This is a genomic window from Streptococcus sp. ELY_86, from assembly GCF_058314495.1.
The window spans coordinates 1-56262 of record NZ_JBZFUK010000007.1 but is presented as its reverse complement, the minus strand read 5'-3'; the positions used below and the strand labels follow the sequence as shown (position 1 = coordinate 56262).

67 protein-coding genes are annotated in these 56262 nt (G+C 42.0%); 63 read left to right on the top strand and 4 right to left on the bottom strand.

What is annotated here, in order from left to right; all coding sequences use genetic code 11:
* The first annotated feature begins 198 nt into the window (after positions 1-198).
* The 6 genes from purF (at position 199) to AC4HAN_RS09290 (ending at position 7540) form a co-directional block, all read left to right on the top strand.
* Complete coding sequence (gene purF / locus AC4HAN_RS09315) at positions 199-1653, top strand: amidophosphoribosyltransferase (RefSeq protein WP_491092261.1); 1455 nt, start codon at positions 199-201, stop codon at positions 1651-1653.
* Between the two features lie 67 nt (positions 1654-1720).
* Positions 1721-2743 (top strand): phosphoribosylformylglycinamidine cyclo-ligase, encoded by a 1023-nt coding sequence (gene purM / locus AC4HAN_RS09310; protein WP_491092260.1) that lies wholly within the window; start codon positions 1721-1723, stop codon positions 2741-2743.
* On the top strand, positions 2743-3297 hold the full coding sequence (gene purN / locus AC4HAN_RS09305; RefSeq protein ID WP_027974823.1) for a phosphoribosylglycinamide formyltransferase: 555 nt from the start codon (positions 2743-2745) through the stop codon (positions 3295-3297). Before purM ends, purN begins: the two co-directional genes overlap by 1 nt.
* A 240-nt stretch (positions 3298-3537) precedes the next feature.
* Positions 3538-5085: a bifunctional phosphoribosylaminoimidazolecarboxamide formyltransferase/IMP cyclohydrolase gene (purH, locus tag AC4HAN_RS09300; protein ID WP_491092259.1), complete on the top strand. Its 1548-nt coding sequence runs from the start codon at positions 3538-3540 to the stop codon at positions 5083-5085.
* A gap of 157 nt (positions 5086-5242) precedes the next feature.
* On the top strand, positions 5243-6001 hold the full coding sequence (locus AC4HAN_RS09295; RefSeq protein WP_491092258.1) for a hypothetical protein: 759 nt from the start codon (positions 5243-5245) through the stop codon (positions 5999-6001).
* Between the two features lie 411 nt (positions 6002-6412).
* Complete coding sequence (locus tag AC4HAN_RS09290) at positions 6413-7540, top strand: LysM peptidoglycan-binding domain-containing protein (RefSeq protein WP_491092257.1); 1128 nt, start codon at positions 6413-6415, stop codon at positions 7538-7540.
* A gap of 140 nt (positions 7541-7680) precedes the next feature.
* Here AC4HAN_RS09290 and AC4HAN_RS09285 read toward each other — a convergent pair whose 3' ends face one another.
* Positions 7681-8661: a Gfo/Idh/MocA family protein gene (locus tag AC4HAN_RS09285; RefSeq protein ID WP_491092273.1), complete on the bottom strand. Its 981-nt coding sequence runs from the start codon at positions 8659-8661 to the stop codon at positions 7681-7683.
* Between the two features lie 185 nt (positions 8662-8846).
* On the opposite strand from AC4HAN_RS09285, the gene AC4HAN_RS09280 reads away from it, so the two are divergent.
* From AC4HAN_RS09280 to AC4HAN_RS09240, 9 genes are all read left to right on the top strand, one after another.
* Positions 8847-9794, top strand: a complete 948-nt coding sequence (locus tag AC4HAN_RS09280; protein WP_491092256.1) for a sugar-binding transcriptional regulator — start codon at positions 8847-8849, stop codon at positions 9792-9794.
* Positions 9795-9964: 170 nt separating this feature from the next.
* The gene (locus tag AC4HAN_RS09275; RefSeq protein ID WP_491092255.1) at positions 9965-10765 is read left to right on the top strand and encodes an SDR family oxidoreductase; all 801 of its coding nucleotides are present in this window, start codon (positions 9965-9967) and stop codon (positions 10763-10765) included.
* Positions 10766-10780: 15 nt separating this feature from the next.
* Positions 10781-11200 carry a PTS sugar transporter subunit IIA gene (locus AC4HAN_RS09270; protein ID WP_491092254.1) on the top strand — a complete coding sequence of 140 codons (420 nt, stop codon included), beginning with the start codon at positions 10781-10783 and terminating at the stop codon, positions 11198-11200.
* Positions 11197-11688, top strand: coding sequence for a PTS sugar transporter subunit IIB (locus AC4HAN_RS09265; protein WP_491092253.1), 492 nt, complete (start codon positions 11197-11199; stop codon positions 11686-11688). Before AC4HAN_RS09270 ends, AC4HAN_RS09265 begins: the two co-directional genes overlap by 4 nt.
* Positions 11689-11712: 24 nt before the next feature.
* On the top strand, positions 11713-12513 hold the full coding sequence (locus tag AC4HAN_RS09260) for a PTS mannose/fructose/sorbose transporter subunit IIC (RefSeq protein ID WP_491092252.1): 801 nt from the start codon (positions 11713-11715) through the stop codon (positions 12511-12513).
* 19 nt (positions 12514-12532) lie between these two features.
* Positions 12533-13375, top strand: coding sequence for a PTS system mannose/fructose/sorbose family transporter subunit IID (locus tag AC4HAN_RS09255; RefSeq protein ID WP_491092251.1), 843 nt, complete (start codon positions 12533-12535; stop codon positions 13373-13375).
* Positions 13376-13395: 20 nt separating this feature from the next.
* Complete coding sequence (locus AC4HAN_RS09250) at positions 13396-14628, top strand: zinc-binding dehydrogenase (protein ID WP_491092250.1); 1233 nt, start codon at positions 13396-13398, stop codon at positions 14626-14628.
* A gap of 486 nt (positions 14629-15114) precedes the next feature.
* On the top strand, positions 15115-15966 hold the full coding sequence (locus tag AC4HAN_RS09245) for an AraC family transcriptional regulator (RefSeq protein WP_491092249.1): 852 nt from the start codon (positions 15115-15117) through the stop codon (positions 15964-15966).
* Positions 15967-16047: 81 nt separating this feature from the next.
* Complete coding sequence (locus tag AC4HAN_RS09240; protein ID WP_491092248.1) at positions 16048-16950, top strand: ROK family protein; 903 nt, start codon at positions 16048-16050, stop codon at positions 16948-16950.
* Positions 16951-16989: 39 nt separating this feature from the next.
* Here the strand turns inward: AC4HAN_RS09240 and AC4HAN_RS09235 are convergent, their stop codons facing one another.
* A complete protein-coding gene (locus AC4HAN_RS09235; RefSeq protein ID WP_491092247.1) occupies positions 16990-17883 on the bottom strand; it encodes an alpha/beta hydrolase in 894 nt (297 codons plus the stop codon).
* A 195-nt stretch (positions 17884-18078) separates the two neighbouring features.
* Between AC4HAN_RS09235 and AC4HAN_RS09230 the strand changes: the two genes are divergently transcribed.
* Genes AC4HAN_RS09230 through AC4HAN_RS09215 form a run of 4 tightly spaced genes read left to right on the top strand, consistent with a single transcriptional unit; the run spans position 18079 to position 21524 of the window.
* Positions 18079-19566, top strand: coding sequence for a glycoside hydrolase family 1 protein (locus tag AC4HAN_RS09230; RefSeq protein ID WP_491092246.1), 1488 nt, complete (start codon positions 18079-18081; stop codon positions 19564-19566).
* A 15-nt stretch (positions 19567-19581) separates the two neighbouring features.
* Complete coding sequence (locus AC4HAN_RS09225) at positions 19582-20871, top strand: PTS sugar transporter subunit IIC (RefSeq protein WP_491092245.1); 1290 nt, start codon at positions 19582-19584, stop codon at positions 20869-20871.
* 21 nt (positions 20872-20892) lie between these two features.
* Positions 20893-21195: a PTS sugar transporter subunit IIB gene (locus tag AC4HAN_RS09220; RefSeq protein ID WP_491092244.1), complete on the top strand. Its 303-nt coding sequence runs from the start codon at positions 20893-20895 to the stop codon at positions 21193-21195.
* A gap of 14 nt (positions 21196-21209) precedes the next feature.
* Entirely contained in the window at positions 21210-21524 is a 315-nt protein-coding gene (locus tag AC4HAN_RS09215) for a PTS sugar transporter subunit IIA (protein ID WP_491092243.1), read from the top strand.
* Positions 21525-21672: 148 nt separating this feature from the next.
* On the opposite strand, the gene AC4HAN_RS09210 is transcribed toward AC4HAN_RS09215, so the two are convergent.
* The gene (locus tag AC4HAN_RS09210) at positions 21673-22950 is read right to left on the bottom strand and encodes a hypothetical protein (protein ID WP_491092242.1); all 1278 of its coding nucleotides are present in this window, start codon (positions 22948-22950) and stop codon (positions 21673-21675) included.
* A gap of 310 nt (positions 22951-23260) precedes the next feature.
* Here AC4HAN_RS09210 and purD point away from each other — a divergent pair, with 310 nt between their 5' ends.
* The 34 genes from purD to rpmD all read left to right on the top strand — a co-directional run bounded on the left by purD (position 23261) and on the right by rpmD (position 49231).
* Positions 23261-24526 (top strand): phosphoribosylamine--glycine ligase, encoded by a 1266-nt coding sequence (gene purD / locus AC4HAN_RS09205; RefSeq protein ID WP_491092241.1) that lies wholly within the window; start codon positions 23261-23263, stop codon positions 24524-24526.
* A gap of 232 nt (positions 24527-24758) precedes the next feature.
* On the top strand, positions 24759-25247 hold the full coding sequence (gene purE / locus AC4HAN_RS09200) for a 5-(carboxyamino)imidazole ribonucleotide mutase (protein ID WP_491092240.1): 489 nt from the start codon (positions 24759-24761) through the stop codon (positions 25245-25247).
* The gene (gene purK, locus AC4HAN_RS09195) at positions 25234-26334 is read left to right on the top strand and encodes a 5-(carboxyamino)imidazole ribonucleotide synthase (RefSeq protein ID WP_491092239.1); all 1101 of its coding nucleotides are present in this window, start codon (positions 25234-25236) and stop codon (positions 26332-26334) included. The genes purE and purK overlap by 14 nt, the downstream gene beginning before the upstream one ends.
* Before the next feature lie 20 nt (positions 26335-26354).
* Complete coding sequence (locus AC4HAN_RS09190; protein ID WP_491092238.1) at positions 26355-27473, top strand: GmrSD restriction endonuclease domain-containing protein; 1119 nt, start codon at positions 26355-26357, stop codon at positions 27471-27473.
* Positions 27466-28155, top strand: coding sequence for an MAE_28990/MAE_18760 family HEPN-like nuclease (locus tag AC4HAN_RS09185; protein WP_491092237.1), 690 nt, complete (start codon positions 27466-27468; stop codon positions 28153-28155). Before AC4HAN_RS09190 ends, AC4HAN_RS09185 begins: the two co-directional genes overlap by 8 nt.
* 261 nt (positions 28156-28416) lie before the next feature.
* On the top strand, positions 28417-29382 hold the full coding sequence (locus AC4HAN_RS09180) for a GyrI-like domain-containing protein (RefSeq protein ID WP_491092236.1): 966 nt from the start codon (positions 28417-28419) through the stop codon (positions 29380-29382).
* Positions 29383-29483: 101 nt separating this feature from the next.
* Positions 29484-30782, top strand: a complete 1299-nt coding sequence (purB, locus tag AC4HAN_RS09175) for an adenylosuccinate lyase (protein ID WP_491092235.1) — start codon at positions 29484-29486, stop codon at positions 30780-30782.
* A gap of 125 nt (positions 30783-30907) precedes the next feature.
* The gene (locus AC4HAN_RS09170; protein ID WP_491092234.1) at positions 30908-31822 is read left to right on the top strand and encodes a helix-turn-helix domain-containing protein; all 915 of its coding nucleotides are present in this window, start codon (positions 30908-30910) and stop codon (positions 31820-31822) included.
* A 347-nt stretch (positions 31823-32169) separates the two neighbouring features.
* Positions 32170-33171 carry a Holliday junction branch migration DNA helicase RuvB gene (gene ruvB, locus AC4HAN_RS09165; protein ID WP_491092233.1) on the top strand — a complete coding sequence of 334 codons (1002 nt, stop codon included), beginning with the start codon at positions 32170-32172 and terminating at the stop codon, positions 33169-33171.
* 28 nt (positions 33172-33199) lie between these two features.
* Positions 33200-33622, top strand: a complete 423-nt coding sequence (locus AC4HAN_RS09160) for a low molecular weight protein-tyrosine-phosphatase (RefSeq protein ID WP_491092232.1) — start codon at positions 33200-33202, stop codon at positions 33620-33622.
* A 65-nt stretch (positions 33623-33687) separates the two neighbouring features.
* Entirely contained in the window at positions 33688-34068 is a 381-nt protein-coding gene (locus tag AC4HAN_RS09155) for an MORN repeat-containing protein (RefSeq protein WP_027974846.1), read from the top strand.
* Positions 34065-35849 (top strand): acyltransferase family protein, encoded by a 1785-nt coding sequence (locus AC4HAN_RS09150; RefSeq protein ID WP_491092231.1) that lies wholly within the window; start codon positions 34065-34067, stop codon positions 35847-35849. Before AC4HAN_RS09155 ends, AC4HAN_RS09150 begins: the two co-directional genes overlap by 4 nt.
* A 615-nt stretch (positions 35850-36464) precedes the next feature.
* On the top strand, positions 36465-37949 hold the full coding sequence (gene thrC, locus AC4HAN_RS09145; protein WP_491092230.1) for a threonine synthase: 1485 nt from the start codon (positions 36465-36467) through the stop codon (positions 37947-37949).
* Positions 37950-38143: 194 nt separating this feature from the next.
* Positions 38144-39433: an MATE family efflux transporter gene (locus AC4HAN_RS09140; RefSeq protein ID WP_491092229.1), complete on the top strand. Its 1290-nt coding sequence runs from the start codon at positions 38144-38146 to the stop codon at positions 39431-39433.
* A gap of 283 nt (positions 39434-39716) precedes the next feature.
* The gene (rpsJ, locus tag AC4HAN_RS09135) at positions 39717-40025 is read left to right on the top strand and encodes a 30S ribosomal protein S10 (protein WP_003067229.1); all 309 of its coding nucleotides are present in this window, start codon (positions 39717-39719) and stop codon (positions 40023-40025) included.
* Positions 40026-40126: 101 nt separating this feature from the next.
* Entirely contained in the window at positions 40127-40753 is a 627-nt protein-coding gene (gene rplC, locus AC4HAN_RS09130) for a 50S ribosomal protein L3 (RefSeq protein ID WP_027974850.1), read from the top strand.
* A gap of 24 nt (positions 40754-40777) precedes the next feature.
* On the top strand, positions 40778-41401 hold the full coding sequence (rplD, locus tag AC4HAN_RS09125; protein WP_491092228.1) for a 50S ribosomal protein L4: 624 nt from the start codon (positions 40778-40780) through the stop codon (positions 41399-41401).
* Positions 41401-41700: a 50S ribosomal protein L23 gene (locus tag AC4HAN_RS09120; protein ID WP_491092227.1), complete on the top strand. Its 300-nt coding sequence runs from the start codon at positions 41401-41403 to the stop codon at positions 41698-41700. The genes rplD and AC4HAN_RS09120 overlap by 1 nt, the downstream gene beginning before the upstream one ends.
* Positions 41701-41717: 17 nt before the next feature.
* The gene (rplB, locus tag AC4HAN_RS09115; protein WP_491092226.1) at positions 41718-42551 is read left to right on the top strand and encodes a 50S ribosomal protein L2; all 834 of its coding nucleotides are present in this window, start codon (positions 41718-41720) and stop codon (positions 42549-42551) included.
* A gap of 235 nt (positions 42552-42786) precedes the next feature.
* A complete protein-coding gene (gene rpsS / locus AC4HAN_RS09110) occupies positions 42787-43065 on the top strand; it encodes a 30S ribosomal protein S19 (RefSeq protein WP_003086904.1) in 279 nt (92 codons plus the stop codon).
* A 15-nt stretch (positions 43066-43080) separates the two neighbouring features.
* Positions 43081-43425 (top strand): 50S ribosomal protein L22, encoded by a 345-nt coding sequence (gene rplV, locus AC4HAN_RS09105; RefSeq protein ID WP_027974854.1) that lies wholly within the window; start codon positions 43081-43083, stop codon positions 43423-43425.
* A 12-nt stretch (positions 43426-43437) separates the two neighbouring features.
* Positions 43438-44091: a 30S ribosomal protein S3 gene (gene rpsC / locus AC4HAN_RS09100; RefSeq protein WP_491092225.1), complete on the top strand. Its 654-nt coding sequence runs from the start codon at positions 43438-43440 to the stop codon at positions 44089-44091.
* A 3-nt stretch (positions 44092-44094) separates the two neighbouring features.
* On the top strand, positions 44095-44508 hold the full coding sequence (gene rplP, locus AC4HAN_RS09095) for a 50S ribosomal protein L16 (RefSeq protein ID WP_003075193.1): 414 nt from the start codon (positions 44095-44097) through the stop codon (positions 44506-44508).
* 9 nt (positions 44509-44517) lie between these two features.
* The gene (gene rpmC, locus AC4HAN_RS09090; RefSeq protein WP_003086901.1) at positions 44518-44724 is read left to right on the top strand and encodes a 50S ribosomal protein L29; all 207 of its coding nucleotides are present in this window, start codon (positions 44518-44520) and stop codon (positions 44722-44724) included.
* Positions 44725-44748: 24 nt separating this feature from the next.
* Positions 44749-45009: a 30S ribosomal protein S17 gene (gene rpsQ / locus AC4HAN_RS09085; RefSeq protein WP_003086900.1), complete on the top strand. Its 261-nt coding sequence runs from the start codon at positions 44749-44751 to the stop codon at positions 45007-45009.
* A gap of 26 nt (positions 45010-45035) precedes the next feature.
* Positions 45036-45404, top strand: coding sequence for a 50S ribosomal protein L14 (rplN, locus tag AC4HAN_RS09080; RefSeq protein WP_491092224.1), 369 nt, complete (start codon positions 45036-45038; stop codon positions 45402-45404).
* An 80-nt stretch (positions 45405-45484) separates the two neighbouring features.
* Entirely contained in the window at positions 45485-45790 is a 306-nt protein-coding gene (rplX, locus tag AC4HAN_RS09075; RefSeq protein WP_003086898.1) for a 50S ribosomal protein L24, read from the top strand.
* 23 nt (positions 45791-45813) lie between these two features.
* The gene (gene rplE / locus AC4HAN_RS09070; RefSeq protein WP_491092223.1) at positions 45814-46356 is read left to right on the top strand and encodes a 50S ribosomal protein L5; all 543 of its coding nucleotides are present in this window, start codon (positions 45814-45816) and stop codon (positions 46354-46356) included.
* Between the two features lie 15 nt (positions 46357-46371).
* Positions 46372-46557 carry a type Z 30S ribosomal protein S14 gene (locus tag AC4HAN_RS09065; RefSeq protein ID WP_002262327.1) on the top strand — a complete coding sequence of 62 codons (186 nt, stop codon included), beginning with the start codon at positions 46372-46374 and terminating at the stop codon, positions 46555-46557.
* A gap of 241 nt (positions 46558-46798) precedes the next feature.
* Entirely contained in the window at positions 46799-47197 is a 399-nt protein-coding gene (gene rpsH, locus AC4HAN_RS09060) for a 30S ribosomal protein S8 (protein ID WP_491092222.1), read from the top strand.
* Positions 47198-47539: 342 nt separating this feature from the next.
* Positions 47540-48076 carry a 50S ribosomal protein L6 gene (gene rplF, locus AC4HAN_RS09055; protein WP_491092221.1) on the top strand — a complete coding sequence of 179 codons (537 nt, stop codon included), beginning with the start codon at positions 47540-47542 and terminating at the stop codon, positions 48074-48076.
* Positions 48077-48165: 89 nt separating this feature from the next.
* The gene (gene rplR / locus AC4HAN_RS09050; protein ID WP_003010871.1) at positions 48166-48522 is read left to right on the top strand and encodes a 50S ribosomal protein L18; all 357 of its coding nucleotides are present in this window, start codon (positions 48166-48168) and stop codon (positions 48520-48522) included.
* Positions 48523-48540: 18 nt separating this feature from the next.
* A complete protein-coding gene (gene rpsE / locus AC4HAN_RS09045; protein WP_027974859.1) occupies positions 48541-49035 on the top strand; it encodes a 30S ribosomal protein S5 in 495 nt (164 codons plus the stop codon).
* 13 nt (positions 49036-49048) lie between these two features.
* Positions 49049-49231 (top strand): 50S ribosomal protein L30, encoded by a 183-nt coding sequence (gene rpmD, locus AC4HAN_RS09040; protein WP_491092220.1) that lies wholly within the window; start codon positions 49049-49051, stop codon positions 49229-49231.
* Here the strand turns inward: rpmD and AC4HAN_RS09035 are convergent.
* Entirely contained in the window at positions 49224-49433 is a 210-nt protein-coding gene (locus tag AC4HAN_RS09035) for a hypothetical protein (RefSeq protein ID WP_491092219.1), read from the bottom strand. The genes rpmD and AC4HAN_RS09035 overlap by 8 nt on opposite strands.
* A gap of 51 nt (positions 49434-49484) precedes the next feature.
* Between AC4HAN_RS09035 and rplO the strand changes: the two genes are divergently transcribed.
* The 10 genes from rplO (at position 49485) to AC4HAN_RS08985 (ending at position 56194) form a co-directional block, all read left to right on the top strand.
* Positions 49485-49925 carry a 50S ribosomal protein L15 gene (rplO, locus tag AC4HAN_RS09030; RefSeq protein WP_027974861.1) on the top strand — a complete coding sequence of 147 codons (441 nt, stop codon included), beginning with the start codon at positions 49485-49487 and terminating at the stop codon, positions 49923-49925.
* Positions 49925-51229 (top strand): preprotein translocase subunit SecY, encoded by a 1305-nt coding sequence (secY, locus tag AC4HAN_RS09025; RefSeq protein ID WP_491092218.1) that lies wholly within the window; start codon positions 49925-49927, stop codon positions 51227-51229. The genes rplO and secY overlap by 1 nt, the downstream gene beginning before the upstream one ends.
* A 192-nt stretch (positions 51230-51421) precedes the next feature.
* Positions 51422-52060: an adenylate kinase gene (locus AC4HAN_RS09020; protein ID WP_491092217.1), complete on the top strand. Its 639-nt coding sequence runs from the start codon at positions 51422-51424 to the stop codon at positions 52058-52060.
* 116 nt (positions 52061-52176) lie between these two features.
* Complete coding sequence (gene infA, locus AC4HAN_RS09015) at positions 52177-52395, top strand: translation initiation factor IF-1 (RefSeq protein ID WP_002262318.1); 219 nt, start codon at positions 52177-52179, stop codon at positions 52393-52395.
* A 23-nt stretch (positions 52396-52418) separates the two neighbouring features.
* Positions 52419-52535 carry a 50S ribosomal protein L36 gene (gene rpmJ, locus AC4HAN_RS09010; protein WP_000868345.1) on the top strand — a complete coding sequence of 39 codons (117 nt, stop codon included), beginning with the start codon at positions 52419-52421 and terminating at the stop codon, positions 52533-52535.
* A gap of 18 nt (positions 52536-52553) precedes the next feature.
* Positions 52554-52919, top strand: a complete 366-nt coding sequence (rpsM, locus tag AC4HAN_RS09005) for a 30S ribosomal protein S13 (RefSeq protein ID WP_002262317.1) — start codon at positions 52554-52556, stop codon at positions 52917-52919.
* 17 nt (positions 52920-52936) lie between these two features.
* The gene (gene rpsK, locus AC4HAN_RS09000) at positions 52937-53320 is read left to right on the top strand and encodes a 30S ribosomal protein S11 (protein ID WP_003080097.1); all 384 of its coding nucleotides are present in this window, start codon (positions 52937-52939) and stop codon (positions 53318-53320) included.
* Positions 53321-53365: 45 nt separating this feature from the next.
* Positions 53366-54304 carry a DNA-directed RNA polymerase subunit alpha gene (locus AC4HAN_RS08995; protein WP_027974864.1) on the top strand — a complete coding sequence of 313 codons (939 nt, stop codon included), beginning with the start codon at positions 53366-53368 and terminating at the stop codon, positions 54302-54304.
* A gap of 17 nt (positions 54305-54321) precedes the next feature.
* Positions 54322-54708, top strand: a complete 387-nt coding sequence (gene rplQ / locus AC4HAN_RS08990; protein ID WP_027974865.1) for a 50S ribosomal protein L17 — start codon at positions 54322-54324, stop codon at positions 54706-54708.
* A gap of 223 nt (positions 54709-54931) precedes the next feature.
* Positions 54932-56194 (top strand): glutamate-cysteine ligase family protein, encoded by a 1263-nt coding sequence (locus AC4HAN_RS08985; RefSeq protein ID WP_491092216.1) that lies wholly within the window; start codon positions 54932-54934, stop codon positions 56192-56194.
* Positions 56195-56262: the final 68 nt, after the last annotated feature.

Below are 56262 nucleotides of genomic sequence, written 5' to 3'. Positions count from 1 at the left end.
ACAAACTCTGAAAAAGCTGCTTTTGGTCTCAGCAAAGAAAGCGAAAGTGCAAAATTACGATTTGTGTTTTACTTCCTCAGAAATTTTGCTATGTTAAGACTGACTTTCCATGGATTTCTAAAACAGTCCGGCGGACTGTTTTACCTTTCATCCGTGCTGCCTAAGGAAAGGTTTAAAAAATAAAAGGTATATGCAAAAATGACATACGAAATAAAATCTCTTAATGAAGAATGTGGATTGTTCGGTATTTGGGGCCATCCTCAAGCTGCACAAGTGACCTATTTTGGGCTTCACAGTTTACAGCACCGCGGGCAGGAGGGAGCCGGTATTCTATCCAATAATCACGGCAAGCTCCTGCGTCACCGTGACACAGGTCTGGTATCAGAGGTGTTTAAAGATCCGGCCGATTTAGAAAAACTGACAGGGCAGGCAGCGATTGGGCATGTTCGCTATGCAACTGCGGGAGAAGCTTCGATTGATAATATCCAGCCCTTTCATTTCAAATTCTATGACATGGCTTTTGGTCTGGCTCATAATGGCAATCTGACCAACACCAAAACGCTGAAAAGGGAATTGGAGCAAGATGGAGCTATTTTTTCATCATCATCGGACACAGAAATTCTAGCCCATTTGATCCGCCGCAGTCACAAGACTGACTTTGTTGATAAGGTGAAAGAAGCTCTCAATCAGGTAAAAGGCGGCTTTGCTTACCTGCTTATGCTGGAAGATAAAATCATTGCCGCTCTGGATCCCAATGGTTTCAGACCGCTTTCCATTGGTCAGACGGCTAACGGAGCGATTGTGGTTTCCAGCGAGACCTGCGCCTTTGAAGTTATTGGTGCCAAGTGGCTGCGTGATTTAAAACCGGGAGAGATTGCCGTTATTGATGAATCCGGGGTTCATTATGACAGTTACACAGATGAGACTCAGCTGTCCATCTGCTCCATGGAATATATCTATTTCTCACGTCCTGACTCTGTTATTCACGGGGTTAATGTGCATACCGCTCGGAAAAATACCGGCCGGCGTTTGGCTCAGGAATTTGCACATGAAGCAGATATTGTCGTTGGGGTCCCCAACTCCTCGCTTTCAGCTGCCAGCGGATTTTCCGAAGAATCGGGTTTGCCAAATGAAATGGGTCTGATTAAAAATCAATACACTCAGCGAACCTTTATTCAGCCGACGCAGGAATTGCGCGAGCAGGGGGTTCGTATGAAGCTGTCGGCCGTGTCCAGCATTGTCAAAGGCAAGCGCGTGGTTATGGTGGATGATTCCATTGTCCGCGGGACGACCAGCCGCCGTATTGTCCAGCTGCTGCGGGATGCCGGTGCAGCTGAGGTTCATGTTGCCATTGCCAGTCCGCCGCTTAAGTACCCTTGTTTTTACGGTATTGACATTCAGAGCCGCCGCGAATTGATTGCGGCTAACCATACCGTTGATGAAATTCGGCAGATTATTGGTGCAGACAGTCTAACTTATTTGTCTATTGATGGCTTGATTGAGTCTATCGGACTTGAAACAGATGCACCAAATGGAGGACTCTGTGTGGCTTATTTCGACGGTAAGTATCCGACACCGCTCTATGACTATGAAAAAGCCTATCTTAAGAGTTTAAAGGAAAAAACAAGTTTCTTTATTGATGAAGTGAAGTAGCTTTTGGCATGTTTTAAAAAGCAGAGGACTTTTTTATACAAGCAATACAAATGAAAAGGTAACGATTATGACAGAAAAAAATGCTTATGCAAAATCTGGTGTTGATGTTGAAGCGGGCTATGAAGTTGTTGAACGGATCAAAAAACACGTGGCTCGCACGGAGCGTCTGGGTGTTATGGGAGCACTGGGCGGCTTTGGCGGCATGTTTGATTTGACAGCAACCGATGTTAAAGAGCCTGTTCTTATCTCAGGCACAGACGGTGTCGGAACCAAGCTCATGCTTGCTATCAAGTACGATAAACACGACACGATTGGGCAGGACTGTGTGGCTATGTGTGTCAATGACATCATCGCTGCAGGGGCCGAACCGCTTTACTTCCTTGATTATGTGGCAACCGGCAAAAATGAGCCTGCCAAATTAGAACAGGTGGTGGCTGGTGTGGCAGAAGGCTGTGTACAGGCCGGTGCTGCCCTTATCGGCGGTGAGACGGCTGAAATGCCCGGCATGTACGGCGAGGACGATTACGATTTAGCCGGTTTTGCTGTTGGAATTGCTGAGAAATCACAAATTATTGACGGTTCAAAGGTCAAAGCAGGTGATGTCCTGCTGGGACTGGCTTCAAGCGGTATTCATTCAAATGGTTACTCCTTGGTTCGCCGTGTCTTTGCAGACTATACCGGTGAAGAAGTGCTGCCGGAATTAGAGGGCAAAAAACTCAAAGATGTCCTGCTTGAACCAACTCGGATTTACGTCAAAGCAGTCCTGCCTTTGGTTAAAGAAGGCTTGGTTAATGGGATTGCTCATATCACGGGCGGCGGCTTTGTCGAAAATGTGCCGCGGATGTTTGCGGATAATTTGGCTGCTGAAATCGAGGAAGATAAGGTTCCGGTTTTGCCGATTTTCAAGGCTCTTGAAAAATACGGCAATATCAAGCATGAAGAAATGTTTGAAATCTTTAACATGGGGATTGGTCTCATGCTGGCCGTCAGCCCGGAAAACGTGGCGCGTGTCAAAGAACTCTTGGATGAGCCAGTGTATGAGCTCGGCCGTATCGTGGAAAAAGCGGGCGCTAGTGTGGTGATAAGATAATGGCAAAAAAAATCGCAGTCTTTGCTTCCGGCAACGGATCTAATTTCCAAGTCATCGCTGAGCAATTTCCAGTAGCCTTTGTTTTTGCGGATCACAGAGATGCTTATGTACTGGAGCGCGCTAAAAATCTGGGTGTGAAGAGTTATGCCTTTGAACTGAAGGAATTTGACTGCAAAGAAGATTATGAAGCAGCTATCATTGACCTCCTTAGCAAACATGCCATTGATCTGGTAGTGCTGGCTGGCTATATGAAGATTGTTGGACCGACGCTGCTTTCAGCCTATGAGGGGCGCATTATCAATATCCACCCAGCTTATCTGCCGGAATTTCCAGGTGCTCACGGTATCGAAGATGCTTGGCAGGCGGGTGTTGATCAATCCGGCGTGACCATCCATTGGGTAGACTCAGGTGTTGACACCGGACAAGTCATCAAGCAAGTCCGAGTGCCGCGACTAGCTGACGATACTATCGAAACCTTTGAAGCCCGCATTCACGAAAACGAGTACCAGCTTTATCCTCAAGTGCTGGAGAGTTTGGGAGTGGGGAGGAAATAGAGAAGGCGTTGATTATGAGGATTTCAGCCGAAGACATCGCCCGATGGCAACAGACAGCTGCTAACTAGCATAGCAGGTCGCCTAACCGATGTTTCTTGCCGTGGTGAACAGACGATTAATGTTTTATTAATCGTCTCGGAACTTTTGAGACTTTGGCTCAAAAGTTAGGAATGAAATCCCGTAGGGAGTTGCTTCCGTCCGCACCACCTAAGAGAAACATCAAAAAGAAAGGAAAAATTGATGATTAAACGTGCACTGATCAGTGTATCTGACAAAGCAGGCATTGTAGACTTTGCCCAAGAATTGACAGCCCTTGGTTGGGAGATTATCTCAACCGGTGGGACGAAAACTGCCCTTGACAATGCAGGGGTAGCAACGATCGCCATTGACGATGTGACAGGTTTTCCTGAGATGATGGATGGCCGTGTCAAGACTCTTCATCCAAATATCCACGGTGGGCTTTTGGCTCGCCGTGATTTAGACAGCCATTTGCAGGCTGCCAAAGATAACAAGATTGAACTCATTGACCTTGTGGTGGTCAACCTCTATCCTTTCAGGGAAACGATTTTGAAGCCTGATGTGACCTATGCTGATGCGGTTGAAAACATTGATATTGGCGGACCATCAATGCTTCGTTCAGCAGCGAAAAACCATGCCAGTGTGACGGTTGTCGTGGATCCGGCTGATTATGCGGTGGTGCTTGACGAACTCAAAGCAGATGGCGAGACAGCTTATGCAACTCGTCAGCGCTTGGCGGCTAAGGTTTACCGCCATACGGCAGCTTACGATGCTTTGATTGCGGATTACTTCACAGCGCAAGTTGGAGAGACAAAACCTGAGAAACTAACCCTCACTTATGACCTCAAACAGCCCATGCGCTATGGCGAAAACCCGCAGCAGAATGCGGATTTCTATCAGTCAGCTATTCCAACGGATTATTCCATCGCGTCAGCTAAACAGCTCAATGGTAAGGAACTTTCCTTCAATAACATTCGTGATGCTGATGCGGCCATTCACATTATTCGCGACTTTACCAACAAGCCAACGGTCGTTGCTCTCAAGCACATGAACCCTTGCGGTATCGGTCAGGCCGACACGATCGAAGGGGCTTGGGACAATGCTTACGCTGCGGATTCTGTTTCGATTTTTGGCGGTATTGTCGTTCTCAACCGTGAGGTGGATGCAGCTACCGCAGAAAAAATGCACAGCATTTTCTTAGAAATTATCATTGCGCCTTCATACTCAGACGAAGCGCTGGCTATCCTCACAACCAAAAAGAAAAACCTGCGCATCTTGGAGCTGCCCTTTGATGCCCAAGCAGAGAGCGAAGTGGAAAAAGAATACACCGGCGTAGTCGGCGGTATGTTAGTGCAAAATCAAGACGTCATCAAGGAAAATCCGGCCGATTGGGAAGTTGTAACCAAGCGCCAACCAGATGCGCGTGAGCAAGTGGCGCTTGAGTTTGCCTGGAAAGCCATCAAGTACGTGAAATCAAACGGTATCCTGATTGCTAATGACCACATGACCCTCGGTGTCGGACCTGGTCAGACCAACCGTGTAGCATCTGTTCGTATCGCTATCGACCAAGCTAAAGACCGCCTTGACGGTGCTGTTCTTGCTTCTGATGCCTTCTTCCCATTTGCTGATAATGTCGAAGAAATCGCAGCCGCAGGTATCAAGGCTATTGTCCAACCCGGCGGCTCCGTCCGTGACCAAGAAGTCATCGAAGCAGCTGACAAATATGGCATTGCCATGGTGTTTACGGGAGTAAGGCATTTTAGACACTGATAATAAAAAGACGAGTCTGGGGCAAAAGTCCAGACTCTTTGGCGTTATTCCAGATTTACCAGATTGGCGCAGTGGTTGATTGGTGGTCCTTATCCCTTGCTGCGCAAGTGATAGCGGCCAACCTAATCAACTGTGCGGAGGTGGGAGGAGATTCGTTATGTTAAAATACTTTAGGAAAAATAGTAAGGTTTTATTGCTGCTTGTTGCATTGATTGTTGTTTCTGGGCCGCTATTTTCAATCATCTTATCATCCATTTCCAGCTTATTGAATACCAACTTAGGGGATTGGTTAAGCTTCTATGGTGCGATGACAGGCATTGTGATTTCATTGGTTGTTATTCATTTCCAGCTCTATCTGGAAAATGAAAAAAATCTCAAAGGGCAGCGGCCCAAGCTGTTTTTAGAATACGATTATCAGGATATCAAACCCGGCTGCCCTATTTATTATCAAGATAAATATTGGTTTGGATTGATTCACCGCAAAGAAAACAGCAAAAAACTGGCGGTACGTTCCTTTAAAAATTTTTATTCTGAGGAGGGTAAGATGGATAAAGCCCTATCCTTTGAAATTCAAAACAATCGTCCTGTATTTGATCTTCAAATCCAATTTGGCAATCAGGGAAGCTATGTAGCTATCCCAAAGTTAAGCGAGAACCAAAAAATATACGTCGTATCAAAAGAACATCAAGATGCCATTTTTGCTTATTTGTCAAACAACAATAAAAATGCAAAAGAAACATTCACTCACGTCCCTCCGTTATTGAAAATATATTATACCACTACCGCTGATGAAAAAATTTACCAAGAGTATTCTGTAGATGCAAATGGTTACTGTGAATTAGTAAAAGAAAAGTATGATGTAAACTATCCAAGCCTATCAGGAAAAGACTATATTTGTGATTACTTCGTGAGATGATCTAGAGAATTAATCTGCGTAAGATATCTTTTGATTTTACTTTAAGCTTTCTGCAAGAAAATTTTAAGGACAGCTTAAGCTAGCGCTCGTATACTATAGTCATCCTAGCAATAGGATTCCCAAAACTTTTCTTTTTCATAAATCTCCTAAAAACAACCCAACTTTTGTTGGGTTGTTTTGCTGTCTTTGCTTGCCCATCAAATACAGTCTGAGCTGCTAAAGACAGAAATCCTAGAAGATAACAGTTAAAATTGTTCGGAAAAAATTTATTCAGAACAATGCATTTTATATGACAAATGCGACAGGATGTTACAGCCGTAAGATAGTTCTGTTAAGGTGAGCCGATGAGGAGGCATTTGAAAAAAACTATGTTAGGATAGGATTATCTCAAAAAACGAAAGGGACTATAACATGAAATTCAATCAAAAAATGCTATTAGCCTCAACACTCGCTTTATCACTTTTTGCAGCTTTTGAAGCAAAAGCTGACGATAAGGCAGCAAACTGGGCACCGCGCACAGTAGAAGAAGTCAAAACAGACTTAGTCAGTCAAGGCAACCAAACCACTTATACCGTTCAATACGGAGATACCCTCAGTACCATCGCAGATGCTATGTCTGTTGATGTCAATGTTTTAGCCAAGGTCAATCAAATTGCCAATATCAATCTGATTTTCCCGGGAACTACTATCACAGCAAGCTATGATGCTCAGCACAATGTCACAGGCATGACCATTGAAGGTGCAGATAACAGCGCAGTTTCAGGGCAGTCAGCATCGGTTAATTTTTCAACCAATGAAGTAACTGTCGGAGAGACCACAACATCTCTGGATGCTGTCGAAACTCCGGCGGCATACCAAGCACCGGCTGCTGAAACAACCGTACCGACAGAACAAGCAAGCTCAGCTCAGCCTGCTGCAAGTTCAGCGCCAGTCAGTGCAGAGCAGCCTGCGGTTCAGTCCACACCGGCTCAGACAGATACACCGGTCGCACCAACTGCAGCTCAAACAACCGCTGCAGAATCTGCCTCAGCACCTGCACCTACCGCACAAACAAACGCTGCAGACACAGCTAATTCAGCCGCGCCGGCGCAAACAGAGGCACCAGCTGCCAGCCAAGCAGCGACGACGGATACCTCATCTGCTCAAACTTCAACAGCGACAGAAACAGCAGAGCAAACACAAACAAGTGTTGATACCACAGGTCTTCAGCCGTCAGCAGCAAATTTTGCGAACAAGGTAGCAAGTACTTATGGTGTTACTGATATCGGCGGTGTCCGTGAAGGAGACAGCGGCGACCATGGTACAGGCAATGCTGTTGATGTTATGGTTTACGATGATACCAATCTTGGTAAGCAAGTTGCTGACTATGCTACTTCAACCATGGCGGAAAATAATATTTCTTATGTGATTTATCAGCAAAAATTCTATGGACCGACCGATAACGTCTACGGCGCTGCCAATACTTGGAACCAAATGCCTGACCGCGGCAGCGATACGGCCAACCACATGGATCACGTCCACGTATCGTTTAATAACTAATTAGCAAGCTTGTATAAACACCTTAGAATCATTCAACGGTGATACTTCTAAAAAAGCTCCTCTTATAAGCGGCCAGTGAAAAGCAACTATTCACTGCCTACTGTGAGAGGAGTTTTTTCTATGCTTTAAAATTGATAAATCTATTCTTCTTCCGGATAAGTAATTCCCCATTCTCTGCGCAGCTGAGTCATGATGTCCATGACGTCCTGCGTGTAATCCAGATGCATGGTATTTTCGCTGCCTGCGACAGCTTTTTCCATATCAGCCACTTCATAGACAAGAGCCTGAGCGGTATCTCCAGCCTCGATCACCTCCTGATGCCCGTCCTCGGTATAGGTAATAACAGCTTTTTGTCCGCGCGGATATTCATAAAGTTCGATATAACCCTTGTCGTAAGCGATCGTTCCGCGTTTAGGCTGCTTGGCGTGCAGACTGAGGGTAATTGTCGCCATCTGGCCTTCATCATTGGTCAGAAGGATTCCTGCTTGTTCATCCACACCGGTTGGTGCCAGCTTAACCTGTGAAGCGATCTGCTTCGGACTTGAAGCCATAAACCAGCGGACAAAGGACAGCGCATAAACACCGATATCCAACAAAGCGCCGCCCGCCAAATTACGGCTGAAAAAGCGGTTAGTCATGTCATAATCTTTATAACTGCCAAAGTTCATCTGGATAAGTTTAAGTTCGCCCAGCTGACCGGAATTCACAATATCTGCTAATTTACGGTAAATGGGCATGTGAAAAATCGTCATGGCTTCTGCCAAAACAACCTGGTTTTCTTCAGCCAGCTGAATTGCCTCAGCCAGCTCCTCAGAGTTGAGGGTAATGGACTTTTCACAGAGCACATGCTTACCGTTCGTTAAAGCCTTGCGCAAAAAATTGATATGCGTATTGTGAGGAGTGGAAATGTAGATAATATCAACTTCTGGATCCTCAAAAACATCATCAATTTTGTCGTAGACTTTTTCAATCTCATATTTTTGGGCAAAAGCAATCCCTTTTTCATGCGTTCGGTTAGCAACAGAATAGAGTTTTCTGCCCTGTGTCTCCAAAGCCTGTGCCAATTCATTGGCAATAACGCCTGTCCCCAGCGTTGCCCAGTTGTAGTGTTCTTTTGTCATCATAAGCGCCTCCTTTTCTTTAGTATATCAGAAAAAAGAGATTAGTCATTAAAAAAATAATATGATATACCAAGAGACCTAAAAAATTGCCATCACAATGGTGAAAAAACAGCAACAATTGCAATAATCAGCTTTTATGCTAAAATACTATCAGGAAAGATAAATAGAACAGGTACCAAAACAGAATGCTTAATCAAAAACAATTGCTTGTCAAAATTGCGGAAAAATATTATTTAGAAAATAAAACACAAAGTCAGATTTCAAAGGAACTTGGAATTCACCGGACAACGATCAGCCGTTTGCTGAAACAATCTAGAGAGGAGGGAATTGTTGAAATTACAATAAATTATGACACTGCCGGAAATTATAATATTGAAAAAAAATTAGAATCTACTTTTGGTCTGCATAAAGCAATTGTTGTTTCAACTTCTGCGGATATGACCAAGGCTCAAAAAAATATTTTATTGGCTCAGGCTTTGGGCAAATATTTAGAAACCTTGCTCCATGATAATATGACAATTGGCTTTTCATGGGGAGAAACGCTGTCAGCAGTTGTCAACCATATGCCTACGCTAAACTTATCAAATGTTGTTTGTGTGCCCATGATTGGCGGTCCTTCAGGGAAATTGACCAGCGACTATCATGTCAATACCATCACCTATCAAGCAGCTAAAAAATTAAACGGCCGGGCTCTGCTCATTGATTCACCGGCCATTCCAGAAACAAAACTGCTGGCAAAAGAACTCTTAAAAAATGATTTCAATAAAGAGCTAATCAGCCTTTGGGGAAATTTAGACGTAACTGTTACAGGGATTGGCAGTATTCTTCTAAATCAAAACAAAGCCTGGCAGGATTTTTATGGTGAGTCAATTATTGAAATGATCAAAAAACAGGACGTTGTCGGTGATGTTGTTTCACGATTTTATAATATCGAAGGAGATCACATTGAAAGTGAGCTGGATGAGCGCATTATTGGGATTACCTTATCAAAATTAAGAAAATGTGCCTATCGCATTGGAGTGGCTGAATCCAGTGAAAAAGTTTCGGCAATAATTGGTGCACTGAGAGGGCGCTATATCAATGTTTTGGTAACCAGCGAAGAGACCGCTCAAGAAATTTTAGACCGCCTATAATTGTGTCATAAGGCTATGATTGGTAGTCTTATTTTTTATACCCTAAAATCACAAATGTTATAAAAATTTTAAAAAATGTGAAAATCGTATTGACTTTTAGAATTATAAGCGTTACACTATGTCTGTAACAAATGTTGTAATATAATCACATATGTGAAAGGAGTCCATAAATGAATGACTGGTTAAATATTTCCGGGAAAACTGCTGTGGTCACTGGGGGTTCGTCAGGCATTGGCAAGGCTGTTGTAGATGAACTTTTAGAATTGGGTGTCAATGTCGCTAACTTTGATCTTGCTGATAGCAGTGAAAGCCACCCCAATCTGTTCTTTCAGCAAGTTGATGTGACTTCACGAGAACAAGTAGAAGCTGCTGTTGCGGCAACGGCTGAGCATTTTGGCACGATTGATGCTCTAGTCAATAATGCTGGTATCAACATTCCGCGGCTCTTAGTTGATTCTAAAGATCCTCATGGGAAATACGAGCTGGACGATGCTGTTTTCGATAAGATTACCAGTATCAATCAAAAAGGTCTCTACCTTGTCAGTCAGACTGTCGGCCGCATTTTAGTTGATAAAAAAGATGGCGTTATTATCAATATGGCATCAGAAGCAGGACTTGAGGGTTCTGAAGGTCAGAGCGCTTATGCAGCAACTAAGGCTGCTGTCTATAGCTATACGCGTTCATGGGCCAAGGAGCTTGGTAAATACAATGTCCGTGTTGTTGGTATAGCTCCTGGCATCATGGAAGCAACCGGCCTTAGAACGCCCGCCTATGAGGAGGCTCTTGGCTATACGAGAGGAAAAACAGCGGAGGAGATTCGTGCCGGCTACTCATCCGTGGGAACCATACCGCTAGGCCGCAGCGGGAAATTAAAAGAAGTAGCTGACTTGGTGGCTTACTACATTTCTGATCGCTCAAGCTACATCACAGGAATTACCACAAATGTGGCAGGCGGTAAAACACGTGGTTAGAAAGAGGAGGAGTGAATGGTTCAAATAATATTAGTGGCTCATGGCTATTTAGCTGCTGAGATGAAAAATTCTGTTGAGATGCTTTTTGGAGAGCTGCCAAATCTACACGCCATTAATTTTGAAATTTCTGATGGGCTGGAAAGCCTGTCTCAAAAAATCTACACTAAAATGAAAGCGCTTAACAAACCAGCTTTGATTTTTGCAGATCTGTTTGGCGGAACTCCTTATAATGCCAGCTGTTCTGTTGTATTGCATCATCCAGAGCTCGATGCCGAGGTTGTCTCTGGCATGTCTTTACCGCTAGTGTTAGAAATAGCAGCTGAAACAGATAAAGAACTTAAGGATGTCGCAGCTTCCCTTCCGATATTGGCTAAGGAGGCAGTTAAAGTTTTTGATAAAAATATCCAATTTGATGAAAAGGAGGAATTGTCATGAAGATTAAATTAGCTAGGATTGATGATCGTTTAATCCATGGGCAGGTAGCTACTGTCTGGGCTAAAGAAGCCAAGGCAGAGCGCATTATTATTCCAAGTGATGAAGTTGCTAACGATGAGATACGGCGTACTTTGGTTAAACAAGCAGCTCCGCCTGGAATAAAAGTCAATGTGGTATCGATAGAAAAAGCAATCAAAGTCTATCACAATCCCAAATATGACAGCGAAACTGTCTTTTATCTTTTTACCAAGCCTCAGGAAGTTGTCGACTTAGTAAAAGGAGGTGTTCCGATTCAAACGATTAATATTGGCGGAATGCAGTTTAAGGAAGGGCGAGTACAGGTGACTAAGGCGATTTCAGTCTCCAAAGAAGATATTGAGGCCTTCCGTGAGCTGATTAGGCTGGGTGTAAAACTTGACTGCAGGGTGGTTGCTACAGATTCTCCTAAGGATTTTGAGGCTTTGCTCAATGAATTGGAGGTCGGTTAAGCCGTAAAGAAAAGAGGTCATGAAATGGAACTGTCAATTTTACAAATTATTTTAATATTTATTTGGTCAAGTGTAACAGGTATGGGAAGTGTTTTGGACGAGTTTCAGACTCACAGACCACTAATTGCTTGTACAGTCACAGGTCTTATTTTAGGAGATATCACTACAGGAATTATTTTAGGTGGCACTCTTGAGTTAATTGCTTTAGGATGGATGAATATTGGAGCAGCTCAGTCACCAGACTCAGCTCTAGCCAGTGTTATTTCAACCATTTTAGTCATTGTGGGGCATCAGGATATTCAAAAAGGAATTGCGATTGCCTTGCCAGTTGCGGTTGCCGGTCAAGTTTTAACGGTTTTGGTCAGAACCATTACGGTTGCCATACAGCATATCGCTGATAAGGAAGCTGAGAAAGCTAATTTCGGTAAAATTATATTTCTGCATTTCTTTGCCTTAGTTTTTCAGGCCATGCGTGTTGCTATTCCGGCGACCTTGGTAGCAATTTTTGTTGATGCGCGTGCTGTTACGAGGATGCTGGATGCTATTCCGGAAGTTATCACAGGAGGCTTGGCAGTTGCCGGAGGTATGATTGTTGTCGTCGGCTATGCCATGGTACTAAATATGATGTACATTAAATATTTAGCACCCTTCTTTTTTGCAGGATTTGTTTTAGGCGGCTATTTGGATCTCAGTCTATTGTCATTTGGGATATTGGGATTAATTATTGCCATCATCTATGTTCAATTAAATCCTAATTTTGCAAAAGCAGCCCCTTCACAAGTGGCAGACAGTACCGTTTTAGCTGACGACGAATTGGAAGACTAGGAATAAGGAGGGTATAGATATGGCTAATGGCAAAATAACAGCGGATAAAAAAATAAGCAAACAAGATATGTTTAAAACGTTTATCTATTCAAATTTCCAGCAAGCTTCCTTTAATTATGAACGGATACACGCTTTGGCCTTTTGTGTAGATATGATTCCCAGTATTAAAAGATTATATAAAACAAAAGAGGAACAATCGGCAGCCTTGAAAAGACACCTGACTTTTTTCAACGTCACTCCTGCCGTATGCGGCCCTGTTATCGGTGTGACGATGGCCATGGAAGAAGCGCGGGCCAATGGTTCGGATTTAGATGATGGTACAATCAGCAGTCTGAAAATTGGTCTAATGGGACCTTTATGCGGCGTTGGGGATCCCTTGATTTGGGGAACTTTGCGTCCTGTAACAGCCGCAATTGGAGCTTCAATGGCCCTGACAGGACAAATATTAGGACCCTTGACCTTTTTCCTTGCCTTTAATATAGTACGGCTGGCTATTAAATGGTATGGCCTGACCTACGGCTACAAACAAGGCTTGGGCATTGTCAAAAATCTATCGGGGAACATTCTGCCGAAATTAACAGAAGCAGCAACGATTTTAGGATTGTTCATCATGGGCGTTTTGGTAACAAAATGGACCAGTATCAATGTTTCGCTTGTTGCTTACAAGGCAGCCGGTAAGAACGGCAAAGAAGTGGCAACGACCGTTCAAAATATTTTGGATCAGCTTGTTCCGGGACTGCTGCCTTTAGCATTGACCTTTATCATGATGTATTTTCTCAGAAAAAAAGTCAGTCCTATTGTATTGATCTTTGCTTTATTTGCAGTAGGTATTTTAGGCTATGCTTTAGGAATCTTGTCTTAAAAGTATAAAAGGGGGAAAAAATGAAAACAAAAGCAGTACGATTATATGGGAAAAGAGATTTACGATTAGAAGAATTTGAGCTCCCAGAAATTAAGGATGATGAAATTTTAGCTTCAGTCGTTACAGACAGCATTTGCATGTCGTCTTGGAAGCTGGCAAATCAAGGAGAAAATCACAAAAAAACTCCGGGAGATTTAGCCAGCAATCCTATCATCATTGGTCATGAGTTTTGCGGCGAATTGATTGAAGTCGGCAAGAAATGGCAGGATAAATTCAAGAAAGGCCAGCGTTACGTTGTTCAGGCCAATTTACAATTGCCGGACCGGCCAGACTGTCCGGGGTATTCCTATCCTTATACAGGCGGTGATGCGACTTATATTATTCTTGATAAAGATGTCATGGAACAAGGCTGTTTAATCATATATGAAGGAGACACATACTTTGAAGGTTCTCTAGTTGAACCCCTGTCGTGTGTTATTGGAGCTTTTGAAGCCAACTATCATCTGGTCGAAGGAAGCTACAACCATAAAATGGGGATTAAAGGAAAGGGCAATATGATTATTTTAGGGGGAACAGGGCCGATGGGACTTCTTGCCATTGACTACGCTTTGCATGGCCCGCGTGTTCCTAAAACCTTAATTGTAACGGATATCAATCAAGATAAGCTTGATCGTGCTCAGGAACTTTATCAAAGTACCGATAAGACAAAACTGATTTTTATAAACACAGAAGAAATGGAAAATCAGGCTCAAGTTTTAAAAGAAACCATTGGCGGCGAAGGTTTTGATGATGTGTTTGTTTTAGTGCCCTCCGAGCAATTAATCACGGAGGCTTCAAAGCTTTTAAATCCAGACGGCTGTTTAAATTTCTTTGCCGGACCGCAGAAAAAAGATTTCTTTGCCCCCATTAATTTCTATGATATCCATTATTCATTTACACACTATGTTGGTACATCTGGCGGTAATGTAGAAGACATGCGCAAGGCTGTTCAATTAATTGAAGAAAAGAAAGTCTCTGTTGCCAATATTGTGACACACCTGCTTGGCTTAAACGCTTTAGCAGAAACCACCTTATCACAGCCCGAAATCGGCGGAGGCAAGAAACTCGTTTATACGCATAAAAACTTTGACCGTCTGGCTTTATCCGAAGCTGGCAGCCGCGATCCAAAATTAGCACAGCTTCTATCTCAGACCAATGGTATTTGGAGCAAGGAGGCTGAAGAGTATGTTTTAAATCACTACCCTGAAATCTAAAAACATGACTATTTTTGGCTCCATTGGCATAATTCTCTTATGGCATTAGTCCTCAACCGAACCACTGATGCTGCAGGAGGATTGTCTATATTAGCTAATAACCATTAATCCATAAAAAACTCAGCATTGTAAGGCGTCAGCTTTAGTTTTTCTAAGGTCTGAAATCATATATGGCTGGGTTTTTCTTATGCCTGAATCATGCTCGAGTTTTTAGACATGGTGGTGAGTGCAGGTTAACGGACAAAAACCTCTTAGCGCTTAAGACTCGCATACTTTTCATGGTGTTCAATGATCTTACGTTCAGCTTATCAGCAGATATCATTTATCAATCCGATTTTAACTGTTGCTAGAAAATGCTGTAAAAAACGCTGATAATATATCTGCTGTCTGTTCTGTTTTAAGTGTTTAAAGTTCAATAAAAAAATTAGTTATTTAAGCTTTATTCCTGCTATAATAATGATAACTAGACTCAAAGGAGGTCCATTAATGTACAAGCATGAACTGGTAACTCCCGATAATCATTTGCCAGCCTGGATTTATTTACACGAAGGGAATACGGCGAGTTATATCGAACCTCATTGGCATTCATCAATTGAAATCAGTTATACCATCAGCGGGCATATTGCTAATTTTTTCATTGACGGCCAGTCTTACACGACTTCTGCCGGCACTATTTTAGTAACTAATACTATGGATCTGCACAGCATTCGGGTATTCAAATATCCTGATATAGAGCAGAAAGCTTTAACCGTTATTTTTCCTTATCAGCTGATTAAAAATTACAAGCATGATATTGGAGATTATTATTTTAAAATTAATCAGCCTGAAGAATTTTCATATACTCAGAAAAAAGCTTATTTGCAGCTGCAAAAGAAACTGAATCAAATTGTGGATCTTCATCATAGTGATGATAATCTGAGTAAAACTATAATTCTTTTTGAGATTTTACAGATTTTGCTGGAAAAATTTTTAGAAAAGCGCACGATAAATGTCAACAGCCGCCAGGATGCTAAAGACAAAGAACGTCTTCAGGAAATCAAAACTTATATTGAAGAACATTTTCAAGCTGCTATCAGTTTAGAAGATATTGCTAATTTTTGTTTTTTATCCAAAGAGCATCTGTCCCGATTTTTCAAAAGACAAATGGGGGTAACGGTCTTTCAATACATAAACTATATCCGTGCTAAAGAGGCTAAAAAAATGCTCAGTGAAACTCAGAAAACCGCAACTGAGATAGCTCTTCAATGTGGCTTTAGCGGCTTGCGAACCATGGACAGAGCCTTACAGAGAATTTATGGCCAAAGTTCCCGAAAAATAAAAAAGCAAGCACATCAATAAGCGCCGAAAAATGGTTAATCAAATGCACCATCTTTTGTGCTGCGTCCTGCTATACTAACATAAGAAGGAGGTTCTTCTGTTATGAAAAAATATTTAACGATTGATGTAGGCGGAACTAATATCAAATATGCCCTTATGGACGGCACTGGGAAAGTGTATGAGACTGGTAAAGCAGACACTCCGCATGATTGCCTTGAACAGTTTTGGGAAGAAATTTTTAAGATTATTGAACATTATCAATCCACTGATCTAAAGGGAGTAGCTTTTAGTGTTCCGGGAAAAGTTGATACGAATGCGGGAACGGTTTATTTTGGCGGTGCTCTGACTTATTTGGACGGTGTTTGCTTTAAGCAGGTTATTGGTAAGAAATATGGATTAACAGTTGGTGTTCAAAATGACGCTAAAGCTGCAGCACTTGCGGAATTATGGCTTGGAAGTTTAAAAGATGTCAAAGACGCAGCGGTTATTGTCCTCGGGACAGGCGTTGGCGGCGGGATCATCCTAGATGGGAAATTGCGTCTTGGCCCGCACTTTCAGGCAGGAGAACTTAGTTTATCGGTACTTGATGCCAGCCGGCCGGACTTTAACAAGATGACAGGAGTGCTGGGTTCCGCTGTTAATATGATTAAGGATGTTAATAGGGAACTTGGAGAGCCCAATCTGGCAGACGGATTGGCTGCTTTTGAAGCTATCAATGCTAAAAATGAGAAGATTTTTCCGATTTTTCAGGCTTATTGCCGTAACATTGCTTATCTGATTTTAAATTTGCAATCCTTCTTTGATTTGACTACCTATGCCATTGGTGGCGGTATCAGTGCCCAGCCCATTGTTCTGGATGAAATCCGCAATCAGTACCATGAGTTTGTAAACGGCAATCCGGTTTTAAAAATGAATCTTCCTCAGATTGCCATTGTACCGGCAACCTTTGGTAATGATGCTAATCTATTTGGCGCTCTTTATACACTTTTGTATTTGACAGATTAAATGTAAAAAGATCTCGCTATGAAAGGAGATCTTTTTAACTTATCTAACAATGTGTTTTCTAAAAAAGTGAAGTTCATCTTCATTACACTGCTGGGCCATTTCATCTCTAATATCACAGTGAAAAACATGGCCTTTAGGATTATCCGGTGTCCCATAAAGATGAAATTCATGCTCAATTTCCTTTCCCATGAGAAAGCCGTCTAGTCTGACGGAGTCATCTCGAAGAAAATCATTAGTAGCGGTCATGATAAATAAGGGCGGGCAATTGATGTTTAAGTATTTTTCGGTAGTTAAATGTTCAGCGTATCTTTCTTGAACTTCTTGCGTAAAATAAGCTTCAGGAGCCCCAGCTATAGCGCCAGGTAAATAAAGGAAAGTACCTCCGCAATTTATGGCAGCAGCTCTGACAGTAAGTTGTGGTTTATCATAGTGAAAGAGCTTTCTATACCGGTCATTGATAAGAATCGTGATATATTGCAGAGCCATCTGTCCTCCAGCACTGTCACCAACTAAAAAAACATTATCCAAATCCAAATCATAATCTTCAGCGTGTTTTGATATCCAATGAACTGCACGATTGATATCGTCAAGGCTGCTTGGAAATTCAACTGCCGGCGCCAACCGATAATTAATATTGACAAAAGCAAAGTCTTTTTTGGCTAAGCTCATGCCGTAAAACTGGTAGGTTTCCTTAGTGCCGTAAACCCAGCCTCCACCGTGGATATTGAGGATAATTGGCAGTTTTCTTTTGGCATTACTGGGGCGGTAAATATCAAGAAGATGCCATTTGTCAATCGGTCCGTAAGGAATGTCATTAAAACGCTGGACTTCAGGAATAATTTGGGGTAAATTTTTATCTCTTTTGTCATCTGATTCTTGGAAGAGCCTGTTCATCTCTTTGGCCAGTTTTACAGCTTCTTTTGTTGCAGTCATACGATTACCTCCATAATATTATATAGTGATATTATAGTACTTTTAAGCAATAAAGATTAACTCTTGGATAGCGAAAAAAAGGCGGTGGTTGATACTAAAAAAATCAATCACCGCCTTTTTTATGTTAAAGAAGTGAGTTATTTTAAAAAATGAAAGCGCTATACTATAGACATAAAGAGATTGGAGGAAGGGACAATGGCAAAAACACAGTTCCCTGTTCATTTCCTATGGGGAGGTGCAACAGCGGCCAACCAATACGAAGGCGGCTATCGTGAAGATGGGAAAGGCCTTAATACCAGCGATGTTTTAACCAATGGCAGTCATACAGTCGCAAGACGAGTGACCTGGCGCAACCCTCAAACGGGTGAAACAGGTTCGACCGGTATGGGATTCGGCGCAGCTATGGAAGTGCCGGAGGGTGCCGTTTTGGATGTTGTTGATGGTGAATATTACCCGTCACACATTGCGACAGATTTTTATCATCATTATAAGGAAGACATTGCTCTGTTTGCTGAAATGGGCTTCAAGTGCTTCCGTTTATCTATTAACTGGGCACGAATCTTCCCAAATGGGGATGACGAGAAACCTAACCAAGCAGGAATTGATTTTTACCATGCTGTTTTTGATGAATGCCATAAATACAAGATTGAACCTCTGGTGACAATATCTCACTACGAAACACCGCTTAATTTGACCAATACATACGGCGGTTGGCTGAATCGTCGTGTCGTTGATTTCTATATCAAGCTTTGCCGTGTTCTTTTTACAGAGTATAAAGACAAGGTCAAGTATTGGCTGACTTTCAATGAAATCAATCTGATGGCGATGGCACCCTACATGGGCGGCGGTCTTATCAAGTCAGATGAACAAAGTAAAGCGCAGGCAGCCCACCACCAATTTATTGCCAGCGCACGCGCTGTTCAGCTGGCAAGAGAGCTGTCGCCAAATGCTAAGGTTGGAATGATGCTGGCTTATGGTGTCACTTATGGCGAAACCTGTAATCCCAAAGACCAGTTGGCTGTTATGGAAGGTTCACACTGGGCGCATTTTTACAGTGATGTTCAGTGCCGAGGGAAGTATCCCGCTTATCAGTTAAAAGAATACGAACGCAAAGGAGTTCGTGTTGAGATGGAAGATGGCGACTTGGAACTCTTGGCGGACGGGACAGTAAGCTTCATTGGATTTTCTTACTATTCAACTCATGTGGCAAGTACTAGCAAGGCTGCTAATCAAGCAGGAAATTTTACCATGGGCGTTAAAAACCCTTATCTTGAGGCCAATGCTTGGGGTTGGCAGATTGACCCAATTGGTCTGCGGATTGCTCTAAATACACTTTGGGAGCGTTATGAGCTGCCTCTTTGGGTAGTAGAAAATGGCCTTGGCTATGAAGATAAGATAGAAGAGGACGGCAGCATTCACGATGATTACCGTATTGCCTATATGAGAGGGCACATTGAAGCTATGTCTGACGCTATTAATAAGGATGGCGTTGAGTTGATGGGATATACGCCTTGGGGCTGCATTGACCTAGTCAGCGCAGGTACGGGTGAAATGCGAAAACGTTACGGCATGATTTATGTTGACCGCGATGATACCGGTCAAGGAAGTCTGGAACGCCGCCGCAAAGACAGTTTTTATTGGTATCAAAAGGTTATTCAGTCAAACGGTACAGATCTAAATTAAGAAGGAGGATAAAGGATGTCATTTATGGATTCAATGCAATCAGGTCTTGAAAGGGTTATGGGACCTTTTGCTCAGAAATTAAGTGAGAGTAAAATTATTTCTGCCTTGACTGCAGGGATGATGACGACTCTGCCTATTACGCTTGGTGTCGCTGCTTTTGCTGTCATTGCAAACTTGCCAATACCAGCCTTGCAGGACTTTCTAACTCATACGGGCATGCTTCAGCATATGCTTGATTTAGTATCAGCTACATCGAGTCTGCTGGCTATTTATATTACACCTGCAGTTGCTTATCACTATGGTAAAAACGAAGGAGAAAGCGGGATTACGACAGCTTTATTGGCCATTGCAGCTTTTATTGTTCTTATGCCTCAAACAGTGACTGTCGGTAAGAAAAGCACAGCTGCTATCTCAACGACTTATCTTGGCAGCAACGGAATTTTTGTTGGTATGATCATTGCCCTCTTAATAGCAATCTCTTATACCAAATTAATGAAAAAAGGCATCAAGCTGAAACTGCCTTCCTCTGTTCCGCCGAATGTGTCTGAATCACTGAGTCCGACCTTTGTTGCCATGATTCTTTTTACAGGAGTATTTGTTTTAAGATACCTTGTTGGTGTAACATCTTATGGCAATATCTTCGAATTGGTTAATTCAACAGTCGCCAAACCGGTCATGCTCTTTGGTTCGTCACCAATTTCAATGATTCTCTTTATGACTTTCTTGAATTTCTGCTGGTTCTTTGGAATCCATCCGGCTCCGCTGCTCAGTGTTTATCTGCCCATTATCATGGCCGCTAATACAAAAAATATTGAAGCCTTCATGTCTGGCACGCCTTCGGCCCAATTGCCTCATTTGACTTTTGCTTTGATGTATACTGCTTGCTATATTGGCGGTACCGGAAATACCTTATCGTTGGCTTTTGTTATGTTTACCGCAAAATCAGAACGTTACAAGGCCCTTAGAAATGTCGCTGCTGTTCCCAATATGTTTAACATCAACGAACCGATGATTTTCGGTATGCCAATCATGCTCAATCCAATTTTCTTCATTCCAATGATTGTAACGGGTTTGATTGGGGGAACCATAGGTTATATTGCTGTTCAGTTCTTGGGAGCAGGGGCGTCTTTTAACCCGACGGTTCAGCTTCCTTGGGTCATGCCGCCTTTTATCGGTCCTTTTATTTCGGGCGGGTGGCGTTTAGGTCTGATGGTTATTGTCATCATTATTGTTCAGCTCTTTATCTGGTATCCATTCTTCAAGATTGCAGACAATCAAGCTTACAAAGAAGAACAAGCAGCTTAAGGTAAAGAAAGAGGTAGAAAAATGAGAAAAGTATTGTTAGTCTGTGCTGCAGGCATGTCAACATCACTCTTGATGAATAAAATGCGTGACTACGCAGCAAGTATCAATTATGACATGGAAGTAGATGCCCATCCAGTATCAACCGTTGACGAAAAAGGACAGGATGCGGATGTTATCTTGCTTGGTCCGCAAATTCGTTTTAATCTGAATAAAGTTAAAAGCATGTTTCCGGATAAACCGGTAGAAGCCATTGATATTCAGGCTTACGGAACCATGAATGGTGAAAAAGTTGTCAAGCATGTCAAAGAATTGCTGGGAGATTAGAAGCGAGGGAAAGAATGGAAGGAATCGAGCTAGTTTCATTTCAAATTATCGCTGCAGTAGGAGCTGCCAGATCTTGCTATATCGAAGCCATTCAAGAAGCTAAGACAGGTAACTTTGAACAAGCAGAAGCCTTACTAAAAGAAGGAGACAAGAACTTCAACGAAGGCCACCATGCTCATGCAGGTCTCATCCAACAGGAAGCAAGCAATGAGCAAGTCAATCTCAAACTGATTTTGATGCATGCAGAAGACCAGCTCATGAGCGCAGAAAGCTTCAAGGTCATTGCGCAGGAATTTATTGAGGTTCACAAGCTGCTTCAAAAGGCTTGAGTCTATACTGATTATATCTTGGCAAATATTATTTTTAGTGATATGGTATATTCCAATTATTGAGTAACCGGACATATCCGTTATATATTCTTTTTTAATCAGAAACGATCTAAAAGCACCAGTTAGTCTGAACTGATGCTTTTTAGTATTACTTCTTTTTATGAACTCTTTGTGGAATTCTACGTTTCGGAGGTTTTACAGTGGAAAAATCATTCTTAGGATTAGTAAAATATTTAGATAAAGATTCAGTTATGATAAAACTGACTACAACTCCTATCATGCTGCAAAAGAGTATCATATTTCTATAGTCAATAAAATGATAAGGATACTGCGCATCTATAATAGGAATAGAATGGTGTTTTCCCCACTTGATCAGTAAGTTCAATAATAACAGGGTCAAAAACAATGTAATATTAAACCCATAAACCATAAATTTAAACTTTGCAGAAGGTTGAATTGTTCGTTTTAGTCTAAATTCTTGTACGCTAAAGATACCTTGTAAAAAAGTAGGACTAATTACAGAAACTATCCACATCAGAAGATCTAAACCACCATCGTTTTGGAAATAGAGAAGAATAGCAGCAATTATTACAATAGTTATAAAATAGCTGAATCCGAAGATCATAAAAGCACTTGCCTCTTTCTTTGAAAGAACATAGATTTTATAGGACAAAATTTTTATATAGAGTAAAGACACATAAAAGAAAAGATAAGAGAAAACCTCTAATGCTCCGTTTACCGTTATTAAAGAATGATTTAAGATTTGATCAATATTAGCAAGAGTAGCGAAATAAACGAAAAATGAAAAAGTTTCACTAACGATATAAGAATTTTCATTTATCAAAAGTGATAATTTCTTGCTATATAGTCTGATAATGAAGAGATATCTTAACCCAAGTAAACCAAAAACACAGATAACTATTATTAGGTTTGGTATTTTTTGAAACCATGCTGTTAATAAATATAACAGTGGAGTTGTTAGAATATCTGTAAGGATGTGTACCCAAGGATTGCTGCTAATAAACCATTTACTAAGATAAAAAGTACTTAGATTGAGACCGGAGAAGATAAATGCAAATATTAGATTTATTAACTTAAACTGATAAAGTAAGCTAAATTCTATCAGTGTTAATCCTCCAAAGTTAATCAAATAAATAGGAATTATCCACAGCAGATCTATCTTCTTGATTTTAACCTCATGACCTTTTGAAAAGAACCTTAAAAGTAGAAAGCATCGCAGAATAGTAAGAGTAGCTATAAAAATAGCAGCAAAGATTAAATGAAGCTGCGTGAAATGAGTTATAAAAGCACAGAGAGCATTGATTAAAGATATTGATGACAAGTAAGTGAGATCTCCCCGATTATCTTTTATAAATTGAGTTATTCGTTTCACTTTATCAGCTTGGTTATTTGTAAAAATTTTCAATCTCATTCCCCCTTTTTTAATTGTTCATTATAACATAGGTGTTAAAAAAGAAAATGCTAGTGATTATTAATTTTTAATAACATTAGGGTGTTCCGTGGAGATTTTTTCTAATAATTGACTCAGTCATTTTTCGTTATAAACTTTACTAATCTTATTCTTTTTACGCTTATTCCATTACGATTATTTCGTAATAACGAACAAATATGTTATAATAATCCTATATAATTCGTGAAATATCTGTATTTCACGGAATAAACTCAGTTTTTGGAAATTTTTCCAGACGTTTTCTTTATATTGAGGTATCTTAGCTATGAAACTTTTGGTTGTTGGTTCTGGCGGTCGTGAGCATGCGATTGCGAGGAAGTTGTTGGAGTCTCCGCAGGTTGAGCAGGTCTTTGTGGCGCCCGGCAATGATGGCATGACCCTTGATGGGTTGGATTTGGTTAATATTGGAATTTCCGAACATTCTGCTTTGATTGATTTTGCAAAGAGCAATGACATTGCCTGGACTTTTATTGGCCCTGATGATGCGTTGGCAGCTGGCATCGTTGATGATTTTAACCAAGCTGGACTCAAAGCCTTTGGCCCGACTAAGGCAGCGGCGGAGCTGGAGTGGTCGAAAGATTTTGCCAAGGAAATCATGGTCAAATACGATATTCCGACAGCAGCCTATGGCACATTTACCGACTTTGAAGAAGCCAAGGCTTATATCGAAAAGCAGGGCGCACCAATCGTCGTCAAGGCTGATGGTTTAGCACTGGGCAAGGGTGTCGTCGTGGCAGAAACTGTGGAGCAGGCTGTAGAAGCGGCGCGCGAGATGCTTTTGGACAATAAGTTTGGTGATTCGGGTGCGCGTGTGGTTATCGAAGAGTTTCTGGACGGTGAGGAGTTTTCCCTCTTTGCCTTGGTCAACGGTGATAAATTTTACATCCTGCCGACAGCTCAGGATCACAAACGGGCCTACGATGGCGACAAGGGGCCTAATACAGGGGGCATGGGGGCTTATGCACCGGTGCCGCACCTGCCTCAAAGCGTGGTGGACACGGCGGTGGAAACCATCGTCAAGCCTGTGCTTGAGGGCATGATTAAAGAAGGACGGCCTTATCTGGGCGTGCTCTACTGTGGTTTGATCCTGACCGTTGATGGTCCCAAGGTCATTGAGTTTAACGCGCGCTTTGGTGACCCTGAGACTCAGATTATCCTGCCGCGTTTGATGTCTGATTTTGCGCAGAACATCACGGATATTTTGGAGGGCAGAGAGCCGCACATGACTTGGCTGGATAAGGGAGTGACCCTGGGCGTGGTTGTCGCATCAAATGGCTATCCCTTAGCCTATGATAAGGGTGTGGAGCTGCCAGCTAAGACCGACGGCGATATCATCACTTATTATGCAGGGGCTAAGTTTTCGGAAAATGGCGAGCTGCTCTTGTCAAACGGCGGACGTGTCTACATGCTTGTTACCACAGCAGACACGGTCAAAGCTTGTCAGGACAAAATTTACAAGGAACTCGCCAAACAAAACACAGACGGACTCTTCTATCGCCACGATATCGGCAGCAAAGCCATTAAAGACTAAAGTTTAGCGCAGCTAAGCGACCGAAGGTCGCAATGAAACCAAGCCTGTCGCCGCTGTGGTATTTTAGGGAAGTTTGTAGACTTTAGGCTACAAACTTAGTCAAGGAGATTTCTCAGATGAGTTGCTTACTTTTCCTCGACTTTTAAAAAGACGAGAAGAAAAGCGTAGCAACTCACGCAAGGAAGCTCACGACGACCTCACAGCTTAAGACAGGCTTGAAAAAGGAGAAGAAATGCAACCAATTATTTCTATTATCATGGGGTCCAAATCCGACTGGGCTACCATGCAAAAAACCGCAGAAGTTTTAGATCAGTTCGGCGTGGCTTATGAGAAGAAAGTTGTCTCAGCCCACCGCACACCGGATCTTATGTTCAAACACGCCGAAGAAGCTAGAGACCGCGGCATTAAAGTCATCATTGCAGGTGCCGGCGGTGCAGCCCATCTGCCGGGGATGGTGGCAGCCAAAACAACGCTGCCGGTCATCGGTGTGCCGGTCAAATCACGCGCTTTGAGCGGCCTTGATTCCCTTTATTCCATCGTTCAGATGCCGGGCGGTGTGCCTGTTGCGACCATGGCCATTGGTGAAGCGGGAGCGACCAACGCTGCTCTGACAGCTCTGCGAATTCTCTCGGTTGAGGATGAAAAAATCACTCAGCTGCTTTCTGATTTCCACAAAGAACAGGGCAGAATCGCCGAGGAGTCGACTGATGAGCTCAACTAAGACCATAGGAATTATCGGCGGCGGTCAGCTGGGGCAGATGATGGCTATTTCTGCTATTTATATGGGACATAAGGTCATTGCCTTAGATCCCGCAGCGGATTGCCCAGCTTCTCGGGTAGCAGAGGTTATTGCGGCACCCTACGATGACGTGGACGCTCTGCGTCAGCTGGCGGTACGCTGCGATGTCTTGACCTATGAATTTGAAAATGTTGATGCAGACGCCCTTGACGCTGTTGTCAAGGACGGTCAGCTGCCTCAAGGCACAGATTTACTCCGCATTTCCCAAAACCGAATTTTTGAAAAAGACTTCCTCTCTAACAAGGCAAATGTCCCTGTGGCACCCTACAAGGTGGTTCACTCCAGCAGCGATTTGGACGGTCTTGATCTGTCTAAAAATTATGTCCTCAAAACCGCGACAGGCGGCTACGATGGGCATGGTCAGGTAGTCATCAGGTCTGAGGAAAATCTGGCTGACGCCTGTCAGTTAGCGGACACAGCAGACTGTGTTCTGGAAGAATTTGTCAATTTCAATCTGGAAATTTCCGTCATTGTATCAGGAAACGGGACAGACGTGACGGTCTTTCCCGTTCAGGAAAATATCCACCGCAACAATATTCTCTCTAAAACCATTGTTCCGGCCCGTATTTCGGATGAATTGAGCACTCAGGCACAGACCATGGCGGTGCAAATCGCCAAACAGCTGAATCTGTCAGGCACCCTCTGTGTGGAAATGTTTGCGACAGATGATGCTATCATCGTTAACGAAATCGCACCGCGCCCTCACAACTCAGGGCACTATTCCATTGAAGCCTGCGACTTTTCGCAATTCGACACCCATATCCTAGGCGTGCTTGGAGCACCCCTGCCCGACATTCACCTGCATGCACCGGCTGTCATGCTCAATGTCCTCGGGCAACACATGGAAAAAGCCCAAGCCTATGTCCGCGCCAACCCTAGCGCCCACCTCCACCTTTATGGTAAACTAGAAGCCAAGCACAACCGCAAAATGGGACACATCACGGTGTTTAGTGATGAGCCGGATAAAGTGAGGGAGTTTGGGGAGAGACACAAGCAAGTTACACAATAAGAGTAGGGAGTAAAAATAATATGGAACACTTAGCGGAAAAAATCGCTTTATTAGAACAGCAAATTTCGGATGAAAGAAAAAAACTTTCTGCAGACAGAATGGATATTTCTTTTGGAGAAATTATGAATCTATATGAGCAAGAAGAATTGATTATTAGACCAGAGTATCAGAGACTGTTTAGATGGACAAATTCACAAAAAACTTCCTTGATTGAATCTATTTTAATGGGAATTCCAATTCCTCCTATTTTTGTTGCAGAGGACGAAGATGGAGTTTGGGAACTGGTAGATGGTTTACAGAGAGTTTCTACCATATTAAGCTTTTTTGGTAGACTAAAACAAGATTTAGAGTTGCCTGAAGAAGAATCTGATGTAGCGGAAGATATTGTTTCTAATATGAATAATTGGGAATTAGAATCAGGAGATCTAATTAAGGAGTTAGAAGGTTTCAATTCAGAGACACTACCTAAAAAGTTTTCTCTTAATATTAAACGCTCTGTCTGTCGTGTAGAGATTTTAAGAGGGAAAAGTAATACTTCAATGAAGTATGAACTTTTTAAAAGATTAAATTCTGGTGGAACTAAATTGACTCCTCAAGAAATTAGGAATGCTATCTACCGCGGTATTGATCCGACCTTAAATGAATTGATTGAAGAGTTAAGTCAAAATCCAGAATTCAAAACATTAACTAATTTGAGCGAGCCTAAGATTCAACAGTTATATGATCAAGAACTAGTATTGAGGTTTATTGCATTCTATAATAATGTTTCAAAAATAAATTTGAGTACACAAAACTTTCTTGATAAATTTATGCAAGAAACTGTGGCTAGTGGAAATTTTGAAAGTAATCAATATAGAGAAATATTTAATAACACAGTAGACTTACTATCAAAAATTAAGGACTTTAATTTATTTAGAAATGACCGTAATCTTTTTGTTCCTGCTTTATTTGAAGGGATTATGATAGGAGTTTCAGAAAACATAGAGTATTATTCAACTGACTTAGAAAAACTAAAAGATAAAATAGAAAGTCTACGGTCGGATGATGAATTTAAACGACTATCTGGGAGTGCTTCAAGTAGCAGAAGCCGAGTAAAGAGACGCTTACAACGTGCTCAAGAGATTTTTAGAAATGAATAGAGAGTTACAGAACTTTTTTAGAGAATTAGATGATTTGATTCAAGATTCTGAACACACAATAAATGAGATTGAGAAAGTAGTGTTTACTCAAAGATATCGTTTGACTGATGAACATATTGCTATTTTTTCTGTACAAACAATCGCAATGTTGTATGCTATATGGGAAGGATTTATTCAAAATACATTTAGTAAATATCTAATGACACTTAATAAATTGAATATCTCATTTAATAATTGTCAAGACAGCTTAGTAGTTTTCCATTTAGAGTCTAAGTTTAAACAATTTAAAGAGTATCCTGAAAAAACTCCTAAAAAAGCAACTTTTTTCTCTAATTTACGAACCCATTTTCTTTCGGATACAATTTCTTTTAGTGTTGGGGTCAATACGGAGAGTAATGTTAGCTTTGAAGTGTTGAATAAAATCATGAAGCAGTTTGCCTTGGAGGAATTTCCTGAAAGATGGGATGAAAATAACTATAATTACCCAAATTCTACTCTAAAGGAAAAGATGAAATCGTTTTTAGATTATAGAAATGGAGTAGCACATGGTGGAGATATAAGCTCAAATGATAAAGTGACCCAAGAAGTGTTTTCTGAATATAAAAAACTAGTAATTAATTTGATGAATGGGATACGCGATAAAATTTATGAGGGTGCTACAAAGGAACATTATTTGAAATAAATAAACTTCCTTCTCAAACAAACCACTGAAACTTCCTGCAAGTTCCCTCAACATGTCAAACAGACTTTTAGAAAGTTCCAAAGGTTTGATCAACCTTGTTACTGTCCTAGCCTACGGTTAACCAGAAAATGCCGACAAACCCTCAAAACTCAACTCAACACTATCCGAAAACGTTACAAGGATAAAGGTGGGAAGAAAGCTGAAAAGAAGGAAACAGCAGCAGCTACAGTTGAAAGACAACTGTAAAACAGGAGTATAATAATGACTAATAGGAGTGCTATGGTTCAATACAAAATTGAGGAAAGAGAAGAGCAAATATATTATGGCTATTCTTGGAAATGTAATTCAGAGACAGATTTTTCAGTAATTTGGAATGAATTTTATACTAAGGAAAAAAATTATCTTGAGAACCCACTTGTAATAAAAACTCTTCCAAATGAAAATAAAGAATTTGCGTATAGTATATGTATTCAAGGATATGATTCAGATGATGACTTATCTGATTACGATATAATAACTATGCCAAAAGGGCGTTATGTAAGGTTATTACTAACTGGACCGTTAGAGCAGTCAGTTATTGAAGGATGGAAGTTTGCGTTCTCTGCCTTTAATTTAGCATCAGAAAAAAATATTGAACTATATGGACGACAAGAAAAGACTAGTTCTGATTTTTCAATGAATATCTTAATCCCTATCTTAAATGAAAAAACAAAAATTGAGAAACTTAAATGGAAAGCTGCAAAACTTTGGGAAAAGCCAAGTGTTAAAGTAGCAATAGGATTGATTGTTGCAACGGCAGTGACTGCAATAACAGCGATAGTTATAAATAAATCTCAAAGCAATTGTGAGCTACCTGTCTTTAATAATGAGGACAACGATGATATAGATCTTGAAGATACATCAATGGATGGTTTCGAGGAAGATGATAGTATTGTAGATGCAGTTAGGAGTGAACGCAAGTCTCCAGAAGATCATATAGTAAGTGGGCATTATCAAACCTATCATACTAAAAATGGTCCCACTCAAAAATATGTCGGACCATATTATAGAGGTGAACGATTTGAGGAAGGCATTGAATTCGATGACTTTGACGAACTTGATGATTATGAAGATGAAACGTTGGATGTGTATGATGCTGCGGATATTTGGGCCTCTAGTGGGAAAGATGAAGATTATACGTTTGGATACTCAGAAGAAGAGCTAGAAGATGCGCTTAATAACTTTTAAATATACCCCCCACCTAAGTGAAACATCATTAAAAAACTGCCCGTCAGGGCAAAGAAAAAATAAATTAGAAGTCTGGCTGAAAGCCAAAGGAGTTTAAAACAATGTTAACACGTTATTCACGCCCTGAGATGGCGAAGATTTGGAGTGAAGAGAACAAGTACCGTGCTTGGCTGGAGGTCGAGATTTTGGCCGATGAGGCATGGTCGGAGCTGGGGGAAATCCCTAAGGAAGATGTGGCGAAAATTCGCGCCAATGCGGACTTTGATATTGACCGTATTCTGGAGATTGAACAGGAGACCCGCCACGATGTGGTTGCCTTTACCCGTGCGGTGTCTGAGACACTTGGCCGCGAGCGCAAGTGGGTTCACTACGGCCTCACTTCGACCGATGTGGTGGACACGGCCTACGGCTACCTCTACAAGCAGGCGAACGCCATCATTCGCAAGGACTTGGACAATTTCCTCGCGATTATCGCTGATAAGGCACGTGAACACAAGTTTACCATCATGATGGGACGTACGCACGGTGTTCATGCGGAGCCAACGACTTTTGGTCTTAAATTAGCCACTTGGTACAGCGAAATGAAGCGCAACATTGAGCGTTTTGAACATGCGGCCGCCGGTGTCGAAGCCGGGAAAATCTCCGGTGCCGTTGGGAACTTTGCCAACATTCCGCCATTTGTGGAAAAATACGTCTGTGAAAAATTGGGCATCCGTGCTCAGGAAATCTCAACGCAAGTTCTGCCGCGTGACCTGCATGCTGAATACTTTGCCGTTCTTGCCAGCATTGCAACCTCAATTGAGCGCATGGCGACGGAAATCCGAGGTCTGCAAAAATCAGAACAGCGTGAAGTGGAAGAATTCTTTGCCAAGGGTCAAAAGGGCAGCTCTGCTATGCCTCATAAGCGCAACCCGATCGGCTCTGAAAATATGACGGGTCTTGCGCGTGTTATTCGCGGTCACATGATTACGGCTTACGAGGACGTTTCTCTCTGGCACGAACGTGACATTTCGCACTCCTCGGCTGAGCGCATCATCGCACCGGATACGACTATTCTCATTGATTATATGCTCAACCGTTTTGGCAATATCGTCAAAAATCTGACGGTTTTCCCGGAAAACATGCTGCGCAATATGGGATCAACCTTTGGTCTTATCTTCAGCCAGCGCGTTATGCTTAAGCTTATCGAAAAAGGCATGACCCGTGAAGAAGCCTATGATCTGGTTCAGCCTAAGACAGCCTATTCTTGGGACAATCAAGTGGACTTCAAACCGCTTCTTGAAGCTGACGAAGCTGTTACGTCGCGCTTGAGTCAGGATGAGATTGATGAGCTGTTCAACCCTGTTTACTACACTAAGCGTGTTGATGAGATTTTCAAACGCATTGGCCTGGAAGATTAATAAACGACAGACAGCTGTGACGAAAGTCGCAGCTTTTTACACTTAAAAATCAGCATAAAAATATCAGAAAAATTTACTATATTATAGACTTATGATAGAATAATAAAAAATGAGAAAGAGATTTTATGTTAGAAGATTTTGGGGAGAGAGTAAAGCGGCTGCGGTTAGAAAAGGGACCGACCAAAGAAGTTTTCTGTCAAGATGAGTCTGAACTGTCCATGCGGCAGCTGACAAGGATTGAGTCGGGGGAGTCTGTTCCTACACTCAGAAAGGCTGTTTATATTGCTGAGCGTTTGGGTGTGACACTGGATTATCTGACTGATGGGCGAAACATTGACCTGCCTAGCCGCTATAAGGAGCTGAAGTATCTGTTACTTAGAACACCGACCTACGGCGATCAGGAAAAGCTGGCTGAAAGGGAGGCTTATTTTGATGAGATTTTTAATCATTTTTACGACACCCTGCCGGAAGAAGAGCAGCTTGTGGTTGATGCTCTACAGTCAAAATTAGACATTCATCTCAGTGAAAATATTGATTTTGGGGTTGGCATTTTAAATGATTACTTTGACCAGATCTTGATGCGCAAACGCTATCAGGTAAATGATTTAATCATCATTGACCTCTATTTTTCCTGCCTGACCATCAGTGATTTGCGCAAGGATATTTTCGACTTAGACAAGTACGATAAACTGATGCAGGTCCTTTTAAAGCAGAGTGATTATCTGCCCGTCGAAGATTTATTTGTACTTAATAATGTTCTGCTCAACAATTTCGGCATCCTTTTGCTTTTGGAAAAATATGACATGATCAAAGAGCTGATTGCAGTTGCCAATGACATCATGATGAAAACCTCTGATTTTCAAAAGAAGCCTATTGTCAGTATACTTGAGTGGAAGCATTATCTGTTAGTCGAAAATGATGAAGCACGGGCTAGAAAAAGCTATGATTCCGCCATTTTATTTGCTAAATTAACTGAGAACACTACATTGAGAGAAAAATTAGAAAGAGAGTGGCAGCAGGATTCCCAAAACAGGACATAGATGTCCTGTTCTTTTCTTCTCCAATACTTTATAATGATACCATCAAAAAAGAAAGGAGAAAGGGTATGGCTACAGTTTTTTTAACAATTTTAAGAGCCCTTGACTGGTGGGGAATCTAGTTTGTGAAAACACAGCTAAAACTTCCAGATAAGGCTTTTTGATCAGTATCAGGCCGCACAGTTTTTTAGCAAATATACCAGAAGTACTCAAAAGCGGTCTTACGGTCAAAAGGAGAAAGATTTTTGCCTTTCAGCAAAGGTCTTTCTTTTTTTGCAGAGCTGTTTAAATTTTTTATTGAAGCTGATTTTTGTCTTTTTCTTTTGCCTGCAAGATGATACAATTAAACTATGACTAGAATTTTAGATAATGAGCTTATGGGTGATGAAGAGTTTGTTGAACGAACTCTGCGTCCGCAGTATTTGCAGGAATATATTGGTCAAAATAAGGTAAAGGATCAGCTGAAAATTTTTATTGAGGCGGCCAAGCAGCGCGATGAGGCACTGGACCATGTCTTGCTTTTTGGTCCTCCGGGGCTTGGTAAGACCACGATGGCCTTTGTCATTGCGAATGAACTGGGAGTCAATCTCAAGCAAACCAGCGGACCGGCTATTGAGAAGGCTGGTGATTTGGTAGCTGTTCTCAATGAATTGGAACCTGGAGATGTGCTTTTTATTGATGAAATTCACCGAATGCCCATGGCTGTAGAAGAGGTTCTTTACAGTGCTATGGAGGATTTCTACATTGATATTATGATTGGTGCCGGTGAAACCTCCCGCAGTGTGCATCTTGATCTGCCGCCATTCACGCTGATTGGTGCAACAACACGTGCCGGTATGCTCTCTAATCCATTGCGGGCCCGCTTTGGGATTACCGGTCACATGGAATACTATACAGAAGCTGACCTGACCGAGATTGTTGAGCGGACAGCAGATATTTTTGAGATGGAAATTACCCATCAGGCTTCGCTCGAATTAGCCAGACGCTCCCGAGGGACTCCGCGTATTGCTAACCGTCTGTTAAAGCGCGTGCGTGATTATGCTCAGATTATGGGAGACGGTCTGATTGATGATCAAATAACGGATAAGGCTCTGACCATGCTTGATGTGGATCACGAAGGGCTGGATTATATTGACCAGAAGATTCTCAAAACAATGATTGAAATGTATCACGGCGGGCCTGTCGGCCTGGGAACGCTGTCAGTGAATATCGCGGAAGAGCGTGAAACGGTTGAGGACATGTATGAGCCCTACCTCATTCAAAAAGGCTTTATTATGCGAACGCGCAGCGGCCGTGTCGCAACGGCTAAGGCTTATGAGCACTTGGGCTATGATTATATAGAAGACAACTAACGGCTTGAGCATTAAAAGGAAATTATATATGAAGAAAATTTGTTTTGTCTGCTTGGGAAATATCTGCCGCAGTCCAATGGCCGAATTTGTCATGAAAGCAGTTGCTTCCGACAATCTTGAAATTGCCAGCCGAGCGACATCAGGCTGGGAACACGGCAATGCGATTCATCGCGGGACACAGAAAATTTTTAAAAAATATGATATTGCCTATGATTCCTCCAAGAAATCTCAGCAAATCAGCATGACTGATTTTCGCTATTTTGATTTTATTATTGGAATGGACCGTGCAAACGTTCATGATTTAAAGAAAATGTCAAAGGGTCAGTTTGATGATAAAATCTTCCTTTTTACAGATGGCGGAGTGCCGGATCCTTATTATACAGGGGACTTTGAAGAAACTTACCGCTTAGTTCAAAAGGGCTGCCGCATGTGGCTGGGAAAAATTGATTAGCTGCACCTTGTTATATTTTCAAATTGTAGTAAAATGGCATTATTAAATAGAATTGAATAAATAAGATGAAGAAGATACAGATAACAAGAGAAAAATTAGAATTATTAGCAGTCATTGTCATCGTTGTATGCGGCTTATCTGTTTTTAGCATTAAATTTGGCAGCAAGGCAACGCTGACCTATGAAAATGGCAAAATTCAATACACCGGCTATGTCCTCAACCATCGGATGAACGGTCAGGGCAAGCTGACCTACCCTAACGGAGATGTTTATGAGGGTAACTTTGTTAACGGTGTTTTCAACGGCCGCGGTACTTTCAAATCCGGCATGGGCTGGTCCTACACCGGAGAGTTCAAGAAAGGTCAGGCTGACGGTCAGGGCAAGCTGATTGCTAAGGACAAGAAAATTTATAAAGGAAAGTTTAAACAGGGAATTTATCAAAAATGAGAATAAAATGGTTTTCTTTTGTTAGAATTGCCGGGCTTTTTCTGGTTTTATTCTATCACTTCTTTAAGCAGGCTTTTCCGGGCGGCTTTATTGGAGTAGACGTTTTCTTCACTTTTTCAGGGTATCTTATCACAGCCTTGCTGATTGATGAGTATGCTCGAAATAAGGCAATAGACCTTTTAGGCTTTTTGCGGCGGCGCTTTTATCGTATTGTTCCGCCTTTGGTTATCATGGTGCTGGTAACCATGCCCTTTACCTTTTTGATTAGAAAAGATTTTGTGGCGGACATTGGCCGGCAGATTGCTGCCGTGCTGGGATTCACGACTAATCTTTATGAGATTTTTACGGGCAGCAGCTATGAAAGTCAGTTTATTCCGCATCTTTTTGTCCATACTTGGAGTTTAGCCATTGAAGTGCATTTTTACCTTTTTTGGGGGATTCTGGTGTGGTTTTTGTCAAGAAAGGTTAAAGATCAGCGGCAGTTCCGCGGGCTGATTTTCCTGATTTCGGCAGTTCTGTTTCTTTTCAGCTTTGTCAGCATGTTCATACGTGCTTTCTTTGTAAGTAATTTTTCAGTCATTTACTTCTCAACGCTGACGCACATTTTTCCATTTTTCCTGGGAGCTATTTTCGCGACAACCTCAGGGATTCGTGAAACAACCAAGCGGTTTAAGAAAAATGTTCGCCTCTGGCCGACAAAGCGCGTGCTTGTTTACATGATCGGCAGTGCGGCTTTGCTCTTTCTGTTAGGCTTTGTACTTGACTTTGATAGTATTATTACTTACCTATTTGGTTTTGGTCTGGCTAGCTTATTTACAGCTGTCATGGTCTATTCAAGCCGTATTTTGCATGAACAGACGCCTGATTTATCGGAGCCTGCTGCTGTCACTTATCTGGCGGATATCAGCTATGGCATGTATCTTTTTCACTGGCCTTTTTACATTATTTTTGGTCAGCTGATGAGTAACTGGCTGGCAGTTATCTTTACCTTGTTTTTCTCAGTTGTCTTTTCAACGCTTTCTTACTATGTTGTTGAGCCCTATATTGCCGGTAAACGCTCCTCTCTTTTTGGACTGGAAATCCATCTGGATCATTATAAAAAATGGTTTTACGGTTTTGCCGGTCTTTTGACTGCTATCGTTTTGGGTATTACCGTCACTGCGCCGCATGTCGGAGCCTTTGAGACCAGCCTGCTGGTTGATTCGCTTAATCAGGCTGATAACAATATGAACCGAACCCATACGCTTGCTGCCGGTGATGCTGGTGCCATTAGTGATATTACTGTTATCGGTGACTCGGTCACCCTGCGCTCCAGTTCTGCTTTTTCAGCAGTCCTGCCGGAAGCGCAGGTTGATGCAGCGGTAAGCCGAAATTTTGAAAGTGCCTATGAGATCTTCCAGAACCATATCACCAACAAGAGTTTGTCCAAAACAGTAGTTCTTGCTGTTGGTGTCAATTCAATTGAGGGATATGAAAATAACATTCAGCAGTTTATCAATGCTCTTCCGGACGGCCATCGTTTAGTCATTGTGACGCCTTACAATACTAAAGACGAGCGTATTCCTGATGTTCGCAGCTATGAGCTAAGTCTGGCTAAAAAGTACAAATATGTTACGGTTGCAGACTGGTATGAAGCGGCTGTTGCGCATTCTGAGATTTGGACGGAATCTGATGGTGTTCACTATAATGACAGCAGTGATGAAGGGGCGAAACTCTATGTTGAAACCATCAAAAAAGCCATTCAGACGTCTGCTAAAAAACCTGCAAAAGGTGAAAAATAAGCAGTTTCTAAAAGGAATAAATGCCTAAGCGCAGGCAATTGATTCCTCCTTCTATAAATAAAAGCATAGCTGCTATAAATCGGCGGGTATGCTTTTTGTTTGTTGTTTCCCGTGTGAATAAATGCTACAGAATAATGCTAGCAAAGCCAATATAAAGCGGGAAAATGAAGAGAAAAGCTGACACTGCTTAGGTCAATCAGTGTCTAAAGCTAACGTTCGATGTCATCTATAATAACATTTACAAAATCTTTAAAAAACTTTTAAAATGGGCTTGCAAAAACAGATTCTTGCGTTATAATATAGGTGACATCAAATGGTAGAAACAGGAGGGTACAGTGCAAATGTCTGCTTTGCTTTACAATGCTTTGGCGGTGGTATGGATTTCCATTGCCGGGGTAGATTCTCGCTGGGGCAACTAAATTTTTTACTCAAAAAGCTGGGAATTTCCCGGCTTTTTGAGTGCTTTCTAATCCAGCGGCTGCAGAGAAAATAAGTAGTTGACTAATGATTTAAAGGCGGTTTTAGATTTTTCACCTAGCTGAATAAAGCTGCGCTCTTTTGATATAATTATGGTATAATGCTAAAAAAGCTATCTATAAAAGAAGAGGATGAATCATGACCCTAGTTTATCAATCGACTCGTGATGCCGACAATACTGTGACTGCCAGCCAGGCTATTTTGCAAGGATTAGCTGCGGACGGCGGTTTGTTTACCCCTGTTTCTTATCCGCAGGTTGAGCTGGATTTTGAACAGCTAAAGACAGCTTCTTATCAAGAAGTTGCCAAATTAGTCTTATCTGCTTTTTTGGATGACTTTACTGAAGAAGAGCTGGATTACTGCATTGCGCATGCCTATGACGACAAGTTCGATACACCGGTGATTGCACCGCTTGTTAAGCTTAACGGTCAGTACAACCTTGAACTGTTCCATGGCTCAACCATTGCTTTTAAAGATATGGCCTTGTCTATTCTTCCTTATTTGCTGACGACAGCTGCTAAAAAGCAGGGTGTTGATAATAAAATTGTTATATTGACAGCAACATCGGGCGACACTGGCAAAGCTGCCATGGCAGGTTTTGCTGATGTGCCCGGAACAGAGATCATTGTCTTTTATCCTCACGGAGGCGTCAGCAAAATCCAAGAACTGCAAATGACAACGCAAAAGGGGAGCAACACTCACGTCGTTGCCATTGAAGGGAATTTTGACGATGCTCAGACCAATGTTAAAAAAATGTTCAATGATGCTGAACTGCGGGATAAGCTGCTGCAAAAAGGAGCTCAGTTTTCTTCTGCCAATTCAATGAATGTCGGCCGCTTAATTCCTCAGGTTGTTTACTATGTTTATGCCTATGCGCAGCTGGTCAAATCCGGAGATATTCAAAATGGAGACAAGGTCAACTTTACCGTGCCGACCGGAAACTTTGGCAATATCTTGGCTGCCTATTATGCTTATCAAATTGGTGTACCGGTCGGAAAATTAATCTGTGCCTCAAATGAAAACAATGTACTGACTGATTTCTTCAAAACCGGAACCTATGATAAAAAACGTGAATTTTACGTTACTACCAGTCCGTCCATGGATATTTTGGTTTCATCAAACTTAGAGCGGCTCATTTTTCATCTGCTGGGCAATGATTCTGCTAAGACAAAAGAGCTTATGGAAGCTCTGGCAGAAAAAGGCGAATATACCTTGGAAAATGCAGACAGAGATATTTTAGATTTGTTTGCAGCAGGGTTTGCCAGCGAAGCAGAAACAGCTGCAGAAATTAAGCGTGTTTATGAGGATAACGGCTACATTGAAGATCCGCACACAGCTGTGGCTTCTGCTGTCTACCGTGCCTATAAGACGGCTTCGGGGGATTCTAAACCGACGGTCATTGCTTCGACAGCCAGCCCTTATAAGTTTCCGCGGGTTACTGTTCAGGCAGTCACCGGTAAGGATTCGGGAGATGATTTTGCAGCTGTCCGCGACTTAAATGAGCTGTCGGGCGTTGCTGTACCGACAGCAGTTGCCGGCCTTGACAGTGCTCCGATTCGCCATCGTAAGGTGGTTGCGGCTGCTGATATGCAAAAAGCAGTTGAGCCTTATTTAGAAATCTAAAGGGGAGGCTGGAACCAAATTCCAGCCTCTTAATTATAACTAAAAGTATCGTTCACAAGGGCTGGTTTTTCAGTAAGGAATAATTTCGTTAAACTGATACATAATCGGTTCTTTTTTATTCAGTATGTTGACAGTAAGCTGTAAGGCAATATAAAAGAATTTTGCTCTTGTGAGAGGTTTTCGTGTATAGGAATATGAAGCAAAGAAAGAAAATTATCGGGCTTGCTCTGCCGGCTATGGCAGAGAATCTTTTGCAGATGCTGATGGGGGTTGTTGACAATTATTTGGTTGCGCAGCTCGGCTTAGCGGCTGTTTCGGGTGTTTCGGTCGCAAATAACATTATTACTGTTTATCAGGCTGTTTTTATTGCTCTCGGAGCTGCGGTATCCAGCCTGATTGCTAAAAGTTTGGGAGAAAAGGATGCTGTCAAAACACGATTTTATCAAGCTCAATCCATTTTTTTAACAATAGTTATCAGTCTGGTTTTGGGAGCGGCATCTTTAATTTTTGGGCGGCAGATGCTGCATTTTCTGGGAACAGCTGCTGATGTGACACGTACAGGAAGTCTTTATTTGGCAGTGGTTGGCGGTCTGATAGCTGCCTTGGGGCTGCAGACAACCTTAGGCGCTGTTTTAAGGGCTCAGGGTAAGGCAAGACTGCCGATGTATGCCAGCTTTTTGACCAATGTTTTGAATGCTCTGTTATCAGCAGCAGCCGTTTTTCTGTGCCATTGGGGAATTGCCGGTGTTGCCGGCGCGACAGTGTTTTCACGTCTCGTTGGAGTCGGTGTCCTGGCGAGCCAGCTGCCTGTTAAGGAGATTCTGGCTGCGACGAAATTTAAACTGGATAAAGATCTGACGGCTTTCGCTCTGCCTGCAGCAGGAGAGCGGCTGATGATGAGGGCGGGAGATATTGTTATCGTAGCCATTATTGTCAGGTTTGGGACGACGGCTGTCGCCGGAAATGCAATCGGCGAAACCCTGACACAATTTAATTACATGCCGGGCATAGGAGTTGCCACGGCAACGGTCATTCTGGTCGCTCACTATCTGGGTGAGGGCAGCAAGGACCATATTCGTCAGGTTGTTAGAGAATCCTATGTTCTTTCTACTATATTAATGCTGTCAATCGGAACCCTTGTCTTTTTTGGAGGAAGGCACCTGACTTTTCTTTTTACAGACAATAACGAGGCTCTGCAAGCCAGCTTGGTTGTGCTGTTTTATTCTTTTATCGGCGGTCCCGCTACATCGGGCACTTTGATTTTTACAGCAGTCTGGCAAGGTCTGGGAAAGGCCAAGCTCCCTTTTTATGCTACAACAATTGGAATGTGGCTTATCCGTATCCTTTTAGGGTACTTTCTGGGTATCAGCCTGAGTTTGGGTTTGTCCGGTGTTTGGCTTGCAACGCTGGCGGATAATATCTTTCGCTGGTTATTCTTGTATTATATGTACAAAAGGTATATGAAAGGGCGGCTAATTAAATAGAGAAGAAGGCTTATCTGCAAGAGAGAGTGAGGAAAATTGATTTTTGTGAAATCATAATTTGCCTCGCTCTCTTTTTAAAGCCTTTTCATAGAAGAAAAATAAAAAAAGTCGGCAAAGCCCTTGCAATAGAAGGTTTTATTTGTTATACTAATCGGGTGCTGTAAAAAACAGCTTTTAGCTTTGATGCAAGAGGTTGCGACACGCTCGGTTGCATTGCCACGCAACGGCTGCCGGTTTTCTTGCGGAGCTAGCCTATTATTTTAAATAGACGAGAGGAGAAAAGATGGCAAACAAAAAAATCCGTATCCGTTTGAAAGCATACGAACACCGTACACTTGATACAGCGGCAGAAAAAATCGTAGAAACAGCAACTCGTACAGGCGCAAGCGTAGCCGGTCCGGTACCGCTTCCTACTGAACGCAGTCTTTACACAATTATTCGTGCGACTCACAAGTATAAAGATTCTCGCGAACAATTTGAAATGCGTACGCACAAACGTCTTATTGACATTGTGAACCCAACGCAAAAAACTGTTGATGCGCTTATGAAGCTTGATCTTCCAAGCGGTGTAAACGTAGAAATCAAACTCTAATTCGGTTTGAGCACAAAAAACGCTCGTTAAAAACTTTTTTGAGCATGAAAAACGCTCATTAAAAACTTTTTAATAAAAATAAGTAAAGGAAATATTTTCTCATGACAAAAGGAATCTTAGGGAAAAAAGTGGGAATGACTCAAATCTTCACTGAAGCCGGTGAATTTATCCCTGTTACTGTCATCGAAGCAGCTCCGAATGTTGTGCTTCAAGTGAAAACTGTTGAAACAGATGGTTATGAAGCAGTTCAAGTTGGTTTTGATGACAAGCGCGAAGTATTGAGTAACAAACCCGCCAAAGGTCACGTAGCAAAAGCTGACACGGCTCCTAAGCGCTTCATTCGTGAATTCAAAAACATTGAAGGCTTAGAAGTTGGTTCAGAATTAACTGTTGAACAGTTCGAAGCCGGTGATGTTGTTGATGTTACTGGTACAACTAAAGGTAAAGGTTTCCAAGGTGCTATTAAACGCCACGGTCAATCACGCGGTCCTATGGCTCACGGTTCTCGTTACCACCGTCGTCCTGGTTCTATGGGACCAGTTGCGCCTAACCGTGTTTTCAAAAACAAACATTTGGCTGGACGCATGGGCGGCAACCGCGTAACTATTCAAAATCTTGAAGTAGTTCAAGTTGTTCCGGAAAAAAACGTTATCCTTATTAAGGGTAATGTGCCGGGTGCTAAGAAATCTCTTATCACCATCAAATCAGCAGTTAAAGCTGCTAAATAATAAGGAAAGGGGAAATCAGTTAACATGGCAAACGTAAAACTATTTGACCAAACTGGTAAAGAAGCTGGTCAAGTGACACTTAATGATGCTGTCTTTGGAATTGAACCAAACGAATCAGTAGTATTTGATGTTGTTATCAGCCAACGTGCCAATCTTCGCCAAGGTACTCATGCGGTTAAAAATCGTTCAGCAGTATCAGGCGGCGGCCGTAAACCATGGCGTCAAAAAGGAACTGGACGTGCGCGTCAAGGTTCTATCCGCTCACCACAATGGCGCGGCGGTGGTGTTGTCTTCGGACCGACTCCGCGTTCATACGGCTACAAACTTCCGCAAAAAGTTCGTCGCCTTGCGTTGAAATCCGTTTATTCAGCAAAAGTTGCTGATGAAAAATTTGTAGCTGTAGATGCTCTTTCTTTCGAAACTCCGAAAACTAAAGAATTTGCACAGGCACTTGCTGCACTCAGCATTGATTCAAAAGTACTTGTTATTCTTGAAGAAGGAAACAAATTTGCTGAATTATCAGCTCGTAACCTTCCAAATGTAAAGGTTGCTACAGCAGCAACTGCAAGTGTCCTTGATATCGTAAACAGCGACAAACTTCTTGTTACTAAAGAAGCGATCTCTAATATCGAGGAGGTTCTTGCATAATGAATTTGTACGACGTCATTAAAAAACCTGTTGTTACTGAAAAATCAATGGTTGCCCTTGAAGAAGGGAAATATACATTTGAAGTTGATACTCGCGCACACAAACTCTTGATCAAACAAGCTGTTGAAGCAGCATTTGACGGTGTGAAAGTTGCCAGTGTCCGTACAGTAAATGTAAAACCAAAACAAAAACGTGTCGGCCGCTATACAGGCTTCACAAACAGAACTAAAAAGGCTATCATCACTCTTACAGCTGATTCAAAAGAAATCGAGTTGTTTGCAGCTGCTGAAGCAGAGTAATCTAAGGAGGAAATAAGGTGGGTATTAAAGTTTATAAACCAACGACAAATGGCCGTCGCAATATGACTTCTTTGGATTTTGCTGAAATCACTACAAGCACTCCCGAGAAATCATTGCTTGCTCCGCTGAAAAGCAAGGCCGGCCGCAACAATAACGGCCGTATCACTGTTCGCCATCAAGGCGGCGGACACAAGCGCCACTACCGTTTGATTGATTTCAAGCGTAATAAAGACGGTGTTGAAGCAGTTATTAAAACAATTGAATACGATCCAAACCGCTCAGCTAACATTGCACTTGTGCACTATGTTGACGGTGTTAAGGCTTATATCATTGCGCCGAAAGGCCTGGAAGTCGGTCAACACATCGTTTCAGGACCTGAAGCAGACATCAAAGTCGGAAATGCACTTCCGCTTGCTAATATTCCAGTCGGTACAGTTATCCACAACATTGAGTTAAAACCGGGCAAAGGTGCAGAACTTGTTCGTGCAGCCGGAGCTTCTGCTCAAGTACTTGGCCAAGAAGGGAAGTATGTGCTCGTTCGTCTTCAATCAGGCGAAGTTCGCATGGTTCTTGGAACGTGCCGTGCTACAGTAGGTACAGTCGGCAATGAACAGCATGGTTTGGTTAACTACGGTAAAGCAGGACGCAGCCGCTGGAAAGGTATTCGCCCAACTGTTCGCGGTTCTGTAATGAACCCTAACGATCACCCGCACGGTGGTGGTGAAGGTAAAGCACCGGTTGGACGTAAAGCGCCGTCTACTCCATGGGGTAAACCTGCGCTTGGTCTTAAAACACGCAATAAAAAAGCTAGATCAAATAAACTTATCGTTCGTCGCCGCAACGAAAAATAGCCAGCCGATCAGAAAGTTGTTGATCTTTCACAGCAAAACCTCTGCACAGTTGACGAGGAAAAAAGTGAGTTGCAAAACAAAACTATTTTACCCTCAGCTGCTGCATTTAGCCGGTTAGCTGACCGGCTTATACATTCCGCCAGCTCGGTAGGGTCTGTCAGGAAAAAGCTCAATTTGGACTTTTTCCGCTTCCCAAGCCGCTGTGGTACATTTATTTAAAGGAGAAAATAACATAATGGGACGCAGTCTTAAAAAAGGACCTTTCGTCGATGAGCATTTGATGAAAAAAATCGAAGCTCAAGCTAATGACGAAAAGAAAAAAGTTATCAAAACTTGGTCACGTCGTTCAACGATTTTCCCAAGTTTCATCGGATATACAATCGCAGTTTATGACGGCCGCAAACATGTTCCTGTTTACATTCAGGAGGACATGGTAGGTCACAAGCTTGGTGAATTTGCACCAACACGTACTTACAAAGGTCACGCAGCTGACGATAAGAAAACACGTCGTTAATAGGAGGAGGACACAATGGCAGAAATTACTTCAGCTAAAGCAATGGCTCGTACAGTGCGTGTTTCACCTCGTAAAACACGTCTTGTTCTTGATCTTATCCGTGGTAAGAACGTTGCTGACGCAATCGCAATCTTGAAATTCACTCCAAACAAAGCAGCACGCATCGTTGAAAAGACGCTTAATTCAGCAGTTGCCAATGCAGAAAATAACTTTGGTTTGGAAAAAGCTAATTTGGTAGTATCTGAAACATTTGCTAACGAAGGACCAACCATGAAACGTTTCCGTCCGCGTGCCAAAGGTTCAGCTTCACCAATCAACAAACGCACAACTCACGTCACAGTAGTTGTTGCAGAAAAATAAGGAGGTAAAATCGTGGGTCAAAAAGTACATCCAATTGGTATGCGTGTCGGGATCATCCGTGACTGGGATGCGAAATGGTATGCTGAAAAAGAATACGCGGATTACCTTCATGAAGATCTTGCAATCCGTAAATTCATTCAAAAAGAATTGGCTGACGCTTCAATTTCAACTATCGAAATCGAACGCGCAGTAAACAAAGTAAATGTTTCCCTTCATACTGCAAAACCAGGTATGGTTATCGGTAAAGGCGGAACAAATGTTGACGCTCTTCGTGCGCAACTTAACAAATTGACTGGAAAACAAGTTCACATCAATATCGTTGAAATTAAATCACCGGATCTTGATGCTCACCTTGTTGGTGAAAACATCGCTCGTCAACTTGAGCAGCGTGTTGCTTTCCGCCGTGCACAAAAACAAGCTATTCAACGTACAATGCGTGCAGGTGCTAAAGGAATTAAAACTCAGGTATCAGGCCGCTTGAACGGTGCAGATATTGCCCGCAGCGAAGGATACTCAGAAGGAACTGTTCCGCTTCACACACTGCGTGCGGATATCGACTATGCTTGGGAAGAAGCTGATACAACTTATGGTAAGCTCGGTGTTAAAGTTTGGATTTACCGTGGTGAAATTCTTCCAGCTCGTAAAAACACTAAAGGAGGCAAATAACAAATGTTAGTACCTAAACGTGTTAAACACCGTCGTGAGTTCCGCGGAAAAATGCGCGGTGAAGCTAAAGGCGGAAAAGAAGTAGCATTCGGAGAATACGGTCTTCAGGCTACTACCAGCCACTGGATTACCAACCGCCAAATCGAAGCTGCCCGTATCGCAATGACGCGTTACATGAAACGTGGCGGTAAAGTTTGGATTAAAATCTTCCCTCATAAATCATACACTGCCAAAGCTATCGGTGTGCGTATGGGTTCAGGGAAAGGTGCTCCTGAAGGATGGGTAGCGCCGGTTAAACGCGGCAAAATCATGTTTGAAATTGCCGGTGTACCGGAAGAAGTTGCTCGTGAGGCGCTTCGCCTTGCCAGCCACAAGCTGCCGGTTAAGACGAAATTCGTGAAACGTGAAGCAGAATAAGGAGAAAACATGAAACTTCAAGAAATTAAAGATTTTGTTAAAGAGCTTCGTGGTCTTTCTCAAGAAGAACTTGCTAAGAAAGAAAACGAACTGAAAAAAGAACTTTTTGATCTTCGTTTCCAAGCTGCAGCAGGTCAACTTGATCAAACTGCCCGTTTGAACGAAGTTAAAAAGCAAATTGCACGTGTGAAAACAGTGCAGTCTGAAAACAAATAATAGATTGGGAAAGGAGTCTTTTAAATGGAACGTAAACAACGTAGAACATTAGTTGGTCGTGTTGTATCAGATAAAATGGACAAAACAATCACAGTTGTAGTTGAAACAAAACGTAACCACCCAGTCTATGGTAAACGTATTAACTACTCTAAAAAATATAAGGCACATGATGAAAACAATGTTGCTAAAGAAGGCGATATCGTCCGCATCATGGAAACTCGTCCGCTTTCAGCAACGAAGCATTTCCGCCTTGTTGAAGTGGTTGAAGAAGCTGTTATTATTTAATCAAACCTGAAAGGAGAAAAACTTAAATGATTCAATCAGAAAGTCGTTTAAAAGTCGCTGACAACAGCGGTGCTCGCGAAATCTTGACTATCAAAGTTCTTGGTGGGTCAGGCCGTAAATTCGCTAACATCGGTGATGTTATCGTTGCTTCAGTAAAACAAGCTACTCCTGGTGGTGCGGTTAAAAAGGGTGACGTTGTCAAAGCCGTTATCGTTCGTACCAAATCAGGTGCTCGTCGTGCTGATGGTTCATACATCAAGTTCGATGAGAATGCAGCTGTTCTTATCCGTGATGATAAAACACCTCGCGGAACTCGTATCTTTGGTCCGGTAGCTCGTGAACTGCGTGAAGGCAACTTCATGAGAATCGTGTCATTGGCACCAGAAGTACTTTAATTTAAACACAAACGAAGTCCCCTGACAATTTGTCAGGGTGCCCATAGGGCGTAAGAAATATACAGAGGAGAATAACTCAAATGTTTGTAAAAAAAGGCGATAAAGTTCGCGTTATTGCTGGCAAGGACAAAGGCGTAGAAGCTGTAGTCCTCAAAGCTCTTCCAAAAGTAAATAAAGTTGTTGTTGAAGGTGTAGCTATCATCAAGAAACATCAAAAACCAAACAACGAAAACCCTCAAGGTGCTATCGTGGAAAAAGAAGCACCAATCCATGCATCAAACGTTCAAGTCCTTGACAAAAACGGCGTTGCTGGACGTGTCGGTTACAAGTTTGTTGACGGCAAAAAAGTTCGTTACAACAAAAAATCAGGCGAAGTGCTTGATTAATCACGAAGGAAAGGAGAAGTATAATGGCAAATCGCTTAAAAGAAAAATATCTTAATGAAGTAGTTCCTGCATTGACAGAAAAATTCAGCTACTCATCTGTAATGGCTGTGCCTAAGGTTGAAAAAATCGTCCTTAACATGGGTGTTGGTGACGCTGTATCAAATGCTAAAAACCTTGAAAAAGCTGCTGATGAATTGGCGCTTATCTCAGGTCAAAAACCACTTATCACTAAAGCTAAGAAATCAATCGCCGGCTTCCGTCTTCGTGAAGGGGTTGCTATCGGTGCGAAAGTTACCCTTCGTGGCGAACGCATGTATGAATTCTTGGATAAATTGGTTACTGTATCACTTCCGCGTGTGCGTGATTTCCACGGCGTGCCGACAAAATCATTTGACGGACGCGGTAACTACACACTCGGCATTAAAGAACAATTGATCTTCCCGGAAATCAACTTTGATAATGTTGACAGAGTACGCGGTCTTGATATTGTTATCGTAACAACTGCTAATACCGATGAAGAATCACGTGAATTGCTTACAGGCCTCGGAATGCCTTTTGCAAAATAATAAGGAGGTTTAAATTTGGCTAAAAAATCTATGGTTGCTAAGAGCAAACGCCCGGCAAAATTCTCTACGCAAGCTTATACCCGTTGTGAAAAATGCGGCCGTCCGCATTCAGTCTACCGCAAATTTAAACTTTGCCGTGTCTGCTTCCGCGAATTAGCTTACAAGGGACAAATTCCCGGCGTAACAAAAGCGTCTTGGTAATTAAATGATACTAAGGGCGTGACGGACTAAGTGAAAATAGGAAATCTAACGACGAACGCTTGCGTTCTAGGTGGATTTCTCTTTTTCACACAGGCCGTAGCCCGAGTTCAAATGAAATGATACTAAGGCTTTATCCTTAGTTCAAATCAACTTTTTAACTGAAAAGTTATCAAAATGCCGTATAGGCATCATTAACTAGCAAGTGAAAACTTCAAACTACTAGTAAGAGGAGAAAAAATAAATGGTTATGACTGACCCGATTGCAGACTTTCTGACACGTATCCGCAATGCAAACCAAGCGAATCACAGTGTTGTTGAAGCTCCTGCATCAAACATCAAAAAGGGGATTGCTGAAATTCTTAAACGCGAAGGCTTTGTGAAAAATGTTGAAGTCGTCGAAGATGATAAACAAGGAATCATCCGTGTTTTTCTTAAATACGGACAAAATGGTGAAAAAGTTATCACCGGCTTAAAACGTATCTCTAAACCAGGTCTTCGTATTTATACGAAAAGCACAGAAGTTCCCAAAGTTCTTAACGGACTTGGAATTGCAATCATTTCAACTTCAGAAGGACTTTTGACTGACAGAGAAGCCCGTCAAAAGAACGTTGGGGGCGAAGTGGTGGCTTACGTTTGGTAATTTAAGATACTAAGGACGTTAAAAATCCGTATGAAAATAGGAGATTGACGCAGAAGTCTGAGGACTTCAAGGAAATCTATCTTTTTCACTAGGATTTTAGTCCGTGTTCAATTCAGCAAGCTTGTTGAATTGTTCGTATCAAATTTAAAGATAGAAACAAGATATTGTAATCGAACACGCCTGCAACTCTTTGAAAAAAGATAAACTCTCCCTAGATGCGAGCATCTTTCAGTTGAGCTTCCTATTTTTCTTTGAGTTGCTTAACGGCTAAGTATCTTGTTTACCCCGTGAAAACTGGTCGTTCAAAGAGCGGCTTGATAATCTAACAGGAGAAAATAATTTATGTCACGTATTGGTAATAAGGTGATTACATTGCCTGCCGGTGTAGAACTGAGCAATAAAGACAATGTCGTTACTGTAAAAGGACCTAAAGGGGAACTTACTCGTGAGTTTCCAAAAGCTATTGAAATCAAGGTTGAAGGTACTGAAGTATCTCTTCACCGTCCAAATGATTCTAAAGAAATGAAAACAATCCACGGTACAACCCGTGCCAACTTGAATAACATGGTTGTCGGCGTTTCTGAAGGTTTCAAAAAAGAACTTGAAATGCAGGGTGTCGGTTACCGTGCTCAGCTTCAAGGAAAAAAACTTGTGCTTTCTGTTGGTAAATCTCACCAAGATGAAGTGGAAGCTCCGGAAGGAATTACTTTTGAAGTTCCGTCCGCTACAGCTATCATCGTAAACGGAATCAATAAGGAAGTTGTCGGTCAGACAGCTGCTTATATCCGCGGACTCCGTGCTCCTGAGCCATATAAAGGCAAAGGTATTCGTTACGCTGGTGAATATGTACGCCGCAAAGAAGGTAAAACAGGTAAATAAGATTAGTTTAATAGCATTTGTAATATACTGCAGCTGCTATAGAACAACTTTGTCAGTTTGATAATTATAAAATTTAAGAGGTAAAAATTGTGATTTCGAAACCAGATAAAAATAAAATCCGTCAAAAACGCCACCGTCGCGTTCGCGGTAAACTCTCTGGAACTGCTGATCGCCCACGTTTGAACGTTTTCCGTTCTAATACAGGCATCTACGCTCAAGTAATTGATGACGTAGCGGGTGTAACGCTCGCAAGTGCTTCAACTCTTGACAAAGAAGTTTCAAAAGGAACTAAAACAGAACAAGCCGTTGTTGTTGGGAAACTCGTTGCTGAACGCGCAGTAGCTAAAGGTATTTCTGAAGTGGTGTTTGACCGCGGTGGATATCTCTATCACGGACGTGTTAAAGCTTTGGCTGATGCAGCTCGTGAAAACGGATTGAAATTCTAATAGGGAGGACACTTAATAATGGCATTTAAAGATAATGCAGTAGAACTTGAAGAACGCGTTGTTGCGATTAACCGTGTTACAAAAGTTGTTAAAGGCGGACGCCGTCTTCGCTTTGCTGCTCTTGTAGTTGTTGGAGACCGTAACGGCCGTGTAGGCTTTGGTACCGGTAAGGCTCAGGAAGTACCGGAAGCTATTCGCAAGGCAGTAGATACTGCTAAGAAAAATATGATTGAAGTACCAATGGTTGGAACAACAATTCCTCACGAAGTGCGTTCAGAATTTGGCGGTGCTCGTGTCTTGCTGAAACCAGCTGTAGAAGGTGCTGGAGTTGCTGCCGGCGGTGCAGTTCGTGCTGTTGTGGAATTGGCCGGTGTGGCAGATATCACATCTAAATCACTCGGTTCAAACACTCCAATCAACATTGTTCGCGCAACAGTTGAAGGTTTGAAACAGCTTAAACGTGCAGAAGATGTTGCTGCCCTTCGCGGTGTTTCAGTTTCTGATTTAGCATAAGAAAGGAGAAGTCATGGCACAACTTAAAATTACTTTGACTAAGTCTCCAATCGGCCGCATTCCTGCACAGCGTAAAACCGTTGTTGCCCTTGGACTTGGTAAATTGAACAGCTCAGTTGTCAAAGAAGACAACCCGGCTATTCGCGGTATGGTCAACAAAGTTTCACACTTAGTGACTGTAGAAGAAGTTAACTAACATCGGTCAGCTGAAATGATGAGAAAACAGCTTTCTCACCATTAATCATGCCTGTCCCTGCAAAGCTGGCTGTACAGGTACCTCCGGCTTTGGCTGGAAGGAGCTGCACAGTCAGCTGCTGAAATTTATCAAGTCGCAGCGATTTATCGCTGCGGCTTGAATGCAATATAAATTCGTATAGGCGAGTCTTTACAGGGAACACCTTTTCCCCTGTAGAGGCGTTAGCATTTTACAAATAAGGAGAAAAATTTAAATGAAACTTCATGAATTAAAACCTGCTCAAGGTTCTCGCAAAGTTCGCAACCGTGTTGGACGTGGTTCATCATCAGGTAACGGTAAAACTGCAGGCCGCGGTCAAAAGGGTCAAAAATCCCGCAGCGGCGGCAGCATCCGTCCTGGATTTGAAGGCGGTCAAACTCCGCTTTTCCGCCGTCTTCCAAAACGCGGATTTACAAATATCAATGCTAAAGAATATGCACTTGTTAATCTTGACAAATTAAATGTCTTTGAAGATGGTGCAGAGGTCACTCCTGCTGTTCTTAAAGAAGCAGGAATCGTTCGCAATGAAAAATCAGGGGTTAAAATTCTTGGTAACGGCGAATTAACTAAAAAATTAACTGTTAAAGCAGCTAAATTCTCAAAATCTGCTGAAGCAGCAATCACTGCTAAAGGTGGTTCAATCGAGGTGATCTAATGTTTTTTAGACTTTTAAAAGACGCCCTGAAGGTGAAAAGTGTTAGAAAAAAGATTTTCTTTACAATTTTTATCATCTTTGTGTTTCGTGTTGGTACGCACATCACTGTACCAGGCATCAATGCTAAAAGTCTTGAACAAATAAGTGATCTGCCATTTTTAAATATGCTAAACCTGGTCAGCGGTAATGCCATGAGTAACTTCTCCGTTTTCTCCATGGGGGTCAGCCCTTATATTACCGCATCGATCGTAGTTCAGCTCTTACAAATGGATATATTGCCTAAGTTTGTTGAATGGGGTAAGCAGGGTGAAGTCGGACGCCGTAAACTTAATCAAGCGACGCGTTATATTTCGCTGATTCTTGCTTTCTTCCAATCTATTGGTATTGCTTACGGTTTCAATGCCCTCTCCAGTGTCGGTATTGTATCAACGCCAAACATGCAAACATTTCTTTTAATTGGTGCTATTTTAACGGCAGGAAGTGTGATTGTGACTTGGCTCGGAGATCAAATTTCCGATAAAGGTTTCGGCAACGGTGTCTCAATGATTATCTTTGCCGGGATTATTTCCTCTATACCTGAGACCATAAAATCAGTCTATGAAGATTATTTTGTCAATATTCGTTCTGATGAGCTGACAAATTCTTTGATTTTTGTAGGACTGCTGATTTTGGCCAGTCTGCTGATCATCTTCTTTACAACCTTTGTTCAACAGGCAGAATATAAAATTCCAATCCAATATACGAAGCTGGCACAAGGTGCGCCGACGAATTCTTATCTTCCGTTAAAGATAAATCCGGCAGGCGTCATTCCGGTCATCTTTGCAAGTTCCATTACAACTATTCCAAGTACCATATTGCCGTTTTTCCAACACGGCCGTGATATTCCTTGGATGGCGACCTTGCAGGAATGGCTGTCCTATACCAATCCGACAGGGATGGTTGTCTATGCGGTTCTCATTGTTCTGTTTTCATTCTTCTATACTTTCGTACAGGTGAATCCGGAAAAGACAGCAGAGAATCTGCAGAAGAATGCTTCCTATATTCCTAGTGTCAGACCCGGGCGTGAAACTGAAGAGTACTTGTCATCACTCCTTAAAAAGCTTGCTACAATCGGTTCAGTTTTCTTGGCCTTTGTTGCCCTGAGTCCTATTGTTGCCCAGCAGCAATTTGACCTGTCATCGAGCGTAGCTTTGGGAGGAACCAGTCTCTTGATCGTTATTTCAACGGGTATTGAAGGAATGAAACAATTGGAAGGCTACCTTTTGAAGAGACAGTATGTTGGTTTCATGAATACTGCAGAATAGACAATAAAGCAGCACTTTACAGCAAAGCGCTAAAAGCGCAGAAGTTGTTTGCTTAATAGAGCAGACAGGGCTGCGGGGGCAGAATAATGAATTCTTTGATTTTTGAGTTCATGTTCTGCTCCCTTCTATTTTGCTTTTTAATAAGTTTGCCAAATTGGTGAATTTATTTGAAAACAAAATAAGGAGACTATCATGAATCTTTTAATTATGGGCTTGCCTGGTGCAGGCAAAGGAACTCAGGCGGCTAAAATCGTTGAGAAGTTTGGCCTTGTTCATATCTCAACAGGAGACATGTTCCGCGCTGCCATTGCTAACCAAACAGAATTGGGACTCTTGGCCAAGTCATATATGGACAAGGGAGACTTGGTTCCTGACGAAGTGACTAATGGCATTGTCAAGGAACGTCTGGCACAGGAAGATATCAAAGAAAAAGGTTTTCTTCTTGATGGCTACCCGCGCACTTTGGAACAGGCAGAAGTGCTGACTGCTATCTTGAATGAACTTGGTCTGACATTGGATGCAGTGGTTAATATTGAGATTGCGTCTAATAAGCTGGTTGAGCGTTTGAGCGGCCGTATCATCAACCGTAAAACCGGCGAAACCTTTCACAAAGTTTTTAATCCCCCTGCTGATTACAATGAAGAAGATTACTATCAGCGTGAGGATGACAAACCAGAAGCTGTCAAACGCCGCTTAGACGTGAATATTGCTCAGGGTCAGCCAATCATTGACTTTTATCGCGCTAAAGAATTGGTTCATGATGTTGAAGGCGATCAGGATATTGAACTGGTCTTTGAAGCTATTGACAAGGTTTTGTCAAATTTAAAATAAAATCAGTTTAGTGGCTTGATTTTTCTTGCGAAGAGTGATAGAATAAGCTAGTCTGGCTTATAATTGTTACCTCTGTGCTCAGAGGACATCAAATCGAAATTTAGGGGGGCTTTTGCGTGGCAAAAGAAGATGTGATTGAAATTGAAGGCAAAGTTGTTGAGACAATGCCGAATGCGATGTTTACAGTCGAGTTAGAAAATGGACATCAAATTTTAGCAACCGTATCCGGAAAAATTCGGAAAAATTATATCCGTATTTTAGTAGGAGATAAGGTTACTGTTGAAATGAGTCCTTATGACTTGACACGCGGACGCATCACATACCGCTTTAAATAATCGAAATAAATGGAGGGATAAAAATGAAGGTAAGACCATCGGTTAAACCAATTTGCGAATACTGCAAAGTTATTCGCCGTAACGGCCGTGTTATGGTGATTTGTCCGACAAATCCAAAACACAAACAACGTCAAGGATAATAATAGAAAGGAGAAAAAATGGCTCGTATTGCTGGAGTTGATATTCCAAACGATAAACGTGTAGTCGTATCACTTACTTATGTGTATGGTATCGGTTTGCCAACTTCTAAAAAAATTCTTGCTGCAGCAGGTGTTTCAGAAGATATTCGTGTGAAAGATTTAACATCTGATCAAGAAGATGCTATCCGCCGCGAAGTTGATGCAATCAAAGTTGAAGGAGATCTTCGCCGTGAAGTTAACCTCAACATCAAACGTTTGATGGAAATCGGTTCATATCGTGGAATCCGTCACCGTCGTGGACTTCCTGTCCGTGGACAAAACACTAAAAACAATGCTCGCACTCGCAAAGGTAAAGCTGTAGCGATTGCTGGTAAGAAAAAATAAAATAGGAGGTAAAAAAATTGGCTAAACCAACACGTAAACGTCGTGTGAAGAAAAATATTGAATCTGGTATTGCCCATATTCACGCTACATTCAATAACACTATTGTTATGATTACAGATGTGCATGGTAACGCTCTTGCGTGGTCGTCAGCTGGTGCGCTCGGTTTCAAAGGTTCGCGTAAATCTACTCCGTTTGCTGCCCAAATGGCTGCAGAAGCTGCTGCTAAATCTGCTCAAGAACATGGTCTTAAGACTGTTGAAGTTACTGTAAAAGGGCCGGGTTCAGGTCGTGAATCTGCTATTCGTGCGCTTGCAGCTGCTGGTCTGGAAGTAACAGCAATTCGTGATGTGACTCCTGTACCGCATAATGGTGCTCGTCCTCCAAAACGCCGTCGTGTATAATCATAATCTCATAGTACACAGGAATGTTTTAGAGGAGTAAAATAGATGATTGAGTTTGAAAAACCAATAATAACAAAAATTGATGAAAATAAAGATTACGGCAGATTTGTCATTGAACCGCTTGAGCGTGGCTATGGTACAACTCTAGGTAATTCTCTTCGTCGTGTACTCTTGTCTTCACTTCCAGGTGCAGCTGTTACGTCAATTAAGATTGATGGGGTACTACACGAATTTGATACCGTTCCAGGTGTGCGCGAAGATGTCATGCAAATTATCCTTAACCTTAAAGGACTTGCTGTAAAATCTTATGTTGAAGAGGAAAAAATCATTGAACTGGATGTTGAAGGTCCAGCAGAAATTACTGCCGGAGATATTTTAACAGACAGTGATATTGAAATTGTTAATCCTGACCACTATCTCTTTACCATTGCTGAAGGTGCCAGCCTGAAGGCTACTCTGACTGTGGATACTAATCGCGGTTATATTCCGGCAGAAGAAAATAAAAAAGATGATGCACCGGTTGGGACACTTGCAATAGACTCTATCTATACACCGGTTAAGAAGGTCAATTATCAGGTTGAACCTGCCCGTGTCGGCAGCAATGATAATTTTGATAAATTGACAATCGAAATCATGACTAACGGAACTATTATTCCTGAAGATGCTTTAGGTTTATCTGCCCGTGTTTTGATTGAACATTTAAATCTCTTCACTGATTTAACTGAAGTTGCAAAAGCAACGGATGTCATGAAAGAAACAGAACAAGTTTCTGATGAGAAAGTACTTGATCGTACGATTGAGGAACTTGATTTATCGGTGCGTTCATACAACTGTTTGAAACGTGCTGGTATTAACACAGTCTATGATTTAACAGAAAAGACTGAACCTGAAATGATGAAGGTTAGAAATCTTGGACGCAAGAGCCTTGAGGAAGTTAAAGTAAAACTTGCTGATCTTGGTTTGGGATTAAAAAACGATAAATAATAATATAGGAGGAAATAATGGCTTACCGTAAACTAGGACGTACTAGCTCACAACGTAAAGCAATGCTTCGTGATTTAACGACTGATCTTCTTATCAACGAATCTATTGTAACAACAGAAGCTCGTGCAAAAGAAATCCGCAAAACAGTGGAAAAAATGATTACCCTTGGCAAACGCGGCGATCTTCATGCCCGTCGTCAAGCTGCTGCATTCGTTCGCAACGAAATTGCATCTGAAAACTATGATGAAGCTAATGACAAGTACACGTCAACCACAGCTCTTCAAAAACTTTTTTCAGAAATTGCACCGCGTTATGCAGAACGCAACGGCGGATACACTCGTATTCTTAAAACAGAACCGCGCCGTGGTGATGCTGCCCCAATGGCAATTATCGAATTAGTATAATTTTTATCAATTTTGTTGAGTGTTACGATGATGGAATTTTAAAAATTCTTAGTCTAGCTCTGGTCTGCCACTAGGAGTCTCTCCTAGTGGAACACTCATCATATTGAAGCGACAGCGTTTATTTAGGAAATGTTTTTAACAGTAGAAGCACTTCCTAAATAAGCGCTTTTTGAATTCTTTGAAAATTTTGTTATAATTAACCTCAAACATTGGGGAGCAGCATATGACCAAAGCTACAGATTTACTGAAAAAACGATACCTTACTAACATAAAGGAAGCGCCTGAGTTCTACATAGGGATTGAACTGGAGTTTCCGATTGTCAATTTAAAACAGGCAGCCACAGATTTGCATGTCTCAAAATCTTTACTTGCTTACCTTCCTCAAGTTCTGCCCTTTGAGGTGGAAAAGTGTGATACAGACGGACAGCCTGTTCAGCTTGTTGATAAAAACTCAGAAGACAGGATTCTTTTTGAAGTGTCTTACAATACGCTAGAGTTTGCTTTTGGAAAAGTTAAAAGAATTCAGGATGCCGAAAAAAGGTTTCATCGCTATTTGGATGTTATACAAAGCTATTTAAGGACTTATCACCACGAGATACAGGGCTTTGGGGTTCACCCTTATTGGTATTTAAATGACAATCGTGCAGTTAAGCTGCCGCGTTATCAAATGCTGCTGGATTTTTTAGCCTTGTCTAAAGACAAAAAAGATCCTTTCTTTCATAAATTTCCTCAATATGGCTCTTTTATCTGCGGGAATCAAGTTCAGCTGGATGTCAGCAAAGATAACTACCTGCGTGTCATCAATGCTTTTAACAAAATTGAAGCAGCCAAGGCTTATCTGTTTGCTAACTCGGAATTTTGGGGACAAGACTGGCCGTTTAAAATTTCGCGGGATATTTTTTGGGAAAATTCCATGCATGGTATCTTCAAAGAAAATGTCGGTGTCAATAGCAGAAGCTTTGAAACAGAAGATGACTTCTTTGACTATCTTTCCGGATCGGCTATTTTCAGCGCAGAAAGAGATGGGGAACTTTATTATTTTGAACCGATTCGCGCAAGAGACTATCTGTTCCAAAAGGAAATTTCAGCATGGAATCTCAAGGGAAAAAAAGCGATATTGTCTCCTCAAGAAGCTGATTTTAACAGTCATCGAAGCTATCAGTATCAGAGTTTAACTAAGCGCGGGACAGTCGAATTTCGCAGCGTCTGCACCCAGCCCCTAAATCAAACATTTGCTCCCATTGCCTTTCATGTCGGCCTTTTAGCAAATTTGGACAAATTAGAAGACTTGTTAGCAAACAGTGAGTTTTTATCTGCTTATAAACAAGATTATGTCTATCTGCGCCGCTCCAGCCTTCGCCTGCAGTCGGATGCAGAGTTTCTAAGTGGCTTAAAACACTTCAGCAAACCCCTGCAGTCATGCAGTCTCAGAGGGCTGTTGGATCGAGGTTTAGGAGAAGAAAAGTATTTAGTTGAAAAAAAGTAAGGAAAAGGAGTTGACAAAGGGGGGAAGAGCTGATAGAATATAGTAGTTGTCTCGTTAGGAGACAGCAG

Coding starts and splice junctions, on each gene's coding strand:
- purF (WP_491092261.1), top strand. CDS start 199: ATGACATACGAAATAAAATCTCTTAATGAAGAATGTGGATTGTTCGGT.
- purM (WP_491092260.1), top strand. CDS start 1,721: ATGACAGAAAAAAATGCTTATGCAAAATCTGGTGTTGATGTTGAAGCG.
- purN (WP_027974823.1), top strand. CDS start 2,743: ATGGCAAAAAAAATCGCAGTCTTTGCTTCCGGCAACGGATCTAATTTC.
- purH (WP_491092259.1), top strand. CDS start 3,538: ATGATTAAACGTGCACTGATCAGTGTATCTGACAAAGCAGGCATTGTA.
- AC4HAN_RS09295 (WP_491092258.1), top strand. CDS start 5,243: ATGTTAAAATACTTTAGGAAAAATAGTAAGGTTTTATTGCTGCTTGTT.
- AC4HAN_RS09290 (WP_491092257.1), top strand. CDS start 6,413: ATGAAATTCAATCAAAAAATGCTATTAGCCTCAACACTCGCTTTATCA.
- AC4HAN_RS09285 (WP_491092273.1), bottom strand. CDS start 8,661: ATGACAAAAGAACACTACAACTGGGCAACGCTGGGGACAGGCGTTATT.
- AC4HAN_RS09280 (WP_491092256.1), top strand. CDS start 8,847: ATGCTTAATCAAAAACAATTGCTTGTCAAAATTGCGGAAAAATATTAT.
- AC4HAN_RS09275 (WP_491092255.1), top strand. CDS start 9,965: ATGAATGACTGGTTAAATATTTCCGGGAAAACTGCTGTGGTCACTGGG.
- AC4HAN_RS09270 (WP_491092254.1), top strand. CDS start 10,781: ATGGTTCAAATAATATTAGTGGCTCATGGCTATTTAGCTGCTGAGATG.
- AC4HAN_RS09265 (WP_491092253.1), top strand. CDS start 11,197: ATGAAGATTAAATTAGCTAGGATTGATGATCGTTTAATCCATGGGCAG.
- AC4HAN_RS09260 (WP_491092252.1), top strand. CDS start 11,713: ATGGAACTGTCAATTTTACAAATTATTTTAATATTTATTTGGTCAAGT.
- AC4HAN_RS09255 (WP_491092251.1), top strand. CDS start 12,533: ATGGCTAATGGCAAAATAACAGCGGATAAAAAAATAAGCAAACAAGAT.
- AC4HAN_RS09250 (WP_491092250.1), top strand. CDS start 13,396: ATGAAAACAAAAGCAGTACGATTATATGGGAAAAGAGATTTACGATTA.
- AC4HAN_RS09245 (WP_491092249.1), top strand. CDS start 15,115: ATGTACAAGCATGAACTGGTAACTCCCGATAATCATTTGCCAGCCTGG.
- AC4HAN_RS09240 (WP_491092248.1), top strand. CDS start 16,048: ATGAAAAAATATTTAACGATTGATGTAGGCGGAACTAATATCAAATAT.
- AC4HAN_RS09235 (WP_491092247.1), bottom strand. CDS start 17,883: ATGACTGCAACAAAAGAAGCTGTAAAACTGGCCAAAGAGATGAACAGG.
- AC4HAN_RS09230 (WP_491092246.1), top strand. CDS start 18,079: ATGGCAAAAACACAGTTCCCTGTTCATTTCCTATGGGGAGGTGCAACA.
- AC4HAN_RS09225 (WP_491092245.1), top strand. CDS start 19,582: ATGTCATTTATGGATTCAATGCAATCAGGTCTTGAAAGGGTTATGGGA.
- AC4HAN_RS09220 (WP_491092244.1), top strand. CDS start 20,893: ATGAGAAAAGTATTGTTAGTCTGTGCTGCAGGCATGTCAACATCACTC.
- AC4HAN_RS09215 (WP_491092243.1), top strand. CDS start 21,210: ATGGAAGGAATCGAGCTAGTTTCATTTCAAATTATCGCTGCAGTAGGA.
- purD (WP_491092241.1), top strand. CDS start 23,261: ATGAAACTTTTGGTTGTTGGTTCTGGCGGTCGTGAGCATGCGATTGCG.
- purE (WP_491092240.1), top strand. CDS start 24,759: ATGCAACCAATTATTTCTATTATCATGGGGTCCAAATCCGACTGGGCT.
- purK (WP_491092239.1), top strand. CDS start 25,234: ATGAGCTCAACTAAGACCATAGGAATTATCGGCGGCGGTCAGCTGGGG.
- AC4HAN_RS09190 (WP_491092238.1), top strand. CDS start 26,355: ATGGAACACTTAGCGGAAAAAATCGCTTTATTAGAACAGCAAATTTCG.
- AC4HAN_RS09185 (WP_491092237.1), top strand. CDS start 27,466: ATGAATAGAGAGTTACAGAACTTTTTTAGAGAATTAGATGATTTGATT.
- AC4HAN_RS09180 (WP_491092236.1), top strand. CDS start 28,417: ATGACTAATAGGAGTGCTATGGTTCAATACAAAATTGAGGAAAGAGAA.
- purB (WP_491092235.1), top strand. CDS start 29,484: ATGTTAACACGTTATTCACGCCCTGAGATGGCGAAGATTTGGAGTGAA.
- AC4HAN_RS09170 (WP_491092234.1), top strand. CDS start 30,908: ATGTTAGAAGATTTTGGGGAGAGAGTAAAGCGGCTGCGGTTAGAAAAG.
- ruvB (WP_491092233.1), top strand. CDS start 32,170: ATGACTAGAATTTTAGATAATGAGCTTATGGGTGATGAAGAGTTTGTT.
- AC4HAN_RS09160 (WP_491092232.1), top strand. CDS start 33,200: ATGAAGAAAATTTGTTTTGTCTGCTTGGGAAATATCTGCCGCAGTCCA.
- AC4HAN_RS09155 (WP_027974846.1), top strand. CDS start 33,688: ATGAAGAAGATACAGATAACAAGAGAAAAATTAGAATTATTAGCAGTC.
- AC4HAN_RS09150 (WP_491092231.1), top strand. CDS start 34,065: ATGAGAATAAAATGGTTTTCTTTTGTTAGAATTGCCGGGCTTTTTCTG.
- thrC (WP_491092230.1), top strand. CDS start 36,465: ATGACCCTAGTTTATCAATCGACTCGTGATGCCGACAATACTGTGACT.
- AC4HAN_RS09140 (WP_491092229.1), top strand. CDS start 38,144: ATGAAGCAAAGAAAGAAAATTATCGGGCTTGCTCTGCCGGCTATGGCA.
- rpsJ (WP_003067229.1), top strand. CDS start 39,717: ATGGCAAACAAAAAAATCCGTATCCGTTTGAAAGCATACGAACACCGT.
- rplC (WP_027974850.1), top strand. CDS start 40,127: ATGACAAAAGGAATCTTAGGGAAAAAAGTGGGAATGACTCAAATCTTC.
- rplD (WP_491092228.1), top strand. CDS start 40,778: ATGGCAAACGTAAAACTATTTGACCAAACTGGTAAAGAAGCTGGTCAA.
- AC4HAN_RS09120 (WP_491092227.1), top strand. CDS start 41,401: ATGAATTTGTACGACGTCATTAAAAAACCTGTTGTTACTGAAAAATCA.
- rpsS (WP_003086904.1), top strand. CDS start 42,787: ATGGGACGCAGTCTTAAAAAAGGACCTTTCGTCGATGAGCATTTGATG.
- rplV (WP_027974854.1), top strand. CDS start 43,081: ATGGCAGAAATTACTTCAGCTAAAGCAATGGCTCGTACAGTGCGTGTT.
- rplP (WP_003075193.1), top strand. CDS start 44,095: ATGTTAGTACCTAAACGTGTTAAACACCGTCGTGAGTTCCGCGGAAAA.
- rpmC (WP_003086901.1), top strand. CDS start 44,518: ATGAAACTTCAAGAAATTAAAGATTTTGTTAAAGAGCTTCGTGGTCTT.
- rpsQ (WP_003086900.1), top strand. CDS start 44,749: ATGGAACGTAAACAACGTAGAACATTAGTTGGTCGTGTTGTATCAGAT.
- rplN (WP_491092224.1), top strand. CDS start 45,036: ATGATTCAATCAGAAAGTCGTTTAAAAGTCGCTGACAACAGCGGTGCT.
- rplX (WP_003086898.1), top strand. CDS start 45,485: ATGTTTGTAAAAAAAGGCGATAAAGTTCGCGTTATTGCTGGCAAGGAC.
- rplE (WP_491092223.1), top strand. CDS start 45,814: ATGGCAAATCGCTTAAAAGAAAAATATCTTAATGAAGTAGTTCCTGCA.
- rpsH (WP_491092222.1), top strand. CDS start 46,799: ATGGTTATGACTGACCCGATTGCAGACTTTCTGACACGTATCCGCAAT.
- rplF (WP_491092221.1), top strand. CDS start 47,540: ATGTCACGTATTGGTAATAAGGTGATTACATTGCCTGCCGGTGTAGAA.
- rpsE (WP_027974859.1), top strand. CDS start 48,541: ATGGCATTTAAAGATAATGCAGTAGAACTTGAAGAACGCGTTGTTGCG.
- rpmD (WP_491092220.1), top strand. CDS start 49,049: ATGGCACAACTTAAAATTACTTTGACTAAGTCTCCAATCGGCCGCATT.
- rplO (WP_027974861.1), top strand. CDS start 49,485: ATGAAACTTCATGAATTAAAACCTGCTCAAGGTTCTCGCAAAGTTCGC.
- secY (WP_491092218.1), top strand. CDS start 49,925: ATGTTTTTTAGACTTTTAAAAGACGCCCTGAAGGTGAAAAGTGTTAGA.
- AC4HAN_RS09020 (WP_491092217.1), top strand. CDS start 51,422: ATGAATCTTTTAATTATGGGCTTGCCTGGTGCAGGCAAAGGAACTCAG.
- rpmJ (WP_000868345.1), top strand. CDS start 52,419: ATGAAGGTAAGACCATCGGTTAAACCAATTTGCGAATACTGCAAAGTT.
- rpsM (WP_002262317.1), top strand. CDS start 52,554: ATGGCTCGTATTGCTGGAGTTGATATTCCAAACGATAAACGTGTAGTC.
- AC4HAN_RS08995 (WP_027974864.1), top strand. CDS start 53,366: ATGATTGAGTTTGAAAAACCAATAATAACAAAAATTGATGAAAATAAA.
- rplQ (WP_027974865.1), top strand. CDS start 54,322: ATGGCTTACCGTAAACTAGGACGTACTAGCTCACAACGTAAAGCAATG.
- AC4HAN_RS08985 (WP_491092216.1), top strand. CDS start 54,932: ATGACCAAAGCTACAGATTTACTGAAAAAACGATACCTTACTAACATA.